Origin of the sequence: Microcoleus sp. D3_18a_C4, from assembly GCF_036702415.1 — a bacterium.
GTDB lineage: Bacteria > Cyanobacteriota > Cyanobacteriia > Cyanobacteriales > Microcoleaceae > Microcoleus.
On record NZ_JAUBTI010000048.1, the window covers coordinates 6,110 to 48,467 of the forward strand.

Annotated in this window: 41 protein-coding genes, 1 pseudogene and 1 CRISPR repeat array; of the genes and pseudogenes, 25 read left to right on the forward strand and 17 right to left on the reverse strand. The window is 45.9% G+C overall.

What is annotated here, in order from left to right:
• Window positions 1-199 precede the first annotated feature (199 nt).
• Complete coding sequence (gene uca / locus QUB16_RS19950) at window positions 200-3,817, forward strand: urea carboxylase (RefSeq protein WP_333318736.1); 3,618 nt, start codon at window positions 200-202, stop codon at window positions 3,815-3,817.
• A gap of 510 nt (window positions 3,818-4,327) precedes the next feature.
• Here the strand turns inward: uca and QUB16_RS19955 are convergent.
• The 5 genes from QUB16_RS19955 to QUB16_RS19975 all read right to left on the reverse strand — a co-directional run bounded on the left by QUB16_RS19955 (window position 4,328) and on the right by QUB16_RS19975 (window position 7,850).
• The gene (locus QUB16_RS19955; RefSeq protein WP_333318737.1) at window positions 4,328-5,116 is read right to left on the reverse strand and encodes a class II glutamine amidotransferase; all 789 of its coding nucleotides are present in this window, start codon (window positions 5,114-5,116) and stop codon (window positions 4,328-4,330) included.
• Window positions 5,117-5,535: 419 nt separating this feature from the next.
• Window positions 5,536-6,432 (reverse strand): thermonuclease family protein, encoded by an 897-nt coding sequence (locus QUB16_RS19960; RefSeq protein WP_333318739.1) that lies wholly within the window; start codon window positions 6,430-6,432, stop codon window positions 5,536-5,538.
• A gap of 96 nt (window positions 6,433-6,528) precedes the next feature.
• Entirely contained in the window at window positions 6,529-7,107 is a 579-nt protein-coding gene (locus QUB16_RS19965) for an ACP phosphodiesterase (RefSeq protein WP_333318740.1), read from the reverse strand.
• A 3-nt stretch (window positions 7,108-7,110) separates the two neighbouring features.
• Window positions 7,111-7,446 (reverse strand): XisI protein, encoded by a 336-nt coding sequence (locus tag QUB16_RS19970; RefSeq protein WP_190740648.1) that lies wholly within the window; start codon window positions 7,444-7,446, stop codon window positions 7,111-7,113.
• Window positions 7,434-7,850 carry an element excision factor XisH family protein gene (locus QUB16_RS19975; protein ID WP_333053641.1) on the reverse strand — a complete coding sequence of 139 codons (417 nt, stop codon included), beginning with the start codon at window positions 7,848-7,850 and terminating at the stop codon, window positions 7,434-7,436. The genes QUB16_RS19970 and QUB16_RS19975 overlap by 13 nt, the downstream gene beginning before the upstream one ends.
• A gap of 91 nt (window positions 7,851-7,941) precedes the next feature.
• On the opposite strand from QUB16_RS19975, the gene QUB16_RS19980 reads away from it, so the two are divergent.
• Window positions 7,942-8,229 carry a hypothetical protein gene (locus QUB16_RS19980; protein WP_096828764.1) on the forward strand — a complete coding sequence of 96 codons (288 nt, stop codon included), beginning with the start codon at window positions 7,942-7,944 and terminating at the stop codon, window positions 8,227-8,229.
• A gap of 106 nt (window positions 8,230-8,335) precedes the next feature.
• On the opposite strand, the gene QUB16_RS19985 is transcribed toward QUB16_RS19980, so the two are convergent.
• From QUB16_RS19985 to QUB16_RS20000, 4 genes are all read right to left on the reverse strand, one after another.
• The gene (locus QUB16_RS19985; RefSeq protein WP_333318743.1) at window positions 8,336-8,590 is read right to left on the reverse strand and encodes a hypothetical protein; all 255 of its coding nucleotides are present in this window, start codon (window positions 8,588-8,590) and stop codon (window positions 8,336-8,338) included.
• A gap of 314 nt (window positions 8,591-8,904) precedes the next feature.
• Complete coding sequence (gene acs, locus QUB16_RS19990; protein ID WP_333318744.1) at window positions 8,905-10,875, reverse strand: acetate--CoA ligase; 1,971 nt, start codon at window positions 10,873-10,875, stop codon at window positions 8,905-8,907.
• Between the two features lie 121 nt (window positions 10,876-10,996).
• A complete protein-coding gene (locus tag QUB16_RS19995) occupies window positions 10,997-11,359 on the reverse strand; it encodes a DUF5615 family PIN-like protein (protein ID WP_333318746.1) in 363 nt (120 codons plus the stop codon).
• Entirely contained in the window at window positions 11,337-11,852 is a 516-nt protein-coding gene (locus QUB16_RS20000) for a DUF433 domain-containing protein (protein ID WP_445251144.1), read from the reverse strand. The genes QUB16_RS19995 and QUB16_RS20000 overlap by 23 nt, the downstream gene beginning before the upstream one ends.
• Window positions 11,853-11,957: 105 nt before the next feature.
• Here QUB16_RS20000 and QUB16_RS20005 point away from each other — a divergent pair, with 105 nt between their 5' ends.
• The 3 genes from QUB16_RS20005 (at window position 11,958) to galT (ending at window position 14,622) form a co-directional block, all read left to right on the forward strand.
• Window positions 11,958-12,617, forward strand: coding sequence for a restriction endonuclease subunit R (locus tag QUB16_RS20005; RefSeq protein ID WP_333318748.1), 660 nt, complete (start codon window positions 11,958-11,960; stop codon window positions 12,615-12,617).
• Window positions 12,618-12,687: 70 nt separating this feature from the next.
• Window positions 12,688-13,347, forward strand: coding sequence for a restriction endonuclease subunit R (locus QUB16_RS20010; protein WP_333318750.1), 660 nt, complete (start codon window positions 12,688-12,690; stop codon window positions 13,345-13,347).
• A gap of 228 nt (window positions 13,348-13,575) precedes the next feature.
• Window positions 13,576-14,622 carry a galactose-1-phosphate uridylyltransferase gene (gene galT, locus QUB16_RS20015; RefSeq protein WP_333318752.1) on the forward strand — a complete coding sequence of 349 codons (1,047 nt, stop codon included), beginning with the start codon at window positions 13,576-13,578 and terminating at the stop codon, window positions 14,620-14,622.
• A 255-nt stretch (window positions 14,623-14,877) separates the two neighbouring features.
• Here galT and QUB16_RS20020 read toward each other — a convergent pair whose 3' ends face one another.
• Window positions 14,878-15,162: a hypothetical protein gene (locus QUB16_RS20020; RefSeq protein ID WP_333318754.1), complete on the reverse strand. Its 285-nt coding sequence runs from the start codon at window positions 15,160-15,162 to the stop codon at window positions 14,878-14,880.
• A 155-nt stretch (window positions 15,163-15,317) separates the two neighbouring features.
• Entirely contained in the window at window positions 15,318-16,295 is a 978-nt protein-coding gene (locus tag QUB16_RS20025) for an acetamidase/formamidase family protein (RefSeq protein ID WP_333318756.1), read from the reverse strand.
• A gap of 323 nt (window positions 16,296-16,618) precedes the next feature.
• Here QUB16_RS20025 and QUB16_RS20030 point away from each other — a divergent pair, with 323 nt between their 5' ends.
• The gene (locus QUB16_RS20030; protein WP_333318757.1) at window positions 16,619-18,412 is read left to right on the forward strand and encodes a metallophosphoesterase family protein; all 1,794 of its coding nucleotides are present in this window, start codon (window positions 16,619-16,621) and stop codon (window positions 18,410-18,412) included.
• A gap of 410 nt (window positions 18,413-18,822) precedes the next feature.
• Here QUB16_RS20030 and QUB16_RS20035 read toward each other — a convergent pair whose 3' ends face one another.
• Window positions 18,823-20,028 carry a DUF4336 domain-containing protein gene (locus QUB16_RS20035; RefSeq protein WP_333318759.1) on the reverse strand — a complete coding sequence of 402 codons (1,206 nt, stop codon included), beginning with the start codon at window positions 20,026-20,028 and terminating at the stop codon, window positions 18,823-18,825.
• 255 nt (window positions 20,029-20,283) lie between these two features.
• Window positions 20,284-21,105 (reverse strand): Uma2 family endonuclease, encoded by an 822-nt coding sequence (locus QUB16_RS20040; protein ID WP_333318761.1) that lies wholly within the window; start codon window positions 21,103-21,105, stop codon window positions 20,284-20,286.
• Between the two features lie 119 nt (window positions 21,106-21,224).
• Between QUB16_RS20040 and leuB the strand changes: the two genes are divergently transcribed.
• Window positions 21,225-22,310, forward strand: coding sequence for a 3-isopropylmalate dehydrogenase (leuB, locus tag QUB16_RS20045; protein ID WP_333318763.1), 1,086 nt, complete (start codon window positions 21,225-21,227; stop codon window positions 22,308-22,310).
• A gap of 426 nt (window positions 22,311-22,736) precedes the next feature.
• Here the strand turns inward: leuB and QUB16_RS20050 are convergent, their stop codons facing one another.
• Window positions 22,737-24,215 carry a bifunctional orotidine-5'-phosphate decarboxylase/orotate phosphoribosyltransferase gene (locus tag QUB16_RS20050; RefSeq protein WP_333318765.1) on the reverse strand — a complete coding sequence of 493 codons (1,479 nt, stop codon included), beginning with the start codon at window positions 24,213-24,215 and terminating at the stop codon, window positions 22,737-22,739.
• A gap of 258 nt (window positions 24,216-24,473) precedes the next feature.
• Here QUB16_RS20050 and QUB16_RS33630 point away from each other — a divergent pair, with 258 nt between their 5' ends.
• The 3 genes and pseudogenes from QUB16_RS33630 (at window position 24,474) to QUB16_RS20055 (ending at window position 25,432) form a co-directional block, all read left to right on the forward strand.
• Window positions 24,474-24,548 carry a pentapeptide repeat-containing protein gene (locus tag QUB16_RS33630; protein WP_445251145.1) on the forward strand — a complete coding sequence of 25 codons (75 nt, stop codon included), beginning with the start codon at window positions 24,474-24,476 and terminating at the stop codon, window positions 24,546-24,548.
• A gap of 18 nt (window positions 24,549-24,566) precedes the next feature.
• Window positions 24,567-24,674 (forward strand): annotated as a pseudogene (locus QUB16_RS33635) (pentapeptide repeat-containing protein); the annotation flags it as partial.
• A gap of 47 nt (window positions 24,675-24,721) precedes the next feature.
• A complete protein-coding gene (locus tag QUB16_RS20055) occupies window positions 24,722-25,432 on the forward strand; it encodes a DUF547 domain-containing protein (protein WP_333318767.1) in 711 nt (236 codons plus the stop codon).
• A gap of 248 nt (window positions 25,433-25,680) precedes the next feature.
• Window positions 25,681-27,072: direct repeats of the CRISPR family, unit length 37 nt; unit sequence GTTGCAATCAACCTAAATCCCTATCAGGGATTGAAAC.
• Between the two features lie 86 nt (window positions 27,073-27,158).
• Here the strand turns inward: QUB16_RS20055 and QUB16_RS20060 are convergent.
• On the reverse strand, window positions 27,159-27,773 hold the full coding sequence (locus QUB16_RS20060) for a Uma2 family endonuclease (protein ID WP_333318769.1): 615 nt from the start codon (window positions 27,771-27,773) through the stop codon (window positions 27,159-27,161).
• 317 nt (window positions 27,774-28,090) lie between these two features.
• Between QUB16_RS20060 and QUB16_RS20065 the strand changes: the two genes are divergently transcribed.
• Both QUB16_RS20065 and QUB16_RS20070 read left to right on the forward strand, forming a co-directional pair.
• Window positions 28,091-29,491, forward strand: a complete 1,401-nt coding sequence (locus tag QUB16_RS20065; protein ID WP_333318771.1) for a DUF2157 domain-containing protein — start codon at window positions 28,091-28,093, stop codon at window positions 29,489-29,491.
• A 98-nt stretch (window positions 29,492-29,589) separates the two neighbouring features.
• Complete coding sequence (locus tag QUB16_RS20070; protein ID WP_333318773.1) at window positions 29,590-30,288, forward strand: GDYXXLXY domain-containing protein; 699 nt, start codon at window positions 29,590-29,592, stop codon at window positions 30,286-30,288.
• Window positions 30,289-30,422: 134 nt separating this feature from the next.
• Here the strand turns inward: QUB16_RS20070 and QUB16_RS20075 are convergent, their stop codons facing one another.
• Entirely contained in the window at window positions 30,423-30,611 is a 189-nt protein-coding gene (locus tag QUB16_RS20075; RefSeq protein ID WP_333318775.1) for a hypothetical protein, read from the reverse strand.
• Between the two features lie 415 nt (window positions 30,612-31,026).
• Between QUB16_RS20075 and gltB the strand changes: the two genes are divergently transcribed.
• The 4 genes from gltB (at window position 31,027) to QUB16_RS20095 (ending at window position 37,031) form a co-directional block, all read left to right on the forward strand.
• Window positions 31,027-35,613 carry a glutamate synthase large subunit gene (gene gltB / locus QUB16_RS20080; RefSeq protein WP_333318777.1) on the forward strand — a complete coding sequence of 1,529 codons (4,587 nt, stop codon included), beginning with the start codon at window positions 31,027-31,029 and terminating at the stop codon, window positions 35,611-35,613.
• A 278-nt stretch (window positions 35,614-35,891) separates the two neighbouring features.
• Complete coding sequence (locus tag QUB16_RS20085) at window positions 35,892-36,215, forward strand: DUF433 domain-containing protein (protein ID WP_333318779.1); 324 nt, start codon at window positions 35,892-35,894, stop codon at window positions 36,213-36,215.
• A complete protein-coding gene (locus QUB16_RS20090; protein ID WP_333318781.1) occupies window positions 36,212-36,562 on the forward strand; it encodes a DUF5615 family PIN-like protein in 351 nt (116 codons plus the stop codon). The genes QUB16_RS20085 and QUB16_RS20090 overlap by 4 nt, the downstream gene beginning before the upstream one ends.
• A 133-nt stretch (window positions 36,563-36,695) precedes the next feature.
• Complete coding sequence (locus QUB16_RS20095; RefSeq protein ID WP_333318784.1) at window positions 36,696-37,031, forward strand: hypothetical protein; 336 nt, start codon at window positions 36,696-36,698, stop codon at window positions 37,029-37,031.
• 227 nt (window positions 37,032-37,258) lie between these two features.
• Here the strand turns inward: QUB16_RS20095 and QUB16_RS20100 are convergent, their stop codons facing one another.
• Window positions 37,259-37,696: a DUF2000 domain-containing protein gene (locus QUB16_RS20100; protein ID WP_333318798.1), complete on the reverse strand. Its 438-nt coding sequence runs from the start codon at window positions 37,694-37,696 to the stop codon at window positions 37,259-37,261.
• A 214-nt stretch (window positions 37,697-37,910) separates the two neighbouring features.
• On the opposite strand from QUB16_RS20100, the gene QUB16_RS20105 reads away from it, so the two are divergent.
• The 9 genes from QUB16_RS20105 (at window position 37,911) to QUB16_RS20145 (ending at window position 42,236) form a co-directional block, all read left to right on the forward strand.
• Entirely contained in the window at window positions 37,911-38,195 is a 285-nt protein-coding gene (locus QUB16_RS20105) for a hypothetical protein (RefSeq protein WP_333318786.1), read from the forward strand.
• A 5-nt stretch (window positions 38,196-38,200) separates the two neighbouring features.
• The gene (locus QUB16_RS20110; RefSeq protein ID WP_333318800.1) at window positions 38,201-38,548 is read left to right on the forward strand and encodes a type II toxin-antitoxin system RelE/ParE family toxin; all 348 of its coding nucleotides are present in this window, start codon (window positions 38,201-38,203) and stop codon (window positions 38,546-38,548) included.
• Window positions 38,545-38,793, forward strand: a complete 249-nt coding sequence (locus QUB16_RS20115; RefSeq protein ID WP_333242969.1) for a DUF4926 domain-containing protein — start codon at window positions 38,545-38,547, stop codon at window positions 38,791-38,793. Before QUB16_RS20110 ends, QUB16_RS20115 begins: the two co-directional genes overlap by 4 nt.
• A gap of 134 nt (window positions 38,794-38,927) precedes the next feature.
• The gene (locus tag QUB16_RS20120) at window positions 38,928-39,497 is read left to right on the forward strand and encodes a hypothetical protein (RefSeq protein ID WP_333318788.1); all 570 of its coding nucleotides are present in this window, start codon (window positions 38,928-38,930) and stop codon (window positions 39,495-39,497) included.
• On the forward strand, window positions 39,494-39,883 hold the full coding sequence (locus QUB16_RS20125; RefSeq protein WP_333318790.1) for a hypothetical protein: 390 nt from the start codon (window positions 39,494-39,496) through the stop codon (window positions 39,881-39,883). The genes QUB16_RS20120 and QUB16_RS20125 overlap by 4 nt, the downstream gene beginning before the upstream one ends.
• A gap of 178 nt (window positions 39,884-40,061) precedes the next feature.
• Window positions 40,062-40,919 carry a hypothetical protein gene (locus tag QUB16_RS20130; protein WP_333318792.1) on the forward strand — a complete coding sequence of 286 codons (858 nt, stop codon included), beginning with the start codon at window positions 40,062-40,064 and terminating at the stop codon, window positions 40,917-40,919.
• 219 nt (window positions 40,920-41,138) lie between these two features.
• Complete coding sequence (locus tag QUB16_RS20135) at window positions 41,139-41,321, forward strand: element excision factor XisI family protein (protein ID WP_333318802.1); 183 nt, start codon at window positions 41,139-41,141, stop codon at window positions 41,319-41,321.
• Window positions 41,322-41,327: 6 nt separating this feature from the next.
• Window positions 41,328-41,573 carry a DUF4926 domain-containing protein gene (locus QUB16_RS20140; protein ID WP_333318794.1) on the forward strand — a complete coding sequence of 82 codons (246 nt, stop codon included), beginning with the start codon at window positions 41,328-41,330 and terminating at the stop codon, window positions 41,571-41,573.
• 78 nt (window positions 41,574-41,651) lie between these two features.
• Window positions 41,652-42,236, forward strand: a complete 585-nt coding sequence (locus tag QUB16_RS20145) for a GNAT family N-acetyltransferase (protein ID WP_333318796.1) — start codon at window positions 41,652-41,654, stop codon at window positions 42,234-42,236.
• The last annotated feature ends 122 nt before the right edge of the window (window positions 42,237-42,358 follow it).

Consider the following 42,358-nt stretch of genomic DNA (forward strand, 5'->3'; position numbering starts at 1 on the left):
GTTTTAGGGCGGGCTAGAAGCCCACCCCACAACAAAAATTAATGTTTGTGGAACAGGCATCTTGCCTGTTCTTCAGGATAGTTTTAGGGCGGGCTAGAAGCCCACCCCACAACAAAAATTAATGTTTGTGGAACAGGCATCTTGCCTGTTCTTCAGGCTAGTACAAGATGTAACTAGATACCAATCAGCAATTCCCTAAATGTTTAACAAAGTTTTGATTGCAAATCGCGGTGAAATAGCCTGCCGAATTATCCGCACCCTCGATCGCCTCGGAATTGCTTCAGTAGCAGTATATTCTGAAGCCGACGCCCGCGCCTCGCACGTTTTTGCCGCCAGCGAAGCCGTTTGTATCGGTGCAGCCGCCGCAGCCGAGAGTTATTTGCGGTTCGATCGCATTCTTGAAGTTGCGCGCCAAACAAAAGCTCAAGCTATTCATCCGGGTTACGGATTTTTGAGCGAAAATGCTGAATTTGCCGAAGCTTGTGCCAGCGAAAATATTGCATTTATCGGCCCGACTCCGACTCAGTTGCGCTGCTTTGGATTGAAGCACACCGCGCGGGAAATAGCCGCTGCAAATCAAGTGCCGCTAACTCCCGGAAGCGCACTTTTAGCAAGTTTGGAGGATGCCCAAAAAGCGGCTGGGGCGATCGGCTATCCGGTAATGCTCAAAAGTACCGCAGGCGGCGGCGGCATTGGTTTGCAGGCTTGTTTTGGCGATCGAGATTTGGCAGAAGCATTTGAAAAAGTACAGCGTTTGAGTCAAAGCAATTTTAAACAAAGCGGCGTTTTTTTAGAGAAATATATTCAAACAGCTAGGCACATTGAAGTCCAAATCTTTGGAGATGGCAAAGGCAATGTCATAGCCTTGGGCGAGCGAGATTGTTCGGTACAGCGACGAAATCAAAAAGTAATTGAAGAAACCCCCGCCCCTGCTATTACCGACGAACAGCGAAATCAGTTGTACAGTGCAGCAGTGCGGCTGGGAAAAGCGGTAAATTACCAGTCAGCCGGTACTGTTGAATTTGTGTTTGATGTCGAGGCGAAACAGTTTTATTTTTTGGAAGTCAACACGCGCTTGCAAGTCGAACACGGCGTTACTGAAGCTGTCAACAACATCGACCTCGTTGAGTGGATGGTAAAACAGGCTTCGGGGGATTTGTTCCCCCTGGAAGAGTACCGCTATCGGCCGCAGGGACACTCAATTGAGGTGCGAATTTATGCGGAAGATGCTGCTAAGAATTTTCAGCCGAGTTCCGGGTTGCTGAATCAAGTTGCGTTTCCCGAAAACGTCCGCTGCGACAGTTGGATAGAAACCGGAACCGAGGTTACTCCTTTTTACGATCCGCTGCTAGCCAAAGTAATCGTTTGCGGGGATAATCGAACGCAGGCGATCGTAAAACTAAAAGCTGCTTTAGATGCCAGTGAAATAGCGGGAATTGAAACTAATTTAGATTACCTCCGCCAGATTTTGGACGATTCCCGATTCAGCCGGGGCGAACTGAGCACGCGCTTTTTAAACTCTTTTGAATACGCACCTTTAACGATCGATGTATTGGATGGGGGAACCTACAGCAGCATTCAAGATTATCCGGGGCGGATTGGCTATTGGGATGTGGGCGTGCCGCCTTCAGGGCCGATGGATCATCTGGCATTTCGATCGGCAAATCGTTTAGTAGGAAATCCCGAATCGACAGCAGGATTGGAATTCACAGCCACAGGCCCAACTCTGCGCTTTAATGCTGATACAGTTATTAGTTTAACTGGTGCAACTATGAAGGGAACGCTAAACGGCGAATCGGTGCCGTTTTGGACAGCAATTCCCGTAAAAGCTGGCAGCATTCTCAAGTTAAAAGCCATTCAAGGCGGCGGCTACCGCACTTATTTAGCAGTCAAACACGGCTTTAATGTCCCCGATTATTTGGGCAGCAAATCAACTTTTGTACTGGGCAAATTTGGCGGACACGCGGGCCGCACGCTGCGTCCGGGAGATGTGTTAAAACTCAATCAAACGGCAACTCTGGAAGCGGAAATATCTTTGCCTCTCGAACTCATTCCCACCTACAGTAATAATTGGGAAATTGGTGTTTTGTACGGGCCTCACGGCGCGCCGGATTTCTTTACTGAGTCAGACATTGAAATGTTTTTCTCTACAGAATGGCAGGTGCATTATAACTCGACGCGGACGGGCATTCGGCTGATCGGCCCGAAGCCGACTTGGGCGCGTCAAGACGGAGGAGAAGCGGGTTTGCACCCGTCTAACATTCACGATAATGCTTATGCGATCGGCACGATCGACTTTACGGGCGATATGCCTGTAATTCTCGGTCTTGACGGCCCGAGTTTGGGAGGTTTTGTGTGTCCTGCTACTATTGTGCAGTCGGAATTGTGGAAAATCGGGCAACTGAAACCGGGGGACAGCATTCGCTTTCACTGTTTGAGTTTTGCGGAAGCTTTGCAGCGGGAAATAGCACAAAATAGGCAAATTGCTACTTTTAGTTTGCCTGTTTTTGGGGAAAATGCGGAGGAATTGCCCGCAGTTCCCGCTTCTCCAATTTTGCACGAAATTCCCGAATCTCCGGGACAGGTTGCTGTTACTTACCGTCAAGCTGGGGATAAATATATTCTAGTTGAATACGGCCCATTGGTGCTGGATTTAAATTTGCGTTTTCGGGCGCACGCATTGATGGAACAGTTGAAAGCAAATCCGTTGCCGGGTGTTATCGAATTAGTGCCGGGAATGCGATCGCTCCAAATTCACTTTGAGGGCCGCCAGATTTCGCAACAGCAGCTAATGCAGGCGCTGATTGCAGCGGAGGCGGAACTTCCGGCGATCGAGGATTTGGAAGTGCCGGCGCGAATTGTGCACTTGCCTTTATCTTGGGAAGATGAATCGACGCTGTTGGCCATTGAAAAATATATGCAGTCTGTGCGATCGGATGCACCTTGGTGTCCCAGTAATATTGAGTTTATTCGCCGCATAAACGGGCTTGACAGCATCGAACAAGTCAGAGAAATTGTATTTAATGCTAGCTATTTAGTGATGGGTTTGGGAGACGTTTATTTAGGCGCGCCTGTCGCAACTCCCCTCGATCCGCGCCACCGTTTGGTTACTACTAAATACAATCCCGCCCGCACTTGGACTCCTGAAAATGCAGTTGGTATTGGCGGCGCGTATTTGTGCGTTTACGGGATGGAAGGGCCCGGAGGTTATCAATTTGTCGGCCGCACGGTGCAAATGTGGAATCGGTTCAAACAAACGGCGGATTTCCAGTCTGGTAAACCTTGGCTTTTACGCTTTTTTGACCAAATCCGATTTTATCCGGTTTCTCATGAGGAATTGCACCGCTGTCGGGAAGAATTTATTGAAGGGAAGTTTAAATTAAAGGTTGAGGAAATCACTTTTAATTTGAGAGAATACAATGAGTTTTTGCATTCTATTGCGGGCAGTGCGGCTGAGTTTAAAGCGCAGCAGCAGGCCGCATTTAATGCAGAGCGCGATCGCTGGGCCGCTTCCGGGGAATTTGACGCTGAAGCTGCCGCAGAATCCTCGGCGGATGTGGGTTCGGAAACGGCGGCGGAGGTTACTTTGCCGATCGGCTGTGAGGCTGTTGTCGCTCACGTTTCGGCTAATGTTTGGCAGGTGCTGGTTAATGTGGGAGATGCGGTTGCTGAGGGCGATCGGCTGTTAATTTTGGAAGCGATGAAAATGGAAATTGCTATTACTGCTGATGTTGCCGGCACTGTCGCCCAATTGTTTTGTGAAAAGGGACAAACAGTGACAGCAGGACAAATTTTAGCGGCTATTCAACCGAATTAATCCCTCTGTTGTCAGTTCGGGGAAAGTAGAAGCCGTTGGATAGTTGGGGGATGATTTTGATTGTTTTGTGGGATGGGATATCGTAGCCAGTCAGGTGTATTTTCACTGAAGGCGGGACACCCCACAAGAATCATCATCAAATTGTGCAACCCCGGCTCATTTAATGAAGATTTAGCAGCAGTTAGGGCTTCAAAAGGGTGCGGATACATCAATCAAACAGGCTAGTGGGCGATCGCCCCCAAGTTTCCGCTGTCGGCAGTTTTTCAGAAGGCTTAGCCGCTGTCAAGCAATGGCCAATCTGGCTTCATAAATCAAGCTGCAAAGCTAGTCATTTAGCAGGTTCGGTGCTCTGTTTAGGCTTTAAATTTGTTTAAACTCACATCTTGCACCATTCTCAATAACAGGCAAGATGCCTGTTCCACAAAGAGTAGATTTTCTTGTGGAACAGGCCGGAAAGCCTGTTCCTAAAAAGCTTATTGACAATGGTGCAACATCTCTGTTTAAATCTCGTTAAATTAACTCTAGCAGCCCATAATGGATCGGCAAACCATCCTGAAATACCAGCAATTCTCCCGGCTGAATTTGCGTCCAAACTTCGTTATCAGTCAGCGGAAAAGTGGCAATAACAGCCACGCGATCGTCCTCGTGGGTCAATTCCCGAAAATCGACTGTTACATCTTCGTCGATCGAGTGAGCGCTAGCAAAAGGTGCTTGTCGCACAATATAATGCAGATTAGTAGAACAGTGTGCGAACAAGTGTTCTCCATCAGAAAGTAAATAATTAAAAATTCCGTACTCTGCCAAAGTTTTAGTAATTTCCTCCAGTACCGGGTAAATATCCGTGACAGCAGGCTTGCTTTGAGGAAAAGTGGAGCGCAGCTTTTCTAATATCAAACAAAAAGCTTTTTCGCTGTCAGTTTTGCCAACCGGCTTGTAAAATCCGGCACGTTCTGGATTAAAATTTTCCAGATTTCCATTGTGAGCAAACACCCAATAGCGCCCCCAAAGTTCCCGAATAAAAGGGTGGCAGTTTTCCAAAGCAATTTCGCCTTGAGTAGCTTTGCGGATGTGAGCAATGACGTTAGTTGAATGAATGGGATAGCGGCGCACTACTTCAGCAACCGGAGAAACAATCGCAGGTTTAGAGTCTATAAAAAGGCGACATCCCAAACCTTCAAAGAAAGCAATTCCCCAACCGTCTTGATGAACGTCGGTTTTGCCCCCTCTTGCAGAAAAACCCTCAAAAGAAAAGCAAATATCTGTTGGAACATTGCAGTTCATTCCCAGTAATTGGCACATAGCTTTTAAGTCTCTGGAGTTTGAATGGATGTCGCAGCTATTGGCAGCTACAGATTTGCGATGATAGTATTATAGTATGAATTGATTTAGCCTAATAAAAAAAATACAATAATTTTGGATGGTCAACCATAAGACCTCTTGCACAAATAACTAGGACGGGCTCTTCGGCCCATCCCACAAGAGTTATTTTTTCGTGTGGGATGGGCCGAAGAGCCCGTCCAATAAATTTATGAAAAGGACTTTTGCAAGAGGTCTATAATGCTAATTAAATTTTAAAAAATGCGTGAAGCCCAGCTATCCCGTTCGTTAAGCCAGCCCGTTGCGGTAGGGAATCGCTCAAAATTAAATCGCGTTCCCCGGAGAACAGTCTTCATCGTTCCATTTGTCCTGCAATTTTTTTAATTAAATTCATGTAAGATTCAATTTGGTGGGGGAAAATCTGAAAGTTGTTTGATATCCTTCAAAACTATTTGAGGCTTCCCTTTGTACTGTTCTACCTTCCCACTGACATACACATATCCCCGTCCCACACCCGCATAACGTTTCTCAATTAGCCGCTTCAATGGAGCCATCTCATCAGTTTCAGCATCTGGTATCCACAAATCTAATTTATGATACACAGAACCAGCATAAATTAGAGCGCTGCCGCCGATCCATTTATTAATCCCAGCCTCCAAATCGCAGAAAATAGTAAGAGATTGAGCTTTCTCAGAAGCAGCTAATATTTTCGGGTAGTGCAACCTCAAAGAAAGCGCTCCTGCTGTTGCTTCCGACAACCGAAACTCTTCAACAATCGAGCCTCGCATCGACCACCAAGGCAGTAAATTAGCATAGTTGCGAGAGGGGATTTTGGCATTGATAATCGGATTCCAAATCATCAGATTGTAAGCTTTTGCTGCCGATTCTGCCTCAGTCATTTGTCGGTGATATAATCTGGAGCGCCCGTATTTGACGAAGTAGGGACTCCAGCCTTCTTCAATCAGTTTAAGATTGTAATTTTCTCCATCTTTATGTACGTAACAGAGGAGACGCCCGTAGTTGTCGCGGTGTTTTTGTAGAGCCACTTCAACCGAATCGTCTGTATCAAATTCTATGTCAATTTGAGCAAGTCCGCCATCTGCTGTGGCGAAGTATTTTTTAGCCATTTCCGTACCTGCTTTCCCCGCCGCAGTTACAGGTTTGGAGCCTCCCGGATGACTTTCTTCTGTATCGACGCAAATCAGCCGCAGAGACTCGGTTTTGCCGTTGAGAGAAATTTTGATGCTGTCGCCATCAACTACTTTAGTTATTTGCAGGTTCGGAATTCTGGTTGCCATATTTTGAAACCTGTTGCATTTGAGATTTCATGCAGGTATCGCTTGGATTATACACGAGTTCGTTATCACTAGCAACTGTAATTTTTGTTGTTTGTATTAATATTTGTCAAGTGTGGCGTATTTTATCAAGTCGGGGAAAAAATCCCGAAAATCTGATTCTAAGCGCTGATAGTTAGCTGTCAAATCTTCTATGCCGCTTGCCAAGTTATTTGTCCGCTTGATTCGGGCCGACATTCTTGTAAGAGTGATGCCGATTTCGGCGATGTCCTGATAAGATGAAAGCAAGTCGCGGGCAATTATTGTGGGCAGTACCCGCTGGAGAGAGTCAGGTAATATATCGCGGTTGTCTTGCAGGATTTTATAGACATCCTGAGAAAAATCCCGGAGCGGAATTTCTGAATATTCCAGCCAATTTTTAGCCAAGAAGTGGTCGTAAAACACGTCAATCAAAACTCCAGCAAACCTGCGTCTATCGGCGCAAACAAGGCTTTTACTCGATCGCACTATTGGGTGAGAGTCCGTGTAGCTATCTACTTTGCGGTGCAAATCGATGCCTTTTCTAATTTCATCGGGATAAAGGTTGACAGCCGAACCTTTGACAAAATCTCCGAGGAGGTTGCCTATCAGGGATTCTGGCGTGCCTTTTGATAAGAATAGATGAGCCAAATAATTCATTAACTACACAACTGCATAACCTGTATGAGGTCTGACATCTGCGGGATGAAAACCTAAAACAATGGAATCCTTGGAAATTCCAGCAGCTACAAGTTCTTTCGTCACGCCGTATTCTGTCTCATCTCGCTGTACCCAAATCTTATCATCAATAATATCTATATGAACCAAACAGCCGTGAATTCGTTTGGCTTTATCCCAGCCTAAAGTAACTAGCAGGTAACAATCAGATTTTTCATCAAACACGGCTTTACAAATTATATCGCCATGAGAGTAAGGAATTTTTGTGTAAGGTTCGAGAACTGTTTTAATGGTGGTTCTAAAGTTAGCTAAAGTATCCATTTTACAATCGCCTCTTGATTTGGGTCGAATACAATCAGCTTGAGCTTTTCATCTTCAATCATTAATTGACCGATCGGTTCTTCAAATAGAGATTCATAGGTGATATCGCGAACAGCCAGATACAGCGTATGTTCTGGATAAGTTCTCTGAAGCACAGATCGATAAATAGTAAATTGTCCGATCGCCTCTCTCAAGTCCTGCATTTCTGAATCGCTGACAAAGCTTTTGACTTCCACAGCAATTTTCTGTTCTCCTCGTTCCGCTGCGAGCACCTGTTTTGCTCCCAGATCCACATACATATCTTTTTTCCCCCATTTCAGATGGAGAGGATCGTGAGTAATTATCCACCCATCATTGAGGAGAGATTTTTTAACTGTATTGTGGTAGAGGTCTAAAGCGGGCATAGAACAACACGAGCAATATAAGACTTCACGGTTATATAATAGCAAATTATGATGCAATTATCTTAAACCGCAACTACAAGGAGAAAGAATAATGGCTGTTCTAGAATGTGTAAAACCGGGTGCTAAACTCGGTCAAATTATTCTTGCCGTCGATCTGACTGTTGCCGGTGCAGTCGATCGCATTTTAGCAAAAATTCAAGACTTGGGATATGACCCAGAAATCCGCCATGTCAACTATCCGTCAGGAGTTCACGTCTTAGCAATTCTCAAAGACGAACAGCATTCTGAAGCAGTTGATGATGACTACTTGTTAGAGGATTGGCTACAGGTAAGGTCGGAAATTAACGCCGATGCCGTTCATCTGTGGCGCGGCAAATAAGCTGTTTTTGGTCGATCAATGAATCTTGGATAACAAAAGAGCGATCGCCTAACTGTAGTATGCGGGCGATCGCATCACAAATTTCTTTCAGAAGTAGTGTTGCAGCCTATTGAGAGCTATACTCACCAAATGTTGTCACATACCCCTTAACAGTAACTCCCATATCTAATTCCTCGTGATGAATAAGTAGGTTAGATAATTGGGCAATCAAAAATTCAATCTCGCGACGGTTCTCAAACTGGAGAAAAATACTGCTACCTTCACCCTTAATAATCACCGTTGGAATATCGCTGTCGTCTAACTGTGAATCAATATCTGGGATTATTTGTCTGATTTGCTCTTCAGTCCATATCTGACTCATTCCTCTATCTCCCGTTCACAAATACAGCGGTATGACTTACCACTCTTATTGAGAATGACACCGCAGAAAGTTATGTAGTTTTGCCACTTCCATTATAGCTGATATCTTGCACCATTCTCAATTACCTGTTTAGGAACGGGCAAGATGCCCGTTCCACAAAGAGTGAATTTTCTTGTGGAACGGGCATCTTGCCCGTTCTTGAGAATAGTGCAACATCTCAGTTATAGCTAACAATTAAACCAGACGAACGCAGATAAGATTATATCTGCGTTCATCCGCGTTAATTTGCCTACATCTGCGGTTAAAAAATCCCCCTACGCACCTCCCCGCAACTTATCCAAAACCGTCCGGTCTTCCAAAGTCGAAGTATCCCCAGAAACCTCTTGTCCCGCAGCTAAAGAACGCAGCAAACGCCGCATAATTTTACCGCTTCGAGTTTTCGGCAAAGCATCAGTAAATCGAATTTCGCCGGGACGGGCGATCGCCCCAATTTCCTTAACAACGTGCTGCTTCAATTCCTTAGCCAATTCATCGCTAGGTTGCTGCGAGTTGTCCAGCGTGACAAAAGCCACAATTTCCTCACCTTTAATCTCATCCGGTTTACCAACAACCGCAGCTTCCGCCACCGCTGGATGCGATACCAAAGCTGACTCGACTTCCATTGTGCCGAGTCGGTGTCCGGCCACATTAATTACATCGTCAACGCGGCCCATTACCCAGAAATAACCGTCTTTGTCCTTGTGCGCGCCGTCTCCAGCAAAGTACACGAATTCGCCATCTTTCGGGTGCAAATATTCCCAATAAGTGCGGCGAAAACGATCGGCATCGTTGTAAAGTGTCCGCATCATTCCCGGCCAAGGATGTTTCACCACTAAATAACCGCCACTTTCGTTAGTGACTGGTTCGCCATCTTGGTCAACAACATCGACCACAATTCCGGGGAACGGTAGGGTTGCAGAACCGGGTTTTGTAGGAATTGCACCGGGCAAAGCGGTAATCATAATTCCGCCGGTTTCTGTTTGCCACCAAGTATCGACGATCGGACAATTCGACTTGCCAATTACTCGTTGATACCACATCCAAGCTTCAGGGTTAATCGGTTCGCCGACGGTTCCTAACAATCGTAAAGATGACAAATCTCTGGCATTCGGCAAGTGTTCGCCCATTTTCATGAATGTTCTGATCGCAGTGGGTGCAGTATAGAAAACGGTGACGCCGTATTTTTCAATTACATCCCAAAAACAGCCAGGATTTGAAGGGCGAGGAGCACCTTCATACATTAAAGTTGTCGCACCGTTGGACAGCGGCCCGTAGACAATATAACTGTGTCCAGTAATCCAGCCGACATCAGCAGTACACCAGTAAACATCGGTATCTTGGAGGTCGAATATCCACTTGGTTGTCATGTGGGTATAAAGGTTATAACCACCGGTTGTATGGACGACTCCTTTCGGTTTGCCGGTACTGCCACTGGTGTAGAGTACGAACAGCATATCTTCGCTGTCCATCGGTTCGGCGGGACAATTTGCCGAGGCACCTTTTTGTAAATCGTGCCACCAATGATCGCGCCCTGGTTCCATGTCAATTTTCTGTTTGGTGCGCTGAACTACGAGAACGTTGGTAACGCTTGGTGTGGCATTATTTGCTAATGCTTTGTCTACTTGTGTTTTGAGGCCGACTGCAGCATCTTTGCGGAAGCCACCGTCAGCGGTGATGACGAGTTTTGCTTGGCCGTCGTTAAGTCGATCGCGCAAAGCTTCTGCACTAAAACCGCCAAAAACAACGCTGTGTACTGCACCGATTCTGGCGCAGGCTAGCATGGCGATCGCAGCTTCGGGAATCATCGGCATATAAATGCCGACGCGATCGCCCTTTTGGACTCCCAATTGTTTGATGACGTTCGCCATTTGGCAGACTTCGCGGTGGAGTTGCGCGTAGGTGAGGGTGCGCGAGTCTCCGGGTTCGCCTTCCCAAATCAGGGCGGCTTTATTTTTGCGCCAAGTGGTTAAGTGGCGATCGAGACAATTGTAGGAAATGTTAATTTTGCCATTGACAAACCATTTAGCAACAGGCGGTTGCCAGTCGAGCACGGTATCCCAGTTTTGGAACCAGTGCAATTCTTGGGTGGCGAGTTCTGCCCAGAAGGCTTGGGGGTCAGCTTTGGCTTTGTCGTAGAGGGCTTGGTACTCTTCTAGGCTTTTGATGTGAGCTTTTTGGGAGAATTCAGCGGGCGGCTGAAATAGGCGTTTTTCATGCAGAATTGATTCGATGGTATCTTGCGACATTGCTTTTAACTTTAACTTCGGTTAGTCTTTTTAACTATTGTTTGCATAAGTTGGAGCAAAAGTATGTTTATTTTCCTTAAGACTTTGGGGAAATTTGTAAATGTTGGGACTGTATTAGAAATTAGGGTAGCGGTAAATGCTCAATTTTATCTTGGTACTCATCATCAAACGATTCTTCATAAATCAAAATCAGTTCGTCAATATTTTGACCAATACTCAGCTTGGAATTTAGGATGAATATTCCAGGAATATGGCGATTTTGTTCTAGATGATCTGTTAAATGAACTGGCATAGACCGACGGTTGTTGGTAACAAGAATGAAATTGTGGATTTCGCACCAAATAAGAATTTCTGGATCGAGAGTTCCTTTGGAAGGTGCTGTTAGTTCTCCCACTGCTTGAACAACCATATCGGGATTGCGTCTGCGAATTTGATTGACATACGCAGGATCGACATTTTCATCAAAGAGATACTGGATTGGCATCAGCCTTTCTCCTTGCATCTCTTTCTGCTCTCAGTTTGCGGATTTTTTCATATACTGGACGAGGATTGCGACGTTGTTCTTCTCGCATTTTTTCTCCCCACTCCAGCCATTCGGTTATGTACTGACCGACTGCTTCTTTGTTGTGCAGGTAGTACAAAATGGTCGCATAAACTTGTTCCAGGGTGAGCGATGTATAAATGTTAGCGATTTCTTCGGCAGTTCGAGCGCGAAACAGGTATTCATAGAGAATGGTTTCGATGCCAATGCGAGAACCTTTGAGCCGAATATCATCTGGTCTGAGGAAGTTAAAGTAGTCTTCTAGTTGCGTGGTTTGGTGGTTGGCTTCATGAGATTGCTTCTCTTTATTGATTTCTGTTACTTCGGGAACCAGCACAATTACTTCTGCTCGGCTGTTGCGATATAACTTGAGCGGTTCACCAACGCACAATTGTCCTCGATCGTCGATCGTTGCCATCACTTTAATTGCTTTCATACAATCTACCCGATTTACAGGAGCGATATCTAGTATGATTATATCATAACAAATCTGATGGTAATGCTTTTATAATTGACATTAATCGCCGATCGCACTAAAGCCATGACACAAAATTTGGAAGCAAGCCAACTCTCGCTAAATGACGTTCGCCGCCTTCTCAAACTCCAAGAGTTAGAAGGAGAGGGCTTCAGTGATTTTTTCTCTCTGGAACTGCTGACAGAATCAGAACAGCAGGAACTATTAAAACTTAGAACTGACTTTCGACGCTACTTATCCGCAGGAAAAGTTTCAGAAGAACTCGTTAAGTTTTTAGTGCTTTCACCTTTGATGAGATTAACAGGATTTTTTGATATTCCGATCGTGCTGACAATGGAGGATAGTATACCCATTGAGGTTAAGGATGGAGATACTTTAATTAAGGGGCGGTTGGATATTTTAGCAGTAAATCAGCCGGATGCGGAGATAGGGGCGGCGCAGTTTTGGATTTTGGTAGTGGAGGCGAAAAATAGTGCGATCGCCCCTTTGGCCGGTTTACCACAATTGCTGACTTATGCTTATAAGAGTTTGCAGCAGCAATCGTCCGTTTGGGGATTGACTACGAATGGCGAAAGTTATCGGTTTGTGCGGGTGACGCGGGGGAATCCTTGCACTTATCAGATTTTACCAGAATTGAATTTGATTGACAGAGAGCGAGCGCTCTTGTTGGCGCAAGTTTTGAAAGCGATTTGCAAGTTACAGAACGTGCAGTTGCAGTTGGCGTAAACAGGAACGATCTAACATTTTATTGCACCATATAATATGGTTAACTGGATAAGCCGATCGCACTAAAGCCATGACCCAAAATTTAGAAGCAAGCCAACTCTCGCTAAATGACGTTCGCCGCCTTCTCAAACTGGAAAGACAAACAGGAGGAGGTTTTACTGATTTTTTCTCTCTGGAACCTCTGACGGATTTTGAACAGCAGGAATTATTGCAAATCAGCAATGACTTTTGGCGCTATCTAGAAGTGGGAAAGGTTTCTGAAGAATTGGTTAAGTTTTTGTCACTTTCACCGTTAATGAGATTAACGGGATTTTTTAAAGTTCCTGTGGGGCTGACAATGGAAGATAGCATCCCGATCGAGGTTGAGGATGGGGATACTTTAATTAAAGGGCGGTTGGATATCTTAGCCGTAAATCAGCCGGAGGCAGAGCTCGCGGCGGCACAGTTTTGGATTTTGGTAGTCGAGGCGAAAAATAGTGCGATCGATCCTTGGGCCGGTTTGCCGCAATTGCTGACTTATGCTTATAAAAGTTTGCAGCAGCAATCGTCTGTTTGGGGATTGACGACGAATGGACGTAACTATCAGTTTGTGTATCTGACGCGGGGCAATCCTTGCACTTATCAGATTTTACCGGAATTGAATTTGATTGACCGAGAGCGATCGCTCTTGTTGGCGCAAGTGTTGAAAGCTATTTGCAAGTTGCAGAATGTGCAGTTGCAGTTGGCTTAATCTCTGCGGTTAAAATCTGTGCTTACCCGTACTGCCGAGACAGATATTCTGTACCAGTTTAGTCCTAATCGCCCTCTATCGTCGATGCCAACTGTTGTTAACTTCTGTTGGGAACTGGTGGAACATTTAGAAATCAAGATTTGTTAAAAAAATGTAAGAGCTAGTGACAGAATACAAATTATTCTATACAATGATCAACGGTTAAACCCTGCAACTGAAGGTAAAAAAGTGTCTGAACTTAGACAAAATTTAATTACCAGAGATTGGGTAATCATCGCCACCGAACGGGCGACAAGACCGGATCAATTCGCTAACAAAAAAAAGTGCCAAATAGTAGTGCCACCGCACCGCGCCGATTGCCCGTTTTGCGTGGGAAATGAAGAAGACGGAACCTTAGAAACTTGCCGTTTGGGCGATTCCCTACGGGATAGCTTCGCTTCACGCACTGGCTGGAAAGTCAGGGCAATTCGCAACAAATATCCCGCCCTCTCCCCGACAGCAGAATGGATGAGGATATCATCGGGAATTCACCGCACGATGGCGGGAATCGGCGTTCACGAAGTAATTGTCGAACATCCGCGACACGATTTGACAACAGCTTTGTTGAGTGTTGAAGAAGTTGCAAACATACTTTTAGTATACCGCCAGCGCTATGTAGAAATTAGAAAAAATCCCCACATTGAAACAATTATTATCTTCAAAAATCACGGGGAAACTGCCGGAACTTCTCTCGAACACCCCCACTCGCAGATAGCAGCGACGCCCGTTGTACCCAGCCAATTTCGCAGCCGCATCGACGAAGCTATTAGATATTTTGACGACACCGGAGAATGTCTGTTTTGTCGGACTTTGGAAGATGAATTAGCGGCGAAGGAAAGAGTGATTTGTGAGAGTGAACATTTTGTGGCTTTTATCCCTTACGCTGCACTTTCACCCTTTCACACTTGGATTTTTCCGCGTCGGCATTCCTCTTCGTTTGATGAAATTACTGATGCGGAAATTACCGATCTTGCTGATACTTTGAAAACTGTACTGGCTAAGCTTTATTACGGATTGAACAATCCCGATTACAACTATAATATTCGATCGGTGCCGATCGCCGAAGGGGGAACAAAATACTTTCACTGGTATATCGCCATTATTCCCAGAGTCACCAAGCAAGCTGGGTTTGAGTTGGGCAGCGGGATGTTTATCAATACTGCTTTGCCCGAAGAAAGTGCGGCTTTTTTGCGATCGATCGAAATTCCTAGCGACAGTAATTTCCCCCCCATCTAAAGTATCCTACATCACCATACCTCAAATTTACTTCAAATGGGGGTAGGAAATGCACGCAGCTACTCCCAGTTGCGAGTCTGTGTTGGGGGAGGAAACTAATATTATTGGAGATTTGAGATTTGAGATTAAAGAATTGGGAATAACTCACGATCTAATGGTTTAGATCATCGGCCTAAAGTTGGATTCTTTTTTTAAACTGGTATAACTTACGCTCTCAAGTTATGAACGTACAAATACTTATGGATTTTACCAAACTCACAATAAACTTTCGACATATTGCCAGCCGTCGTCGCTAAAAGTAGCTCTCAACATATCTCTAATTTTGGCATCGATCGATAAGATTCCCTCTCCAGAGTCACCATTCTCGCCGATTTCGCAACTGTCATCAGACATATGTTCTTGGATGAGGGCCAGAGTATCGGCGAAATTAGCCAGAAAATAATGTTCGTGCACCCACGCTGTCGGATCTGGTATTGCTGCATTCCCAAAAGCTCGATCGACTAAATCTTTTTTGGCAACATCGTCAGTCTGGTTTTTCATGTTGAGCTCGATTTAGGTAGAACTGGTAACTTTTCCATTTTAAGCTTAATTGTCAACACGATCGCGATCCCGATCGACCACAGCAGTGACAAATTTGTGTATTGTGTGCGATCGCGATCCTAATTTTTTGGTCGATCGCGTGTTATTATGCTCGCTCACACTCCGTGACCAATAATTTTCACCTCTGGTAAAATACACTTGGGCATCATTCCGTGAACTCCTTTTTGAGGATTGTTGACAGCCTGCGTAATCCGAAAATTAACCGCAAGCGAACAGAAAACATAAGCATCTTCCTCTTGGAAACCTGCAAACTTTTGCAGCCAATAAACCGTCTGTTTTACCGCCATCTCAAACGCTTCATCTAATGTTCTACCAAATCCCATAATCACAATATGAGTGGGCGTTTCCGCAAACGGAAATATCAGAAATAAATCCTTGCGTAAGATGATTTGAATAGTCCCCTTCATCGAAGTTTCAATGGCCGTACCGTCAACTTCACCATCTCCTTGTGCCGAATGTCCGTCGCCGATGGACAGTAAACCGCCCCGCATAAAAACCGGTAAAAATAACCGCGTTCCTGGTTGGAGTTCCTGATTGTCCATATTGCCGCCGTAGCGCTCTGGAGGAATAGAAGAACGGTTGATTTCTGCATTGGCAACGCCGATAATTCCAAAAAAAGGATGCAGGGGAATCCCAAGGCGGCTACCTGGGGGAAATTCAGCAATGTTTTGCTCTAAATCTAGCGGAATAAACCGCAATTTAGGGTCGGGAAAATACTCCGGTAAAGCTCCCCATCCCGCGCGAATTGCATTAAATCCTACTGGTAAACTGGGGTAAACATCCTCAATGTGAATTTCTAAAACGTCTCCTGGTTCGGCGTTGTTAACATAAATCGGGCCTGTCAGCAAGTGGGGCCCCGGCCCAACTTTGCGGTTGGGAGGCAAATTCTGACAAATATCTAAAAATTCGGGGGTGAGAAATTCCGGCGGCGCTTTGTCAGCAACATAATATCCTGAATAGGTTTCGATATCGATGCGATCGCCCGAATCGACAGTTAAAGCAGGTTCGAGCTTCGGAGAAAAACCGCCCAAGTGTACGGTTTTGCAGTTAGCCTTGAGAATGTGGCGAGTCATGGGATTTTAGATTTTAGATTTTAGATTTTAGATGGAAGGAAGGGTGTTAAGAATGTTATATCGCAAGTCTCAATCATTTTTGAGAATTTTTTTAATGAACCACAGAGGGCGCAGAGGGCGCAGAGAAAGAGAATGGAGAGATTGGAAGATGTGAAAAAATAGTTGAGGTTTGTTAGATGTGAGATATTCTACTAATTTCTTAACTTGTTGATAACCTGGGTAGTTTAAAATTTAAAGTGGGTGTCGCGGGTTTATATGTATTGGGGTGGGGAGTTCTGTTTGGCTGGTGCAACCCGCCCTTACAAACTAATGACTAATGAATTATGTTAACACCATTGCCCAACCAAGTAGGAAATCCCAAAGGTTATTCTCGCAATCCCTGGTTTTTTGCTGTTTTGATTTTGATTGTCCTCTTGCTAGGTTTCCTTATGCAATCTTATCTTAACAAACCTCAGCTTTTAACCGATCCGTTTTTGCAAGTCCCAACAGCAAACTCGGTGCGAGTTGTCTGGTTTACCGAGTTTTCTGGTACTCGCAATACTGTTGCTTACGGCGAAAATTTGAATCAAGTTGTGACGGCAAATACTACCAAGCTAAGCCGCAGTCGCGAAGACAAAGACTCGCGCATTTCCGATGAAATTAAACAAAGCATCATTGACAGCAATCCAATTGTCCGCGACATCTGGCGCCACGAAGCAGAAGTCTCCAATTTAATGCCCGGTGCTCGCATTCCTTATCGAGTCACCAGCCAAAGGAAAGACGGCGCATCTGTCAGCAGCAAAGTTTTCACTCTTTCTCCGACACCAGCAGCAGGAATGCCGCTCAAAATTCTCCTCACTTCCGACCATCAATTGATGCCTATGACAGCAGCAAATCTCCAGAAAGTAGCCGAAACAATGGGGAGAGTTGACGCGGTTTTTATGGCAGGGGATTTAATTAATATACCCGATCGCGCTTCGGAATGGTTTGACGACTACCGAGGCCGGGCATTCTTTCCCGCGCTGCAAGGTCGCGCATTTTCCGAACTCGACAAAAACGGCATCAAAACCGTTTACAGCGGCGGCGAACTGATCCAACACGCGCCTTTATTTCCCGCCATTGGCAATCACGAAATCATGGGTCGCTTTGCAACCAACAGCAAACTCGATGACCAATTTAACGATCCTTTTCCCCGCGCCGCTGCGGAGAAAATATACGCTCAACGTGCTGCCTCTTTGAATCCTAGTAATGACTCTTCAGTGCGGGAAATATGGCTGAAAAACAATAGTTTTAATAGCGATACCTATGACGAAATTTTCAATTTACCTGGAGGCAAAAATTACTATGCTGTGACTTTTGGGGACGTGCGGTTAGTGACTTTGTACGTGGCGAATATCTGGCGGACTCCGAATTTAGATCCGCGTGCCAGAGGCAGGTATCGGGAACGAGACGGAGATTTTAATAATCCCGAAAAATGGGGATCCGGACAGCATATTTTTGAGCCGATTGTCAAGGGCAGCGCTCAATATAATTGGCTGCAACAAGAGTTAAAGAGTGCGGAATTCCAGCAGGCAAAATATAAAATTGTGATGTTTCACTACCCGCCGCATTCTCTGGGTGACAATATTGTACCTGCTTATACCGATCCAGTGCAAATAGTCGATCGCGCTCTCGATGGCGAGATTAAAATGGTGCGTTACGAGTATCCGAAACAGCAAGATTATCTGATTCGGGATGTAGTGCCGCTACTAGAAACAGCGGGGGTGCAGTTGGTATTTTACGGACATTCGCACTTGTGGAATCGGTTTGTAAGTTCCAGCGGAATGCACTTTTTGGAGAGTTCTAATGTGGGCAACAGTTACGGTGCTTTTGTGGGGGAAAAGCGCCGATTTGTGCCGCCGGCATATCGGGAAGATTACAGCGCTATTGGAGACCCGAACGGATTGGAACCTGTGGTGCCGACTGTTGCGCCTTTGTTGGCAGAAGACGGGCGGCCGCTGCCATATATTGATAGTAATGATATTACGGCTTTTACTATTTTTGATACGGGGGAGGGTACGGTTAGCAGCTACTATTTTGATACGCGGAAACCGGAGTCGGAAGTGGTGAAGTTTGATGAGTTTAAGTGCGAAAGGTAAGGGCACGGTATTGCTGTGTCCCTAGAGATATCTGAGTGAACAGAGATGTTGCACTATTCTCAATTACCTGTTTAGCAACGGGCAAGATGCCCGTTCCACAAGAAAATTGAGTTTTGTGGAACAGGCATCTTGCCTGTTCTTGAAAATGGTGCAAGATGTAAAATTAAACTGAGATGTTGCACTATTCTTAATTACCTGTTTAGGAACGGGCATCTTGCCCGTTCCACAAGAAAGAAATTCATTCTTTGTGGAACAGGCATCTTGCCTGTTCTTAACAATGGTGCAAGATGTAAGATTAAACCTTTCTCAATTAGCTGTTTAGCAACGGGCAAGATGCCCGTTCCACCAAACTCAATTTTCTTGTGGAACAGGCATCTTGCCTGTTCTGAACAAAGGTGCAAGATGTAAGATTAAACCTTGTCTTTCGCAGGCGGAACCAAACCTGTTTTATTCAAACCCGCATCAATCTGCCTGAGCAATTTAAAATCGTCTTCGGGTAAGGAATTAACAGGCGAGTGTTTTTCCAGAAACGAGAATGCTTGCCGAAATTCACGCGGCCGGGAGTCGATCGCACCATCGAAGTGACAAGGTACAATTTTTTCAAAGTCCCAACTCGCCACTTGATCCACCCAATCGAGAGTTTCCCTCGGCGCGCGGTTGAGAATCAAAGTCTGCAAAATCGGCGCGACAAACAACCGCCCCCCTCCCCGCAAAGCCTCAAAAGATCGCTCCCAATGTGTTTTCCACTTGAACGGATACAACCCGAAATAAGCTTTTCTAGAGCGTTCTGGCGCTTTGCGTGCGCTGGCAAATACCTCCGACCACGGCGGCACTTCCAGCACGCTAGGCGTAAAATACATGGCAAATAAGGCGATTCTCTGCCACCCTTTGCGCCGATTTTCGTGGGTGTCTGCCACCGTGTCCGAGGCGCTGTCTTTGGCGTGAAACAGCAGCGGGTACGAGTCGAGTTGGACGATCGCGGGCGGATTTTCGGGAATGGAAACTATGGAATCTGTTAACATCAGTGTGCGCGATCGTCTGTGAAATAACGCAACTTCAGCAAATCTGCCCAAACCGAGGTCGAGGGGGCCGAGAATTGCCCAGTCAAATTGATCGGCTAACGGCGTGTTGCTGCTGTCAAAGGGCAGTACAGAGGTGCGTTTCGCGGGCAAACCCAGCCAACTCAGCGGCAAATTCACCGGGAAACTCCACTGCTGCGGGGCGACAAACACCTGCGCTTCGGGAAAACACCTCGCAAAGGGGCCGACAAAAACTTTGTGCTCGATGCCCGAAACCGTTGTCAGCAGGATGTACTTAACCTCGCCGTGCTCTGCTACTAACTCTTTTACCAAGCGGATGCACTCAGGAGTCGGTGCAACGGGGGCGTATACGAGAAGGCCTTCGGGTTCTAGTTTAATTACCGTCATCCGAATCGGGACGACTACGTAGAAAATGCCTTGTAGTTGGTCAAAAGTCCAGATTGTATCCTTGACTATTTCCTTGCGGATGGTGCGCCGCTTGCTGTAGGGATAGAGGGGGACAACTGGCCAAAAGGCCCAAGAATAGTCCCTAGAATCAATCTCTTCTGATGTTGGTATGCCTTCGCCCTCTGCCACTGGTGCGACTCCTTGCCGATTTTTTTGTACGTGCGTGCGATCGAACTATTTTTATCTTATTTCACTCCTGTTGCGCGGATTCGAGGAGTTGAAAAGGGGTTTCACCAGGCCTGGGTGCGAGAACTATTAAACTGATATCTTGCACCATTTTCAGCAACAGGCTGTCCGGCCTGTTCCACAAGAAAATTTATATTTTGTGGAACAGGCATCTTGCCTGTTCATAAAAGGCTAATTGATAATGGTGCAACATATGAGTTAAACCAACTGTTCCGGATCGATGCCTAACTCCCGCAACCGCGCCGCTAGTCTTTCCTCTCGCTGTTGAGATTCTATGAGTTGCTGTTGAGCTTCAATTACTTGCTGTTGAGATTCTATCAGTTGCCGTTCCGCCGCCGTCGCCCTTTCCCCCGGACTTAAAATCAACCCTCCTTGGGCCGTAAACCAGCGCAACCACAACCGATTCATACTCTTATAAGTGCCTTGCCACCAACCTAAACTCAACTGCAACTCAGGAATAAATAACTGCCCATCAATTAATTCTGCAGGTTCATAGTGGCCTCCTACAAGATGAAAAGCTCGCAATTCATCCGTGTAGCGACTGAACACAAAATAGTAAGGAATCCGCAAAATTTGTTCATAAACTTGCCACTTAGTCGGCGGTTCCCCAGCTTGCTGAACAGTCCGCCCTAAATCTTCATCTTCAGTGCCCGGCGATAGCAATTCCACCACCACAAACGGATTTACCCGTTCTTGCCACACTACATAACTCAAACGCATATCGCGCCCTTGATAAAGCCTTGGCACACCCACCGCAGCAAACCAATCCGGGCGTTTATGCCAGCGCGGTTGTGTTGCATCGTAATACAAATTTAGGTCGCTGGCTGTAAAGACTTGTTCCGCATCCCATCCCGGCGGCAAAAACGTGAATTCCAAGAGTTGCGGCTGATCTAAATGAAATGTATCTGGCAAACCGGGCTCCTTTGGGTCTTCGCTAGGTAAATCATACATTGTTGGCAAACTCTGCCGGGGGTCAAGAGGCGGTTCAGCTTGAGCAGGCGGGTAAGTCGGGAATGTCATAATAAATTCTGAGGTTGCTTATCCTGATATGATTATAACCTTGTGAGAATGTCTTGCATTTTCAAAGAATTCCCATTAACTCTCAATCTCAAATCTCAAATCAAAACTCCAAAATCGATATGACTCAAAACTACCGCATCACTCTTTTACCAGGAGACGGCATCGGCCCTGAAATTATCGCTGTGGCGGTAGATGTCCTGAAACTTGTCGGTCAACAATTGGACATCGGCTTTGAATTTCAAGAAGCTTTAATGGGCGGCGCTGCTATTGATGCAACAGGCAATCCGCTGCCAGAAGAAACACTGGAAAAATGCCGCCACTGCGATGCAGTATTGTTAGCAGCCATTGGCGGTTACAAGTGGGATAATTTGCCCCGCGAACAGCGCCCGGAAACAGGATTATTAGGACTGCGCGCCGGATTAGGATTATTTGCAAATTTGCGTCCTGCGACTATTTTACCGCAATTGGTTGATGCTTCTAGTTTGAAACGGGAAGTTGTCGAAGGCGTGGATATTATGGTCATCCGCGAACTCACAGGCGGCATTTACTTCGGCAAACCGAAAGGCATTTTTGAGACGGAAACAGGCGAAAAACGCGGTGTCAATACGATGGCTTACACCGAGTCGGAAATTGACAGAATCGGGCGAGTGGCTTTTGAGACGGCCAGGAAGCGGGGGAAAAGGCTGTGTTCCGTTGATAAAGCGAATGTTTTGGATGTTTCGCAACTGTGGCGCGATCGTATTATTGCCCTTTCTTCAGAATACCCTGATGTCGAACTTTCTCACTTCTATGTTGACAACGCAGCCATGCAGTTAATTCGCTGGCCGAAACAGTTCGATACAATTGTCACCGGCAATTTATTCGGCGACATTCTTTCCGATGCGGCGGCGATGTTAACTGGTAGTATTGGGATGCTGCCTTCTGCTAGTTTGGGAGCAAGCGGGCCGGGAGTTTTTGAACCCGTGCACGGTTCCGCACCCGACATCGCGGGACAAGATAAAGCAAATCCCATCGCCCAAGTTTTAAGCGCGGCAATGATGCTGCGCTACGCCTTAAATCAACCGGAAGCTGCTAATAAAATCGAGCAAGCCGTTGTCGAAGTTTTGGATCGAGGTTATCGCACTGGCGATATCATGTCGGAAGGCATGAAACTCGTCGGCTGTCGGGCGATGGGCGATGCTTTAATTGAAGTTTTGCAAGGTTGATTTATTTACCTTGTGGGGGCGGGTTTTACCAATAATATTCGACGCACACGCACAATCTCATAAACCCGTCCCCACACAACTAATAACCTTTGATTGAAGTTTTGTAAAGTCGATCGCATAGCGTGGTAGGGGCGGGTTTTACGAATAATATATAACGATTACCAACAATCTAGATAAACCCGCCCCCACCCCACCAATAATCCACATCAACCTGAAATTTGTATTGAATGTTAAGATGTAGGTGATGATTGTTTGTTGGGTTGGGCGGGTTTATGAGATTTTTTGTTTTAGGCAATTATGGTTGGTAAAACCCGCCCCTACAGGAATGGGGTTTTAATGTTCCGCAGTACATTGAGGGCGGGTTTATAAGATTATTAATTTTTGGCGATTATGGTTGGTAAAACCCGCCCCTACAGGAATTGGGGTTTAATGTTTCGCAGTCAAAAGATTGAATTGCTCGGTATCAATGCGATTTGCTCGATACAAAACTTCAGCTATTTCCGAAAGCGCTAAAACAGAATGGGCGCGATAACCGTTGGCCTGCATCTTATCTTTGACTCCCTGTTCGTGGTCGATTAATACCACGATATCTTCAACATTCAAGCCAGCCGATTTTAACTTAGCCGCGCCTTCCATCACGCTTTTGCCACTAATCAAAATATCATCGACTACGACAATCGTTTCTCCTGCCTGAAAATGCCCCTCAATTAATTTGCCTGCACCGTAAGTTTTCACCTCCTTGCGCGGGAAAATCATCGGGCGTTCCATCCGCAAGGCTAAACCGGTTGCTGTGGGTAAAGAACCGTAGGGAATTCCCGCAATGCGATCGAATTTTAAATCCTTGAGAATGTCTGCATAAGCGCTGACAATTTGATGGAAAATCTGCGGAATTGAGATAATTTTCCGCAAGTCGATGTAATATGGAAATACGGCGCCCGATGCTTGTACGTGGTCGCCAAAAACTACGCAGCCGATGTCATAAAGTTGCAAGATTAAATCGCGGTGAGGTTCCGGTTGCAAAAAGCAAACATCGGGCAGCCACAGTTCGCAAGTGGGGCTACCTTCGATCGCCCGCAGCCTCTGTTTATTAATATTATCCCGCAATTTCTCAATTTCTCGGCGCGGCTCTTTCTCCGCTAATAAACTTGGGGGGACTGGCAGCAGCAAACCGTCACCATTCTTGCTTAAACCGGCCGCCAGCAGTTGTGCGAGGTCGTTTTCTTCTGTGAGGTCATTTTCTTCGGCGATGTCTCCTTCGACTAAAATTAGGCGTTCTGGAGCTTCTTTGCGGATGCGAGCTAACATATCCGGCATTACTCCTACTTCTAAACCGAGTTTTTCGGGAGTTCCCCAAGTTTGAGAGAGTCGGACTAATTGCAAGTAAAAAGGGTTGTTTGGGGTCGGGTATTCTTGCAAATCCGCCGCTGACGGGTTGGCGCTGGCACAGAGGACAAAAACTGTTTTTCCAGCGTATAACAAAAAAGGCGCTACTTGGTCGAATCCGGCATAGGGACTTAAGGTAATAGCGTCAACTCGCCAGTCTTGAAATACTATTTTGGCAAACACTGTGCTGGTATTTAAATCGCAGTGTTTGGCATCTAAAATTACTGGCAGGTGAGGGGGAATAATGTTTAAAATTTCTTGCAGCAATGCCCAACCGGGAATACCGAGAGATTGGTAAAAACCGAGGGTGATTTTGCAGGCACAGATTAAATCGGCTGTTTCGTCGATCGCACTTTTTAGCTTTGACAACAAATCAGTTACAAAAGTTTGAGTCTCTTCCCCAGTCATGGAAACCTGCGGGGGCAAGGTTTCCGGGTCGGGGTCGAGGGCTAAATACAGCAAACTTTGATTGGTTTCAACAGCCGCTAACAGTTTATCGAAAAAGTTGGTTCGATCCGTCATAGTGTGTTATGGAGGTAAGGGGAATTTAAAAAATTGCAGGTCAAAGTGGGATTGGTGTTGTGCCGGAAGAAACCGATCCCCGTTGAAATTGAAATTAAGAATCTTTTAAAATTGTAGAATGTAAAGAGCAGGAAATCTGTAACTTTGGGAGCAGTTTCATGGGGAATGATTTTCGGGTTGGCTACACCAGTGATTGCACCTAAGCCGCAGCAAGTCAATTAGTTGTGGTAAACTAACCAGTGTCCGGGCGGCGATTTTATCGGCATTTCCCTGCGGCAGGCGAGTTTAGCAAATGCCAATTTCCAAGGGGCAAATTTGAGCGGGGCTTCTTAGTGGCAAGCTAATTTACAAGGAGCTAATTTTACTCAAGCTAATTTAATCCAGAGCCCGTTTAACAGGTCGAATCTAAAAAATGCTACCGTTGCAGGTGTTATTTGGGTTGAGGGTAGTATTAAATAGAAGCAGAAGTTAAAGTCATGTCCGCCTTATATGATGGATAGTAATAAATGATCGGTACGATCGACTTTACGATTTGGGACGAGTTGCTGCAACGCTACGTTGACGATTTCGGCCGCGTCAATTATCGGGGCTGGAAAGCTGAAGGGGCCGATGTTTTGAGGGCGTGGCTGGAAAGTTTGGCGGATGTGGATTTGGCGGATGGTACTGATGCGGATGCGCGGCTGGCGTTGTGGCTGAATGCGTATAATGCGATCGCAATTTCTCAAGTTCTGGAAGTATATCCGATCGCGTCCATCCGTCCCAAAGTTTTGGGAATTCCCAACTGGCTGAGTTTTTTGGATTTTTTCACTCGTTCAAATACGATTATTGGCGGCAAAAAGTACAGTCTCAATCAAATCGAACACGCAATATTGCGGCCGGAATTTGCGGAACCGCGCATCCATTTTGCATTAGTTTGCGCTTCTGTCGGGTGCCCGCTGCTGCGCCGGGAGGCTTATTTCCCGGAGTCGGTACGGACTCAACTAGAAGCGGATGCCAGCCGTTTTATTCACAATCCTGATAAGGTGCGATATGATGCCGAGAAAAAGACGCTTTATTTGAGCAAGATTTTTAAGTGGTACGGCGAGGATTTTGTAAAGGCGGCGGGTTCGGTGGCTGAGTATGTGGGCGGTTATTTGGGGCCGGAGGCGGCTGTGGGTGATGGATGGGCGATCGTTTTTTTGCCTTACGACTGGAATTTGAATCGGGTTGATGGTTGAGTTTTGCGTCTATGGGTAGGTGTTTTTTTGAGGGGGTAATTTTTTTAGGCTGTATCAGTTGCGTAGTATGGGTTTAAGGCACTTTATGAAAAATACGACGCAAATGCTGTATTGCTTGCTGTGAAAAGTTTTGAGGTTTGTTGAAAATTTTGCCTCTTGACAGGTCGGTTTTGAAATGGTATTTTTAATATGTACAGACGCAAACGAACCTTGAAAACTAAATACAGTAACGGTTTCAGAAACCAACTGTTGCAATCAACCTAAATCCCTATCAGGGATTGAAACAAATCCACACCAGCAAAAGCCTTAAACAACTTAGGTTGCAATCAACCTAAATCCCTATCAGGGATTGAAACTTCGGAAGAAGCCAGAGAGGAACACGAAGCCAAGTTGCAATCAACCTAAATCCCTATCAGGGATTGAAACGGATTAAGATTCTCCAAGCTTTAGATGTGTTTCGTTGCAATCAACCTAAATCCCTATCAGGGATTGAAACACCACAGACTGAGCCGATAACCACGGCGACGGCATCAGTTGCAATCAACCTAAATCCCTATCAGGGATTGAAACTGCAAGCGTAGCAAGAATCTGCGATACAATTAAGTTGCAATCAACCTAAATCCCTATCAGGGATTGAAACTCACGTAACTGGTAATTCCACGGCGGGTCTATCGGTTGCAATCAACCTAAATCCCTATCAGGGATTGAAACATGGAACAGGAGGCTGAAAACTGCGGGCTGCATATTGTTGCAATCAACCTAAATCCCTATCAGGGATTGAAACTGCTCGTCAATATCTCGATACGAGAATTCTAGCTGACCGTTGCAATCAACCTAAATCCCTATCAGGGATTGAAACACGAAGCGCTAGGGGCATTCTTGAATGGCTATCACCGCTCTACAGTTGCAATCAACCTAACTCCCTATCAGGGATTGAAACCTAATCCCTTTGCATCCATAAAACCTTCGTAAAAGTTGCAATCAACCTAAATCCCTATCAGGGATTGAAACTTTTCTACAGCTTTTTCCACAGCCAGGGAAACTTTAGTTGCAATCAACCTAACTCCCTATCAGGGATTGAAACAATAAAGAATTTTACCTTCAGAGACGCGATCGCAAGTTGCAATCAACCTAACTCCCTATCAGGGATTGAAACTTGAAGTTTCATGATTGTTTTGTGTTGTAAATTGTTGCAATCAACCTAAATCCCTATCAGGGATTGAAACAATCTATCCAATTTCTCTATACCCACAAATTTGATATCCATAAGTTGCAATCAACCTAAATCCCTATCAGGGATTGAAACTGCCAGTGCCAACCGCACAGATAGGAGAAATCATCAGGTTGCAATCAACCTAAATCCCTATCAGGGATTGAAACAAAACTAATTAGATATTGCCGTTACCCCTTCTCGTTGCAATCAACCTAAATCCGTATCAGGGATTGAAACTTCATATTCTTTGATTAATGAAGCAGCAGGAATAAGCCGTTGCAATCAACCTAAATCCCTATCAAGGATTGAAACTTTCGGAAGTATTCAGGAGAGGAGGAGACAGGAGGAAAGAGGGTATTCTTCTCCTGACTCCTGACTCCTGACTCCTTCTTCGCAATCAAACTAAATCCCTATCAGGGATTGAAACATGGCCTTAATCAGGTTGAGGGTGGAGATTTTCACTAATCGGTAGGTGGTTAGAAGAATGCTAACCAATTAGCTATTGATCCGCCCTTAAACCTCTCCACTCAAAATCTGTTGAACCGTCAAACTTAGCTGTGGAAACATCGGAGATACGATCGCCTCTCCATCCCGAAACACCCCAACCTCAACATATTGCCCCTCCTCAAGCCGCAAAACCGTCACAACTTGTTCAATTGGATCGATAACCCAATACTCTGCAATGCCCCGCGCTGCGTACTGAGCTCGTTTGCGTTGGCGAAGCCCTCGAAGAGGATCGTAATCCCGATCGCTGCCCAGTCTACCCGGACTGACTACCTCCACAACAAACCGAGGAGGCAGCATATCGAAAGTGATAGTTAGCCTGATTGCTGTCAGCGGAATGTGTTCAGGTTCCAGAATTATCAAATCGGGGTAGCGGTTGGCGGCATCTCCCGATCGCAAAACGGCAACTTGAACCTCGCAATTATGCGTTTTAATCAGCCTGAGTGGCACTAGCCCGCTGCTAGCAAAATAGAAAAATAGATAGTTAGCAATGAAATTATTAGGTTCAGATTCTGGTGGCAAAGCTATTAACTCCCCATCAATTAACTCATAGCGTTGACCCGTATCATTTGAGTAATTAAGGTACTCGTCAAAAGTTAATTTTTTAGATTGAGCTTGTACCATAATTTTACATTCCTTTATTTATTCGTTTCTTTCTGCTGGGAGTTTGTTTATATATAGCAATCCTAAATGATTTGCGTAATTATTGTAGGGGCAATCCCCCCGTGGTTGCCCCGATAGATAGGGGGTAGGCACGGGGGCACTACCCCTACAAATTTATCTGAATGATTTAGGATTGCTATAGAAACGGTTTCAACAGCGGAAGGATCTCAATCAAATCTGCTGTGCAAGTTCAGCAGGTGTCCCAGCATCCATCGACAATCGACTCACAAGTGACATATTAAAAACTATCACAGTTCAAATCCTCTGGAATATTAAAAATGATTTCAGATAAATTTCGGCGCGAGTTGCGAGATCAAGCCAAACTCTGGCAAGCAGAAGGACTCATCGACACTTCATTCTACCAACAACTTTCGGAACGCTACCAATTCAACACACTCGAAACCGCCTCCCGCAACCGTTTCCTCACCATTCTCATCAGTCTCGGCGGCATTCTCCTCGGTATAGGAGTCATCACCTTTGTAGCGGCAAACTGGCAAGTTTGGTCGCGGGAAGTGAGAGTTGCACTGCTGCTAAGTCTTTTCGTAGCAGTCAATGCAGCAGGTTTCTATCTGTGGCGAATTCCCCCATCCCGAAGCCAAAACTCCAATCCCAATATGCCCGCAACAATAGGGCGAAACAAACTCCTAGGTGAAGGATTGTTGCTATTAGGAGCTCTGATTTTAGGAGCAAATATGGCATTGATGGCGCAAATGTTCCACATTGGCGGTTCTTCCTACGGACTTTTCCTTGCTTGGGGAATCGGCGTGCTCGGAATGGCTTACAGTTTGCGGTTGACTTCCTTGGGCGTTTTGTCAGCCCTTTTAGTCGGTTTAGGCTATTGGCTGGCGGTGTTAGATTGGTCTTCCAAAGTCGAGTTTTCTTGGCTGGAAGTTTTGGTGCGGCAAATGCCGATCGCAGCCAGTATAATGTTTGTGCCCCTGGCTTATTGGTGTCGATCGCGTGCTATTTTTGCCATAGGTGCGATCGCGATAATTTTTTCCCTACAAGTTTCTATCGTCCAAGGGTTAAATCCAACCTGGGCTGCTGCAATTTTTTGTGCTTTACCGCCCGCTTTGCTGTGGGGATATGACGATGCAATCTGGCCGAAGGTACGCAACAAGCTGTTTCAACCTACCGCCCGCAGTTTAGCACTGCTATTTCTCGCCGGTGTGTTTTATGTTCTTTCTTTCCACTGGTGGTGGCAAGATTTGCCGAATCCTGCGCCAACGGAGTCGGATTGGGTTTTGCTGGCAAATGTGGCTGTTTTGGGCGGTTTCACGCTGTTTGAATGGCTGCGTTTGGGACGTTTGGAACTGCGGCGGCCAAAACAAAAAGCAGTGGATTTGACTACAAGTGCGATCGGCATTTTAATCCTCGCCAGCGCCTTAATACCGCTTATTCACCTCAATTTTACTCCCCTTCCTCAATTAGCAACTTTTCTGTTCAATGTTTTATCATTTTTGCTCGCTGTCGGCTTAATCCGAGAAGGTTTAGCATTAGGAAACCGCCGGACTTTTTGGGGAGGCATGGTATTAATCACCCTACAAATTATCAGCCGAGTCTTTGAATATAACACAGGATTGTTGCTCAAATCTTTTGTCTTTGTTTTGTGCGGAATTGGCGTAATTGCTGCGGGTTTGTGGTTCGAGCGCCACTTCGCAAAAATCCCCGATGAATAGAAATTATTCATCTCTCTCTTCTCTCACTCAGCGCCCTCAGCGTTCTCTGTGGTTTAATCATTCCGAAACCACCGTAAACAATATAACCGATACATAACATGAACACAAACAACATTGACTTATTAGTTAAAAATCCAGATACAACAAATCAGTTTCTGCTTCCCCCGGAAGCAAAACGCCTTCCTGCGTGGCGGCTGTGGGTTCCTTTACTCTTGCAAATCGGACTAATTGCCGCCGTACCAGCCACCGCAGTTTACACTTTTATTACTGGCAAAACAGTTGTCCTGCAAACAGCACCAGTAGATCCTTACGACTTTTTGCGTGGCTATTACCAAGTTTTGAGATATGATATTTCCGATCTCATAAATCTCCAAAAACTCCCCGGCTGGAAAGATTTACCGACCGAAAAAACACCTTGTCCGCCCGGAATTGTTTGTCCAAAAAATACGCACAATGTCAAGCCACAAACCAGTTTTTATGTAATCTTAGAAGCGCCAAAAGCCGCGACTAATCCCGGCCGCCCCCAAGCTTGGAAACCCGTCCGCGTCAGCCTAGAAAATCCCGTTAATTTGCCCGCCAACCAAATCGGAATTAAGGGCAAATATAACGGTTGGCAGATGGAATACGGCTTAGAAACTTATTATATGCCAGAGGATGAAAGGGAAAAAGTCAATCAGGAGATTAGCGAAGCTCAAAGGAAGCAGCGACAATCTTTTTTGGTAGAAGTAAAGGTTGACAAAACAGGCCATGCTGTGCCTGTGAGTTTGTGGGTGCGCGATCGCAATTATCGATTTTAGCTGATATCTCGCACCATTGTCAGCAACAGGCAAGATGCCTGTTCCACAAAATATAAATTTTCTTGTGGAACAGGCATCTTGCCTGTTCCTAAACAAGTAATTGAGAACGGTGCAACATATCAGTTTTAGCCAATTTAGCCAAAAGGTCGATCGACTTGTTGCAATTTTTCAGCAAGATTCATCGCGGATGAGAAGGCAAAATGCTGATGAATAATGTCACCCAGACGCTGAGGATACAGTCGCACTAACAGTGCGATAAACTCATTTCTCAAGAACAGGCCTCTTGCCTGTTCCACAGAGAGTAAATTTTGTGGGCTGGGCATCTTGCCCGCCCTTGAAAAGCTTACTAACAAGGGTGCAAGATGTGAGTTGGTATCGGAATTACTCATCTCTCTTCTCTTCCTCTGCGCTCTCTGCGGCCTCTGCGGTTAAATAATTCAAAATATATAATTGATCGTCTAGTTGCCAACAAGCTGTTTTTCACTTATTTATGAACAGGCAAGATGCCTGTTCCACAAGAAAATTCACTCTTTGTGGAACAGGCATCTTGCCTGTTGCTGACAATGGTGCAACATCTCAGGTTTAACTATTTTTTTACTCGGATCGAATAAGCTGGGATTTTTTGGTAGCTCTACCCAATTGAGTAGATCCACATATAATACATGATACTAGAGCGATCGCCATCCCACGCTCTACTCTAGATAAACATCTTTTCGCCACTTTGACAGGAGCATCAAAATGAACAGCAACGGACTGCCACAAAAGCAAGGTCTGTACGATCCGCAGTTCGAGCACGACGCTTGCGGAGTCGGATTCATCGTACACATGAAGGGTAACAAATCCCACGAAATTGTCGAGCAGGCACTGACAATCCTATTGAACCTCGACCACCGAGGCGCGTGCGGCTGCGAACCCAACACCGGAGACGGGGCGGGGATTTTGATGCAGGTACCCCACAAGTTTCTCAAGAAAGTAACGGCGGGCCTAAACATCGAACTTCCCGAAGCCGGCGAGTACGGCGTTGGCGCGATTTACTCGTCGCCAAATCGAACTGAACGCGAAAACGGCAAACGCATTTTTGAGGAAATCGCCGCCGAAGAAGGCCAGGAAGTTCTGGGCTGGCGCGATGTTCCCACCGATAACTCGTCCCTGGGCGACACCGCCAAATCTAGCGAACCCTTCATGCAGCAAGTGTTCCTCCGGCGCGCCGCAGGTATTGACGAGGCGGCTTTCGAGCGGAAACTGTACGTCATCCGCAAACGGGCTCACAACGCCATCCGCAGAACTAACACAGACCCCTACTGGTACAATTCCACTCTCTCGTGCCGGACGATCGTCTACAAGGGTATGTTAATGCCGGTGCAAGTGGGAGATTACTATCCCGACCTGCACGACCCCGACATGGAAAGCGCTCTAGCCCTGGTTCACTCGCGCTTCAGCACGAATACTTTTCCGAGTTGGGAACGATCGCACCCTTACCGCTACATCGCCCACAACGGCGAAATTAACACGATGCGCGGCAACATTAACTGGATGCACGCGCGGCAATCGCTGTTCGAGTCGGAACTATTCGGCGATGACTTAAAGAAAATCCCCAATTTAATCAATATCGAAGGCAGCGACTCGACGATTTTTGACAATGCTTTGGAATTGCTGAATTTGGCCGGGCGTTCTTTGCCACACGCCGTAATGATGATGATTCCCGAACCTTGGACAGCCCACGAGTCCATGAGTGACGAGAAAAAGGCTTTCTACGAATACCATTCTTGCTTGATGGAACCTTGGGACGGCCCAGCTTCGATCGCATTTACCGATGGTACATCGATCGGGGCCGTGCTCGATCGCAACGGTTTGCGCCCTTCCCGCTACTGCGTTACCAAAGACGACTTGGTAATTATGGCATCGGAAGCCGGAGTTTTGCCGATCGCCCCAGAACGAATTGTATCAAAAGGTCGCTTGCAACCGGGGCGGATGTTCCTGGTAAATACCGAGGAAGGCCGCATCGTCTCTGACGAGGAAATTAAACATCAAATTGCCTCGGAACACCCGTACCGCCAGTGGATCGACAAGCACATGGTCGAAATCGCCAAACTGAAAGATGCGCCGGCAGTAGCAGAATCCCACCCGGAAACATTATTGCAGCGGCAAATGGCCTTTGGCTACACCTTTGAAGAACTGCGGTTGCTGTTAGCACCGATGGCGAAAGATGGCGTGGAAGCTGTCGGCGCGATGGGTGCGGATACGCCGCTGGCGGTGCTTTCCAATCGGCCAAAACTGCTTTATGAATACTTCCAGCAGTTGTTTGCTCAAGTTACCAATCCGCCGATCGATTCTATCCGCGAAGAAATTGTAACTTCTGCCGAAACTACGATCGGCGCTGAACGCAATTTGCTCAAACCGGAACCCGAAAGCTGTCATTTGATTGAACTGAAAACGCCAATTCTCAGCAATGAAGAATTAGCTAAGCTCCAACACGTAAATGAGGGCAATTTCAAGTCCGTCACCGTGCCGATTTTGTTTGACCCTAAAAGCGGGGTAAAAGGTCTTGAACAAGCCTTAGAAGACGTTTTTGCAGCAGCAGACAGCGCGATCGCCTCCGGGGTGAATATCATCATTTTGAGCGATCGGGGTATCAATTCCGACAAAGCTGCAATTCCGGCGCTGCTGGCAGTTGCGGGCCTGCACCACCACTTGATCCGTAAAGGTACGCGCACGCGGGCGGGACTCGTGCTCGAATCCGGTGAACCGCGCGAAGTGCATCACTTTGCGACACTTATTGGATATGGTTGCGGCGCGATTAATCCGTATTTGGCCTTTGAGACGATCGCCGATTCGATCCGCGAAGGATTGCTGCTAAATGTCGAGTACAAAACAGCTTGCAAAAACTACGTCAAAGCCGCAACAAAAGGTGTGACGAAAGTTGCCTCGAAAATTGGGATTTCCACAATTCAAAGTTATCGCGGCGCGCAGATTTTTGAGGCGATCGGCTTAAACAAATCCGTAGTCGATAAATACTTTGCTTGGACAGCCTCCCGGATTGAAGGCGTAGACCTCGAAGTCATCGCCCAAGAAGCAATTTTACGCCATAATCACGCATTCCCAGACCGCCCATCCAGCGGACATACTCTCGATGTCGGCGGCGAATATCAGTGGCGGAAAGAAGGCGAGGCGCATTTGTTTAGCCCGCAGACAATTCACGCGCTGCAAAAGTCGGTGCGCGAGGGCAGTTATACGCTTTTCAAACAGTATTCGGGGCTGGTTAATGAACAAAACCAGCAGCATTTTACCTTGCGGGGTTTGTTGCAATTCAAACAGCGGGAATCGATACCCATTGAGGAAGTTGAGCCGATCGAATCTATTCTCAAACGCTTTAAAACTGGGGCGATGAGTTATGGTTCGATTTCTAAAGAAGCCCACGAATCGCTAGCAGTAGCGATGAACCGCATTGGTGGCAAATCGAACACCGGTGAAGGTGGCGAAGATCCCGATCGGTACACTTGGACGAACGATCGCGGCGACTCGAAAAACAGCGCGATCAAACAAGTTGCTTCCGGGCGTTTCGGCGTTACCAGCTTGTACCTTTCCCAAGCGCGGGAACTGCAAATCAAGATGGCGCAAGGCGCGAAACCGGGTGAAGGCGGACAGTTGCCCGGTAAAAAAGTATACCCGTGGATTGCGAAGGTGCGAAACTCGACTCCGGGTGTGGGTTTGATTTCGCCTCCTCCTCACCACGACATTTATTCGATCGAAGATTTGGCCGAATTGATTCACGATTTGAAAAATTCCAACCGAGAAGCGCGGATTAGCGTCAAACTCGTGTCGGAAGTTGGAGTCGGGACGATCGCGGCGGGTGTTGCGAAAGCCCACGCCGATGTCGTGTTGATTTCCGGCTACGACGGCGGTACCGGCGCTTCGCCGCAAACTTCGATCAAACACGCCGGATTACCTTGGGAATTGGGACTGGCGGAAACTCATCAGACTTTGGTTCTCAACAATCTCCGCAGCCGGATTGTCGTGGAAACTGACGGTCAAATGAAAACCGGCCGCGATGTAGTAATTGCTGCCTTGCTTGGCGCTGAGGAATTCGGTTTTGCGACCGCGCCGCTGGTGACATTGGGCTGCATCATGATGCGCGTTTGCCACCTGAACACTTGCCCGGTGGGCGTAGCGACCCAAGACCCGCTGCTGCGGAAAAACTTTACCGGCGACCCCGAGCACACGGTAAACTTTATGACTTTCATCGCGCAGGAAGTCCGGGAAATTATGGCGCAGTTGGGCTTCCGCACGCTGAATGAAATGGTTGGCCGCACTGATGTTTTGGAACCTCAGCAAGCGGTGGAACACTGGAAGGCTAAGGGTTTGGATTTCTCGAAAATCCTTTATCAGCCGGAGGTTGGGGCGGATGTCGGGCGCTATTGTCAGATGGCGCAGGATCATGGTTTGGAAAAGTCTCTCGACATGAGTGTACTGCTGGATTTGTGCAAAGGTGCGATCGAAAATGGCGAAAAAGTACACGCCAAGCTACCGATTACCAATGTCAACCGCGTTGTCGGCACAATTCTCGGCAACGAAATCACCAAACGCCACTGGGAAGGTTTGCCGGATGACACGGTGCACCTGCACTTCCAAGGCAGCGCTGGACAAAGCTTTGGGGCTTTTGTGCCCAAGGGAGTCACCCTGGAGCTCGAAGGCGAAGCTAACGACTATTTGGGCAAGGGACTCAGCGGCGGCAAAATCATCCTGTATCCGTCGCAGGCTTCCACCTTTGTCGCGGAAGAAAACGTGATTGTCGGTAACGTGGTGCTTTACGGCGCGACAGCCGGCGAGGTTTTCATCCGAGGGATGGCGGGCGAACGTTTTGGGGTGCGTAACTCCGGCGTGAATGCAGTAGTTGAAGGTGTGGGCGATCACGGTTGCGAGTACATGACTGGCGGCAAAGTTGTAGTTTTGGGTGAAACCGGGCGCAATTTTGCAGCGGGTATGAGTGGCGGTGTTGCTTACATTTTGGATGAAGCGGGGGATTTTGCTACTCGCTGCAATATGTCGATGGTGGATTTGGAAAAATTGGAGGATGTTGAGGAAATTAGCGATTTGCGGCAGTTAATTCAGACTCATTTTGATTTGACTGGAAGTGCGAAGGCATCGAAGGTTCTGGCTGCGTGGGATGAGATGGTGCCGGTGTTTGTGAAGGTGATGCCGAGGGATTATAAGCGGGTGTTGCAGGCTATTGAAAGGGCGATCGCATCGGGTTTAAGCGGTGATGATGCGCTGACGGCTGCGTTTGAAGAAAACGCTCGCGATGTCGCCCGAATTGGCGGCAGCTAGGGTTCTGCGGTAGAATTCTACTCATGTAGCAAGGGTATTTCTTGTTTGTGTCGGAGTCTAGATCCCCCCTAACCCCCCTTAATAAGGGGGGGACAAGAGCATTCTCTCAAAGTCCCCCTTCTTTCTTAAGAACCTTCTCTCAAAGTCCCCCTTCTTAAGGGGGATTTAGGGGGATCTAGACTTTGCCAAAAAGCGACATTTATTGCGGGTTTCAGTCGTAAGTTGTCACCAATTGGCTCTGTTTGGGAACGAGTAACGAGCATGAAAGTAGGTAAACTATGAGTGCAACAATATTAACGACAAAACAGTACGTTGAAGAACAAGATGGTTGCTACCGCATCATTGGAAAGCGCGTTTCTTTAGATTCAATTGTCTATGCTTTCCTGGCCGGACAATCCCCAGAAAGTATCGTTCAATCATTCCCCGTGCTAACACTAGAAGAAGTTTATGGCGGGATTTCCTTCTACCTTGCTAACCGCACAGCCATTGATGCTTATTTATTCGAGGGAGAACAACTATTTGAAACCTTGAGACAGCAAGCAAGGGAAAGTAATTCATTACTTTATCAAAAACTCTACACCGATCGCACCAGCCAGTTATGAAAATTCGCTTTCAAGCAGATGCAGATTTAAACCAAGCGATTGTGACGGGTATTGTGAGACGCGAACCCACTCTTGATTTTCAAACATCAAACGTATCAAATTTAACTGGTTTGACTGATTTGGAAGTATTGAATTTTGTAGCCCAAGACGGTAGAGTTCTCGTTTCTCACGACCAAAGAACCATGCCAAGATACTTTGCTGAATTTGCAGCGACTCAAACCAGTTCAGGAGTGATTATTGTGTTACAAAGTTTCCCAATAGGCGAAGCAATAAACCATCTAATCAAGATATGGCAAACATCTGAAGCCGAAGACTGGGTTAATCGTATTGCATACTTACCTCTATAAAGTCTGCTAGGTCGCCGTTGATCAATTTCAGGTACAATTTGAGTAGTTTAAGCATCCTCACCGAGATTTTGGTGACAAAGCTGGTTTCTGACTCCCATGCGCTCGCATAAAATTATTAGATAATTAAGCAAAAATGAAGATTATTGAACAGACTCAAACCCGTTTGCAACTGGAGGCTAAACCATTCACCGCTTGGTTTTTTGCATCGGCACAATTGATTGCGGGTCTTGCTTTTGCTTATGCCTATATAAGCACTATGCCTAACAGCAGCAACCAAGTAGCCCTAGCATCAATAGTTTTCCTCGGATTTAGTGTATTGACTTTTCTAAGAAGTAGTATCGCTTCTATTACATTTGATCGGACAGTCAATCAACTTTTGTTAGTTCGACGAGGTATTTTCTGGAGTAATCGACAAGAATTTCCGATTTCAGAAATTTCAACGGTTAGCTTAGTAGGTGCGGGTGGATAAATAGGGATAAATTTTGGGACATTGTAGTTAGTCTCAGGCAAGGAAGAAATACGATTTTCTTGGCAGATTCAAGTACAGATAAAGATAATTTGATAAGGATAACAGAAGCTATTAATTTATTTTTGAATAGCTAAAACATGAGATATCATTTAGCTGTACAATGCTCAAACTCGTTTGTTACCTCTGTGGTTGAAACCGCTCATACTTTTAGCTCTAAATTTATGAACTTATTTCCAAAGAGATTGCCTTTTCGTAATTGGAGCGATAACTTCTTTTTCACCGAAGAGCATGATTCCATAAAAGTTTAGCTCGCCGTAAGCAACTGCCTGCGTTTTTTCCAATTGCTCCTTGTACGTATCTCCTGTCATGGTTTCTAGAAAATCCACGAAATGAAGATTGTGTTCGCGCACTTTGTCACGAATTTTGCGAATTTCGTTTGAAGTTCCACGCAGAACGATGAGAGACAAAGCAGATATGCTGCTATGGACAATCTCATTTCGATCGGGGAAGTCAATAAAGCTCATCTTTTCTCTAATCTCTTCGCTTGCTGAAGCTACTAAACCAGCCCCCATATGGGCAACAGCATTCATTGCAGTGCCTGGTTCCAGCGTCTTGTTTAAAACAGCAACTATTTTGTACTTAGCGGCATTATGTTCTACTGACATCGCTTTCAAACCAACCTTTGGGTACTTAACGACTTAAACCTAACTCAGAAATTCTACCACGCTACCTGGAAGTTATTTGCGATTTAATTGAGCGCGAGCGCAACCATCGACAACCGATCGCAATTGAACTCACCCCCGAATTGCTGTCAATCCACCCGTGCGATATAATGTTGTTAGTGGATTGTAGAATAGCAATCAAAAAAAAGGGATAATTATGACCGTCGAACAAGCCATTTTGGAAAATGTGAAGGTCTTATCGCCAGACCAACAACAAGAAGTCTTAGCTTTCATCAAATTCTTGCAGTCCGATAAATGGGAAGATATCTATAAAGGACGCTTCAAAGAACTGCAACAAAAACTTCGTCAAAACACTGATATCGATCCCGATGATGACCCCACTGAAACTGTCATCGAAGGGATTCAGCAAGGCTTTCATGAAGCAATTACCGGACAAACTCTCCCTTTGTCTCAACTGTGGGACGGAATCGATGACAACTGATCCAAATTGAAGTCACCCCCCGATTTCAACGAGATTTACGAACTTTAGCCAAACGCTATCGCAACATTCGCAACGACATTCAGCCTGTAATCGAACAACTTCAAGCGGGGGAACTTCCGGGTTCGCGCATTCCGGGAATGGAGTACGAAATTTTCAAAGTCAGAATTAAAAACAGCGACATTCAAAAAGGCAAAAGCGCTGGCTACCGTGCTATTTATTACCTCAAAACTAGCGATTCGATCGTTTTGGTGACTATCTATTCTAAATCAGACCTATCAGACATCGCCGCCGAAACAGTTCGAGAAATTCTAGGCCAATACGAGCAAAAATTTCCCGAATCAGAAGAATTATGAACTATCAACTTTATTCAGATGTCATTTTACTGTGCAACCTTCCAGAAGAAGGACTTTATGCCGGCGATATCGGTACGGTTGTAGAACAGCATCACGTTGAAGGACTAGAAACAGGTTATAGCGTTGAGTTTTTCGATCTGTTGGGAAACACTGTAGCAGTTGCGACACTACCTGGAAGTTATTTGCGATCGCCCACAAGTGCAGACAGACCTACAGTTAGACTGGTTAATAGTTTTGCTGCGTAAGTAGAGGAAATAGTACAATCGCGATGATGACCCCAAGTCGAGGAAGGCGATCGTCTAAAAATAGTGGCGATCGACTCAAATTGTCCCAACTGAGAGTAAAATTGAACATCTACTTTCCATAGAGCAACGTCGCTTTGAGCCAGATTCAAATCTTAAACTTACAAAGCCTTAGCCAGGGACTCCCTGCGATTACACCTGCCTTTGGAGCCGCGATCGCAGAAGCAGGTGCGATTTGTCTAACCGATGAAGCTCACCAACCAGGAGTAACACTTAAAGTTGAGGGAGAATTTTCTGCCACATTCCAGTTAGATTGGCAGCCAGTCACCGAGCAAACCCGACGATGTTGGAATGACGAAGAATATACTACCGAGCAGGCTGCTTATGGAATCGCATTCCTGTTAATTTTGCAATTAACAAATCTCACAGTCATTGAACGCTCTCGCAAAGGAACTGGATTTGACTATTGGTTAGGAAGTCAAAATTCAGCTACGACACTGCCATTTGAGCGAATGGCTCGGCTAGAGGTTTCTGGAATTCGCAAAGGCAATCAAAGTCAAATCAATACTAGAGTCAAGCTGAAAACTGAACAAACCCGCGCCTCAGACGCACAAGGCTTGCCAGCGTATATCATTGTAGTAGAGTTTAGCCGACCGATTTCTATTATTAGCGCCAAGCAAAATCTTGAAGGAACCGTACTCCAATGAGCCAGATTCAATCGCTCCACAAACAAGCAATGGATTTAGCCGAAGCAGCGGCAGTCGCCCGCTTAAGAGGTGCGTTGGAGTTGGCTGCACAATTGACGCGCCAAGCCCTTGAACAAGAAACTCAGGCCGCAGCCTTAATCGCTAGCGCCCTTGATGCTGAACCCACTCGTTCTGTGCTTCACCGCAGCGCAGCATCTTTAGCGATTGAATGTGGCGAATTACGAATGGCAGAACGTCTAATTGCAACTGCGTTATCTGGCAATCCCCCGGCAGAGATTGCTGAAGAGCTCAAAGATTTATTCATCCAGATTAACTTGAGCCAATATCTGAAACGTCAAGGAATCCACATCGACATTAAGGAACTGCGAGGACTGGTAAATCAATAGCACTCGTCGAGGGACTAGAAACAGGTTATGGCCTTGAGTTCTTCGATTTGTTGGGAAACATTGTAGCAGTTGCGACGCTACCTGGAAGTTATTTGCGATCGCCCACAAGTGCAGACAGACCTACAGTTAGACTTGTTAACTGATATCATGTATAGAATTAGGGAAATCAACAAGCAAAATGATTCAATCCATACCGAAAATATCCATTAAACCTGGATACCGTCCCCAGTCGGATGATAAAACTCCTGAAGCTGATGCAATTGATTTTTACCTACTGCGGCAACTCACCAATTCCCAACGGTGGCAAATGGGAGCAAAATTAAATCGTTGGGCAAAAACTGTTAGCTTGCGCGGAATGAAAAAAGCTTGTCCCTCAACCTACAAAGAGCGATTTGCTCGATCGATATTAGGTAGCAAGTGGTTGCCAATTTTAACCCCCACCAGTGAGCCCTCTATGTGGACGCAAGACCCCAGCGAAATTGCTAGACTGTTGCACCCAATTTTTGAAACATTAGGTGTCTCTTATTATATTACAGGAGGCGTTGCCGCTTCTGTCTATGGCGACCCGAGAACAACACGCGATTTAGATTTAGTAATTGAATTGCTCCGGGACAATATATTTCAATTAGTTGAAGCACTAGAAACGGCTGGTTTTTACTGCCCTCCGGGTTCGGTAAAAGATATTCAAGACGGTAGAGGGATGGTGTTGAGCGTCACTCACATGACTTTAGTATTGAACGCTGATATTGTGCTGAATTCTAACACTGAATTCGATCGCTCAAAAATGGCAAGACGACGATTAGAAGCGCTTGACGAAGCTGGTGTAGAACAATTTTGGGTGGCTTCTCCTGAAGATATTGTGTTGGCCAAACTGCTCTGGCGGCAACAGTCTCAGTCTCAAAAACAATGGCATGATGTTTTGGGAATTCTGAAAGTCCAATCTGAGAATTTGGATCGGGATTACTTAACAGAGTGGGCCCAACAATTGGGATTGATTGATGATTTGAACCTAGCTTTTACTGAATCAGGGATTTGAGGCGATCGCAATTCGCGCAGTGCGATGGGAAAAAAGGTCGATCGATAGTATAGAAAATAGTGCAATGGATAAACTAACTGAGTATCCCAAAGTAATAGAGCATATTTTAACCGAGTATCTATAATTGTACCGCCCTCCTCAATCCGACCTCGAAACATTCTTAATTACCGACGCACAAAACGGTCATTTATTCTCCTATTCTTCAATCGAAAATCGAAAATCGAAAATCGATGGGCTGTTTACGTTCGGATTCGCGATCGCAAATTCTGGATCGAGGAAGACTGGACAGAAGATGGGATTGCAACGGATTTGGTGCGCGCAGGGGTTCCCAAGGAAGATATTGTGTTGGCATTTCACGAGCCTGGGATGCGGCAATACACAGATTTTGCAGTAGCTTCTTAGCACTTCATGAAACTTTATTTAGATGTCATCTTGCTGTGCAACCGTCCAGAAGAAGGACTTGATGCCGGCGATATCGGTACGGTTGTAGAACAGCATCACGTTGAGGGACTAGAAACAGGTTATAGCGTTGAGTTATTCGATTTGTTGGGAAACACTATAGCAGTTGCGACGCTACCGGGAAGTTATTTGCGATCGCCCACAAGTGCAGACATACCTACAGTCATGATATTGTCCGAAGGCGATCGCCCCTAAAATATTTACAAAACTAAATCTGGTATGCGCTCTATATCTAGCTGTTAGAATAGATAAACCTGAGCGTTAAAATCGCAAATGTATGACAGCGTTCCTACACACTATGCAATGGAATATCTAACTTTTAGAGAAGCCGAGCGAGAGGACATACAGGCGATCGTCAATATTCACAATTCTCATGCCCGCGGTCAAAATAAGTCGATCGAGCGCGGCTTTTTGCTAACACAAATTACTGAAGATGAGATTGTCCAAAGCTTAAATAATTCATGCAGATATTTTGTTGCCACTAAAACCGATGGGGAAATTGTGGGATTTGTGGCTATATCACAACCCAAAATATCTGATGAAATCTTGGATAAAATTATCTGGAAAGATGAGGTTTTTAAGAAAAGAGGCACCAGCGATCGGCATTTTTATCTCGAAAGAGTAGCAACAAAGTTAGATTGGATGGGTAGAGGTGTTGCTCAATTTATGTATAAAAAAATTTATCAACTTTTTCCTAATTCATTTATTTCGCTGTTTATTGTTACCCAGCCAATAGCTAATGCTCGTTCCCTAATGTTTCACCAAAAACAGGGATTTGAACAAATAGGAACTTTGCAAATTGATCTATTTCTGGATTTAGAAAATTATGAATGTATTGTGATGTTTAAAGAAACTTGAATTTATCAGGAGTGAGTCTCCCAGCAGAAGCCGACCTCCATCCAGCGGGAGCATCTCAGTTTTGTAAAAAGCATTTTTTTTATTGTAGTGCGAGCGTCCCCGCTCGCGTATTGTACAATACG

Excerpts from the sequence above, each read along its gene's own strand:
- QUB16_RS20050 (WP_333318765.1), bottom strand. The coding sequence starts at position 24,215 with ATGACGGATCGAACCAACTTTTTCGATAAACTGTTAGCGGCTGTTGAA.
- QUB16_RS19965 (WP_333318740.1), bottom strand. The coding sequence starts at position 7,107 with ATGAATTATTTGGCTCATCTATTCTTATCAAAAGGCACGCCAGAATCC.
- QUB16_RS20040 (WP_333318761.1), bottom strand. The coding sequence starts at position 21,105 with ATGACATTCCCGACTTACCCGCCTGCTCAAGCTGAACCGCCTCTTGAC.
- QUB16_RS19975 (WP_333053641.1), bottom strand. The coding sequence starts at position 7,850 with ATGCCCGCTTTAGACCTCTACCACAATACAGTTAAAAAATCTCTCCTC.
- QUB16_RS20075 (WP_333318775.1), bottom strand. The coding sequence starts at position 30,611 with ATGCCCAGCCCACAAAATTTACTCTCTGTGGAACAGGCAAGAGGCCTG.
- uca (WP_333318736.1), top strand. The coding sequence starts at position 200 with ATGTTTAACAAAGTTTTGATTGCAAATCGCGGTGAAATAGCCTGCCGA.
- QUB16_RS20065 (WP_333318771.1), top strand. The coding sequence starts at position 28,091 with ATGATTTCAGATAAATTTCGGCGCGAGTTGCGAGATCAAGCCAAACTC.
- QUB16_RS19995 (WP_333318746.1), bottom strand. The coding sequence starts at position 11,359 with ATGCCAATCCAGTATCTCTTTGATGAAAATGTCGATCCTGCGTATGTC.
- QUB16_RS20005 (WP_333318748.1), top strand. The coding sequence starts at position 11,958 with ATGACACAAAATTTGGAAGCAAGCCAACTCTCGCTAAATGACGTTCGC.
- QUB16_RS20055 (WP_333318767.1), top strand. The coding sequence starts at position 24,722 with ATGATCGGTACGATCGACTTTACGATTTGGGACGAGTTGCTGCAACGC.
- QUB16_RS20095 (WP_333318784.1), top strand. The coding sequence starts at position 36,696 with ATGAAGATTATTGAACAGACTCAAACCCGTTTGCAACTGGAGGCTAAA.
- QUB16_RS19980 (WP_096828764.1), top strand. The coding sequence starts at position 7,942 with ATGGCTGTTCTAGAATGTGTAAAACCGGGTGCTAAACTCGGTCAAATT.
- QUB16_RS20085 (WP_333318779.1), top strand. The coding sequence starts at position 35,892 with ATGAGTGCAACAATATTAACGACAAAACAGTACGTTGAAGAACAAGAT.
- gltB (WP_333318777.1), top strand. The coding sequence starts at position 31,027 with ATGAACAGCAACGGACTGCCACAAAAGCAAGGTCTGTACGATCCGCAG.
- QUB16_RS20020 (WP_333318754.1), bottom strand. The coding sequence starts at position 15,162 with ATGAAAAACCAGACTGACGATGTTGCCAAAAAAGATTTAGTCGATCGA.
- QUB16_RS20100 (WP_333318798.1), bottom strand. The coding sequence starts at position 37,696 with ATGTCAGTAGAACATAATGCCGCTAAGTACAAAATAGTTGCTGTTTTA.
- QUB16_RS20140 (WP_333318794.1), top strand. The coding sequence starts at position 41,328 with ATGAAACTTTATTTAGATGTCATCTTGCTGTGCAACCGTCCAGAAGAA.
- QUB16_RS20070 (WP_333318773.1), top strand. The coding sequence starts at position 29,590 with ATGAACACAAACAACATTGACTTATTAGTTAAAAATCCAGATACAACA.
- QUB16_RS19960 (WP_333318739.1), bottom strand. The coding sequence starts at position 6,432 with ATGGCAACCAGAATTCCGAACCTGCAAATAACTAAAGTAGTTGATGGC.
- QUB16_RS20105 (WP_333318786.1), top strand. The coding sequence starts at position 37,911 with ATGACCGTCGAACAAGCCATTTTGGAAAATGTGAAGGTCTTATCGCCA.
- QUB16_RS20060 (WP_333318769.1), bottom strand. The coding sequence starts at position 27,773 with ATGGTACAAGCTCAATCTAAAAAATTAACTTTTGACGAGTACCTTAAT.
- QUB16_RS20010 (WP_333318750.1), top strand. The coding sequence starts at position 12,688 with ATGACCCAAAATTTAGAAGCAAGCCAACTCTCGCTAAATGACGTTCGC.
- acs (WP_333318744.1), bottom strand. The coding sequence starts at position 10,875 with ATGTCGCAAGATACCATCGAATCAATTCTGCATGAAAAACGCCTATTT.
- QUB16_RS20025 (WP_333318756.1), bottom strand. The coding sequence starts at position 16,295 with ATGACTCGCCACATTCTCAAGGCTAACTGCAAAACCGTACACTTGGGC.
- QUB16_RS20090 (WP_333318781.1), top strand. The coding sequence starts at position 36,212 with ATGAAAATTCGCTTTCAAGCAGATGCAGATTTAAACCAAGCGATTGTG.
- QUB16_RS19955 (WP_333318737.1), bottom strand. The coding sequence starts at position 5,116 with ATGTGCCAATTACTGGGAATGAACTGCAATGTTCCAACAGATATTTGC.
- QUB16_RS20130 (WP_333318792.1), top strand. The coding sequence starts at position 40,062 with ATGATTCAATCCATACCGAAAATATCCATTAAACCTGGATACCGTCCC.
- QUB16_RS19970 (WP_190740648.1), bottom strand. The coding sequence starts at position 7,446 with ATGGATACTTTAGCTAACTTTAGAACCACCATTAAAACAGTTCTCGAA.
- QUB16_RS20030 (WP_333318757.1), top strand. The coding sequence starts at position 16,619 with ATGTTAACACCATTGCCCAACCAAGTAGGAAATCCCAAAGGTTATTCT.
- leuB (WP_333318763.1), top strand. The coding sequence starts at position 21,225 with ATGACTCAAAACTACCGCATCACTCTTTTACCAGGAGACGGCATCGGC.
- QUB16_RS20115 (WP_333242969.1), top strand. The coding sequence starts at position 38,545 with ATGAACTATCAACTTTATTCAGATGTCATTTTACTGTGCAACCTTCCA.
- QUB16_RS20125 (WP_333318790.1), top strand. The coding sequence starts at position 39,494 with ATGAGCCAGATTCAATCGCTCCACAAACAAGCAATGGATTTAGCCGAA.
- QUB16_RS20000 (WP_445251144.1), bottom strand. The coding sequence starts at position 11,852 with ATGAAAGCAATTAAAGTGATGGCAACGATCGACGATCGAGGACAATTG.
- QUB16_RS20145 (WP_333318796.1), top strand. The coding sequence starts at position 41,652 with ATGTATGACAGCGTTCCTACACACTATGCAATGGAATATCTAACTTTT.
- QUB16_RS19985 (WP_333318743.1), bottom strand. The coding sequence starts at position 8,590 with ATGAGTCAGATATGGACTGAAGAGCAAATCAGACAAATAATCCCAGAT.